Genomic DNA, 55,856 nt, shown 5'->3' with positions numbered 1-55,856 from the left:
ACCTGGGCGACAACATCGAGATCGATGGCCATGACACGTCCGTTGACTTCATGGTCGACCAACGCGCCATTGGCGTCGACGAAATAGCACAGCATGTTGGCGACCGCGCCCTTCGCTTTCAGCGAGGCGATCAGCGAGGATGGCACGATGCCGTGCCGGAAGATGGTGGCATCCGGCGACATGTCGCCCACCGTCAGTAGCGCGATGTCGGCGGCGGCCGCGCGCTGGCGTACGTCCTGCAGGGTCGGCTGTGCCCAGAGGAGATCGCGCAGCGAGGAATAGTCGACGATCACCGGCGCGGTAATCTGGTAGCTGTCCACATCGAAGACATCGGCGACCTTGGCGGCGACGATGGACGGATTGATCCATTGCGAGTGCGGCAGGCTGCCGACCAGCGCCACCACGGAGGCGCGCTTCAGCTGCCGGCGGGCGAGGAAACCGAGGCTGGCATGCAGCGTCGCGCCGCCGCCGATCGCCAGCGTCATGCCGTCCCGCATCTGCTCGCCGAGGTAGGCGGCGACGGCATGGCCGATCGCCTTTTCAAGATGGTCATGCGCCGAAGGCGTCGGGATGACCACGGCGGCGTTGAGACCCCAGCGCTTCTCAAGCGCGCGCTCGAGCCCGACCTGTTCGGCCGTCGGGGCATTGATCATGGTGACGACGATGCCTTCGGCGGTGCAGGCGGCAAGTGTGCGCATGACCTTCACCCTGGAGACATCGAGCTTTTCGGCGATCTGCTCCTGCGTGAAGCCTTCGACATAGTAGAGCCACGCCGTCTTGACGTTGAGATCCGACGAGACCATCGGGAGGCGAGCCGGTGTGGGTTTTTCCGTGGGCATCGGTCCTCCTCCTTCATGAGCCATGGCATGGCCGGATGCCCTCTTCGGAGAAACGGCGGCCGGATGTCAACTGATGCCGGTTTCCGGCGCGTCGACTGTGGCACAATCCTGTTCATTTGTAATTGACATTGTACATATGAACATATTTTGTGGGTTTCACGCGCTGTGTCATCCACCAGTCATATGCGCCGTGCAGGGAGGAAGAGACGGGGAACTGGCCAGGGGCCGGACCGGTCATGCACAGAAAGACAGGAGGTCTCATGAAGACGCACTTCATCAAGCTGCTGGCCAGCCAGCTGGCGCTCGCGGCAACTTTGTTTGCCGGCGTGGCAAACGCCGAAACACTGACGCTTTATACATCACAGCCTGAAGCCGACGCGGCCAAGACCGTGGATGCGTTCAAGAAAGCGCAGCCCGGTATCGATGTGAACATCTATCGCTCCGGAACAAGCGACATCCTCACCAAGATGGCGGCGGAGTTCGCCGCCGGCAGCCCGCAGCCCGATGTGCTTCTGATCGCCGACGCGGTCAGCATGGAGCTGTTGAAGAAGGACGACCGGCTGCTGCCCTATCCAGAGGCAAAGCTTGATGGCATCGAGCCGGATGCCTATGACGCCGACAAGACCTATTTCGGCAGCAAGCTGATCACCACCGGCATCGTCTATAACACAGCGGCCGCTGAAAAGCCGGAGCATTGGGCCGACCTCACCAAGCCCGTCTATGCCGATGGCCTGGTCATGCCGAGCCCGCTTTATTCGGGTGCGGCCGCCTATTTGCTTTCGGGCTTCGTCGGCGATGCCAATTATGGCTGGGATTTCTTCCAGAAGCTGAAGGCCAACAATACCGTCAGCGTGCGCGGCAATGGCGCCGTGCTGAAGTCGGTGGCATCAGGCGAGAAGCCCTATGGCATCCTGGTCGACTTCATGGCGATGAATGCCAAGAAGAAGGGTTCGCCGGTCGAGTTCGTGTTCCCCAGCGAAGGCGTGCCGGCGGTGACCGAACCGGTCGCCATCATGAAGACCGCCAAGAATGTCGACGGCGCCAAGAAGTTCGTCGACTTCATTCTTTCCGACGACGGCCAGAAGCTCGCACTGTCCATGGGCTATCTGCCGGCGCGCGCCTCGGTCGGCCGCCCCGAATGGCTGCCGGAAGGCGTCAAGATCAAGGTGATGCCGTTCGACACCAAGGCAATCGTCACCAAGACCGACGCCGACAAGGCGAAGTTCTCGGAACTGTTCGGCGGCTGAGCCGGCAATCCCGGCGGGATGCCGTCACAACGGCATCCCTGACGGGTGAAATCCGAGCGCATCGGCCGATCGATCCCCAGGGAAAAGCAACCATGTCAACACGGATCAGGGAAAGCCGTGGCCAGGAAATGGCCCTGACGGCGGCGGTAGCCATCGTCATCGTCCTGCTGTCGCTGCTGCCGATGCTGCGCCTCATCAAGGAGATCGTGGCACCCGGCGGCACGCTGTCTACCGCCGCGATAAGGGTGGGGCTCGCCAGCCCAGCGACCTGGATCGCGACCTGGCACACGCTGGTAGTCGGCGTCGGCGGCACCCTGCTAGCGGTGCTGTCTGGAACGCTGGTGGCCGTCCTCATCACGCTGACCGATATCCGTCGCCGCGGTGCCCTGGTGCTCTGCTACGTCATGCCCTTGATGATCGCACCACAGGTGACGGCGCTGGCCTGGCTGCAACTGTTCGGCCCGGCAAGTCCGTTCCTCAAGCTCTTCGGCGCGGCACCGCCGCTCGGTACCAAAAATCCGCTCTATTCCACATCAGGCATCATTCTGCTGCTCGGCGTGCAGTACGGCCCGCTGGTCTTCCTCCTGGTGCGTGCCGGGCTGCGCAAGCTGCCGCGCGAACTGGTCGAGGCGGCGCGGGCGGGCGGCGCCGGCTGGTTCACCGTGCTGATCACCATCGTGCTGCCGCTGATGACGCCGTCGATCATGGCGGCAGCGGCACTCGCCTTCGTGTCCTGCGTCGGCAATTTCGGTATTCCGGCCTTCCTCGGCATTCCCGCCAACTATCTCGTGCTGCCAACGCTGATTTATCAAAAATTGGCCGGCGGCGGCCCCGCCGTGCTGGGCGAAACCGCATTCCTGTCGGTGCTGATCGGCGTCATCGCCATGGCGGGCATTCTGGCCCAGGAGGTCATGAGCCGCCGCCGCGACTATCGCATCAGCTCGACATCGCTGGCGGCTGATCCCTATGAACTCGGCCGGTGGCGGCCCGCCGTCCAGGCCGGCATGTGGCTGCTGGTCGTCCTGGTGCTGGTCCTGCCGCTGTTCGGGCTAGTGCTGACGTCGCTGGTGCCGGGTTACGGCATTGCGCTCACCGCCAAGACGATAACGCTCGACAATTATCGTTTCGTGCTGTTCGAGCATGACGCGGCCAATCGCGCCTTCTTCAACAGCTTCTGGCTATCGATCGCGGCTGCCTTCTTCGCGGTCATCGTCGCCGTGCCGATCGGCTATCTGATCGCCTGGGGCAAGCAGCGCTGGGTGCGGTTGCTCAACCTTTCGGTCGAATTGCCCTATGCCTTGCCCGGCGTGGTGCTGGCGATCGCTTCGCTGCTGCTGTTCCTGCGGCCGATCCCGCTGACCGGCATCCAGCTCTACAACACGGTCTGGATCATCCTCTACGCCTACCTCGCCCGCTTCCTGGTGCTGGCACTGCGGCCAACCATCAGCGGCTATCATCAGATCGACCGGGCATTGGAGGAGGCTGCGCAAGTGGCGGGCGCCGGGCTGTTCACGCGCATGCGCACGATCATCTTTCCGCTCGTCGCACCCGCGGCAATCGCCGGCGGCCTGCTGATCTTCATGACCGCGCTCAGCGAGCTTACCGTGTCGGCGCTGCTGTGGTCGTCGGGCTCGGAGACGATCGGCGTCGTGATGTTTTCTTTCGAGCAGGGCGGCGATTCCAACTACGCGGCGGCGATGTCGGTCATCACGGTGGCGGTCACCTTCGTGCTGATGCTGGTGACCAATCTGCTTGCCCCCTACCTTCCCAGCGGAGTGCTGCCATGGCGCGATTGAGCCTGGACAATGTAACCAAGAGCTTCGCCAATTTCGATGCGGTGAAGGACGTGTCGATCGATGTCGCCGACGGCGAGTTCCTGGCGGTGCTCGGGCCCTCCGGCTGCGGCAAGACGACGTTGCTGCGGCTGGTCGCCGGATTCGAGAAAGTGACATCAGGCGAAATCCGCATCGGCAGCGAGGTCGTGTCGGGCAAGGGCGGCAGTGTCGCGCCGGAACAGCGGCGCGTCGGCATCGTCTTCCAGAACTATGCACTGTGGCCGCACATGACGGTGGCAGAAAACATCGGCTATTCGCTGAAGGTGGCGAAGCTGGACACGGCGGTTGCGCGCCGGAAGGTTGAGGACGCACTCGCCCTGGTCAACCTGCAAGGACTGGGCGACCGCAGGCCGGCCAATCTTTCCGGTGGCCAGCGCCAGCGCGTGGCGCTGGCGCGCTGCCTTGTCGCCGCGCCCTCGCTGGTGCTGTTCGACGAGCCGCTCGCCAATCTCGACGTGTATCTGAGGGCCTCGATGGAGGACGAGTTCGCGTCCTTCCACAAGCGCACCGGCACGACCATCGTCTACATCACCCACGATCAGGCCGAGGCGATGGCGCTGGCCGACCGCATCGCGGTGATGGATGGCGGGCGCCTTGCCCAGCTGGCGACGCCGCGCGAACTCTATCATGAGCCGGCAAATGAAATGGTGGCGTCCTTCATTTCGCAAGGTATTTTGCTGCCCGCCGATGTGCTCGGCGCGGAACAGGCAGGTCACTGCAAGGTCCGGGTTCTCGGCGCTGAGCTGGTTGTCCGCTGCCGGCTTGGCGAGCGGCCGCGCGCTGGCGCAAGGATCTGCTGCCGGTCAGCCGATCTCGACGTGTCGCCGGACGGCCCTGGTTTCGACGGCTTGGTCAAGCGAGTGATCTACCAGGGCGGCTCGGCGCGCATCGAATTCACGCCTTTCGCCAGCCCCGACCTCATCTTGCATTTCGAACAGCCCGACCCGGTCGTGCTGGAGAGCGGAGCCCAGGCGCGCCTGCGGATACGATCCGGCTGGCTGATCCCGGCGGTGGGGGCGGTATCATGATGATGCTCGATCTGTTCGGTGGCTTTGGGGAAAAGGGCCGCACCAGTCTTGCTGTCAGCAGCGGAAACGATCGCATCCTGCTCGACATCGGCATCAAGGTCGGCGCTTCCGGAGCAGAATATTATCCGGCGCTGAACGGGTCGATCGCCGACATCGACGCGCTGCTCGTGTCGCATGCCCATGAGGACCATATCGGCGCGCTGAGCTGGCTGTTGTCGCGCGGCTATGTCGGCCCGATCTTCATGACGGCCGAGACCCGCGACGAGGCTCCGGCCGCACTTGCCGGCTACGCGGACCCCAATGATCTCAAGCAGTTCCCCTTTCCAAAAGATCGCGTCGAGCTTTTCGAGCCCGGCGATACGCTGGAGAGCGGCAATCTCTCCATCAGGACTGGACGGTCAGGGCATGTCGTTGGCGGCGTCTGGTTTGCCGTCGATGATGGCGAAAGCCGCGTTGCCTATTCCGCCGACGTGGTGCCGGACAGCAATGTCTTCGTCATGGACACGATCCCGCAATGCGACCTTCTTGTCCTCGACGCCTCCTACGGCGCCGATCCAGTGCCGGGCGCGGCGCGGGCGCGCGAGATTTCGCAGTGGGTTGCGAAGCATCCGCAGGGGTGTCTTTTGCCGACGCCGCTGTCGGGCCGGTCGCTCGAATTGATCGCGGCCTTGCCGGGACCGTTTGCCATCCATGCCGGCATGCGTTCGTCACTGGAAGCGCAGATCGGCGCCACCGCATCCCTGTTACAAGGTGTCTCGGAGATCTTGCTTCGCCGCTTGCAGGATGCAGCCGACTGGACCGATGCCGATCCCCTGCCGTCGCTGCCGTTGCTTGCCGATGACGGCATGGGTGAGGCCGGACCCTCGTCGCGGCTGCTGCCGCGCGCCGACCAGGCCGGTTTTCCAGTGCTGCTCACCGGGCATCTGCCGTCAGGCTCGCCGGGCGATCTGTTGCACAAGGCCGGTCGGGCGGACTGGGTGCGCATGCCGACCCATCCGACGCTGTCGGGCAATGTCGAGATCTGGGAAGGAGCGGGGCGCCCTATGGCGCTCGGTCATTCCTGCGCCGCCGATCTTCTCGATGATCTCAAAAGCCACATCCCGCCGCTGCGCACGCAATGCCGCACCGGCCAGCGCATCACGGTGCCGGAGGCAAGAAAACCATGAGAATTCTGATCTGCAACGATGACGGCATCGAAGCCCCGGGGCTTGCCCGTCTCGTCAAGGCCGCCGGCTTGTTGAGCGACGATGTGTGGGTGGTCGCGCCCGATGGCAAGCGCACCGCCGCCGGTTCGTCGCTGACGATCGCTCGGCCCTTGACGATGCAGCGCGTCAGGCCGGCCTGGTATTCCTGTTCCGGCACGCCCGCCGACTGCGTGGTGAGCGCAATGACGTGGCTGTTTGCCGATGCGCGGAAGCCGGACCTGGTGCTGGCGGGCGTCAATGACGGCCGCAACGTCGCCGAGGATCTCGCTTATTCAGGCACGCTCGGCATTGCCCGGGAGGCGACCTTCTGGGGCGTGCCTGCCATAGGCTTCTCTCGCGTGAAGAACCCTCACTTCACCGATGCCGATGACCAGTGGCTGGGCACGCTGATCGCCTCACTGTGGCGGTCGCGTGCCGACTGGGCGACGGATGGCCATTGGTTGAGCATCAACCTGCCGACTTCTCTGCCGGCCGAAGTCAGGCAGCCGCGCATCGGCCGCGACAAGATCGCCCGCAAGGCCGAGATCGTGGAGAGCGATGGAAATCGCACGGTCATCACCATTCCGCGCGGCCGCGACCATGCCAGCCAGCCGGGCGACGAAAACGCGGCGATCGATGCAGGCTTCATCAGCATCAACCGGCTGAACTGGTTTGGAGAAACGCGGCTGGACCAGGGGCTTCTGAACGGGGTCCTGGGCCCGCAGCAAGCTAGCTGATCCCAGGTCTGATGAAATCGGACGGGCGGCCGCTTGTTGAGTCGCGCCTCGATAGCAAGGCCCTGCGCGTGGTGATCCAGATCACCAACCTGTCAGCGGCCAAATTGCGCCAATCCAGTGCTTATGCTTGAAGCCGCCGCTATTTCATTCCACATCGGTCAGGATGAAGGGCGAGACAGGAGAACGGCGTCGGAATCTGTTGTGGGGCATCCCCGCATCGCTGATCCTGCATGCGCTTGTCGCGGCGCTCCTGGTATATGGCATACCCACGCCTCCGGAACAGCCGCAGGAGGAGCAGCCAGTCAATGTCGCGCTCGTGCCTCCGCCCGAGCAGCCGAAGCCGAGACCTGCTCCCGTGTTGCCCCCTAAGCCGCCGGAACCGAAGGTTGAAAAGCCGCCCGAACAGAAAGTTGAAAAACCGCCTCCGTCGGAAAAGCAGGCGCGCAAGCCCCCTCCAATCGAAGTCCTGAAGCCCGTTTTTCAGTTCGGCGACAAGGATGGCGGCCCCAGGAAATCCCTGGATGGGGCCAGCGCTGAAGACAATTCGCCCGCGCCGGCCAAGGATGAGGATTCGAAGCCTGTCGTGCCGAAGCAGGCAGAGGAAAAATCCATCGCGCCGGCAGATTCAACCAGAGTCGGCGAGAAGCCGGCAACCGCAGCCAAGCAGGCCGAGCCCACGCAGGAGAAACAGGCAGCTTCAGCCCAGGACGTAGACAAACAGCAGGCAGTCGAACAAGACGCGCACGACGCAAACAAGCAAACGGCCGAGGCACCAACGCCATTGGCTACGGCCGGTAGCGACAGTGAGGCCGAGCTTCCCACAATCGAGCTTCCCACATCAGCCGAAGCGCCGAAGCCCAGGCCTGCAAATGCGCCAAAGCCCGAGCCTTCAAAGGTCTCGAAGTCCGCAAGCGAGAGCGCTAGGAGGCCAAGTTCCACGGACGTAGCCGCTGCATCGCGGCGCTATTCGGACCTTCCGGGCGTCCGCAAGCTCTACTCACAGGGCGCGACCGGCGACGCGTCGGCCACAAGCTCGATGGCCGGAGTGCCTCGCGGCAAGCGGGCAGCCAAACTTTGCGCCAGCGCGTTGCAGCAGCAATTGCTGGATGCCTCCTATTTCCCCGAGCTGATCCCAAGTGTTCCGCTGAAGGCCGGCAATATCCTCGACGCCCCCGATGTAGCCTTCCGCACGACAACCACCTGGTATCATCTGGGCTTCCGGTGCGAGGTCGACAGCGATGCGACGAGGGTCTTGTCTTTCAATTTCCGTGTCGGGCCAGTGATCCCGCCTGGCGATTGGGTCCGTCTTGGACTGCCTGTTCGCTAGCAGATCAGGCAGGAACACCGAGTCCAGCCAATTGCCGGCTAACTTCATGCCAGTCGACGCAGACGAAATCGGCACCCGCCGCCATCAGCCGTGCGCCATGTTCGGCGTAGGTATGACCACCCCCGGTGTAGCCGATCGCCGTCATCCCGGCGGCGACGGCGCCCTGGATGCCGAAGGGCGAATCCTCGATGACGATGCAGTCGGCGGGGTTGGCGCCCATCTTGTCGGCGGCGAACAGGAAAATGTCCGGCGCGGGCTTGCCGTTCTTGACCATCGAGGAGCTGTAGATCGCATCGCCGAAAAATCGCGCCAGTCCCGTAACGGCCAGGCTGTGGTTGATGCGCTCGACGGAGGATGACGAGGCAACGCAGCGGTCGCCGGCAAGAGTCCGCAGAAACGCGGTGATGCCCGGTGTCGGTTTCAATTCCTGCGAAAACACCACCTTGGTCTCGGCCCAGATATCGTCATCCGCCGCCGCCGGAAACTGGTGGCCGGTCAAATCCTTGATCTTGGCGATGATGTCGGACTGCTTCATGCCGACGCATTGGGCGATAATGCCGCCATGGACGCCGGGCATGCCGTGCTTTTCATAGACGCGCTCATAGGCCCTGGCGGCCAGCGGTTCGCTGTCGACGAGAACGCCGTCGCAATCGAAAATAATAGGCCTTGGTCGCGCCACGCGCTTCTCCATCGAGTCAATTCCGCACATCGCTATCGGCAAAAAATCAAATGTTCAATAGCGCGGGTGTTTGGGCCACAAGCCGACGGGCTCAAAGCTGGCGCAGCCCATCGCTCGCACGGGAAGTCCCGAGCGCCCGTTGCATGGCTTGCCGGGACTGCGCTCGATCCGGCGTTATCCAGTTCGGCTCGGCGCCGAGGAAGCGGTCGAGGAAAGCCACCGCATACGCCGGCACCTCGGTCACGTTCTCGCGATAAGACCACCAGGTGCGCAGGTCGTCGGCGCATTTGTCGATGCTGGGTGCCGTGCCGAATTCCTGCTCGTGGATCGCCGAAATCACCGAGACGCAGTAGTTGGTGTAGAAGAAACCCTCCGGCCAGAAGCGGACGATTTCCAGCGTGCCGGCATTCGTTTCCGTCTCGATCAGCTGAGTGAGGCCGGAGATTTCCCTGGCCGGCGCCTGTTTGATCAGCTCGCGCAGCACGAGGCCGGCGGCAAAGACGATGAAGTCGGCGCGGTCGATCGCGGCGAAGCGCTTCTGCGCCTCCATGATCTCGACCCAGTCGAGAAAGGCCCTGGTGAGCTTGGCCTCGTCGATTTCAAAGCGCACGCCAAAAGTCTCCGAAACCACCTTGGCGCTGCCGCGAAAGGTGGCGCGGAACCAGCGCAGCTGCCGCAACCGATGGCGAAGGTCGGGCATCAAGGCCAGTTCGTCCCTAAAGGGCAGATCCATATTCCTCGTATCCTGTTTCCCGGCCAGGGTAGCACAATGGTGCCGTCGCCGAAATCTGTCAGCGTCCCTGTGGATGATGGCAGATAAGGTCAATATCATACATATTGACATTCTCGGAAACAAATGTTCTCACTTTGCTGTTGTCGCGTGCTGGTCCAAGGTGCGGTTCAACTGAGGCTTCGGGAGGAGAACCGAATGGCGATTTGGCAGTGGGGACTGCTTCTGCTGGTTATCGTGTGGGCGCTGCAATCGCTCGGCGTCTGGCTGCAGATGCGGCACTATTCTGACGTTTTCAGGGGCGTCACCGATCAGTACAAGGATGGCTTCGTCGGAGCCGGCAATTTTCGCGGTCGATTGGCCAAGGGCACCATCGCGCTTGTCGTGGTGACACCCGATCTGGTCGTGCGCCGCCTGATGGTGATGAGCGGCCGTTCCGTGTTCACCAAATTCAAAAGACATGAAGAGTTCGAGGGCGTTCCCCTCGATCGGCTCCGGTCCAACCCTGCAATCATGGGGGAGGGGGAATCCGGTGTGGCCGAGGCCGTGAAACGGGCGATCGAACAGATCGACAAAACACGGTCGGAGCCGGGGAAGAAGCCGGGTCTGTCCGGTTTGAACGTAGCAAGGGCCTAGAGGACGAGAGGACGCCGCGCACCGACTGGGATTAACCGGCGGGCGGCATAAGGAGGAGAAATGTCTGTATTTTCGTTGTTGGCGCAGCATGCCGACATGGCCGTGCACAATCTGCATGTCGCAGGTGCCATGGTCTCGGATGCTGCTTTGCATGGCAAGCTCGCCGTCGAGCATGCCTCCGACCATCTCGTTGTCCTGGCGCAAGCGGACAGCGGACCCATCACCGTCGATGAGTTCAAGGAAAAGCTGAAAGACGTTCAGCAGGAAGAGCAACTCGGCTGGCTGACCGCCATCGGCAAGTACTTCATCGGCATCTTCCAGAAGGGCGGCGAGGTCTTCGCCGGCTTCGTCACCGGCATCATTCCGACGCTGGTGGTGCTGATGACGGCCTTCTATGCCGTCACCGAACTGGTCGGCGAAGAGCGCGTGCATGGCCTGGCGCGCGGCGCCGGCCGGATCGCACTGACCCGCTACACGCTGTTGCCGCTGCTTGCGGTGTTCTTCCTCACCAATCCGATGGCCTATACGTTCGGATCGTTCCTGGAAGAAAAGCACAAGCCGGCCTTCTATGACGCGGCCGTGTCCTATGTGCACCCGCCGCTCGGCCTGTTCCCGCACATCAATCCCGGCGAATATTTCGTCTGGGGCGGCATTCTCGTCGCGTTGCTGGAGCTGGAGAAGAAGGGCGTCGTCGTGGCCGGCTACCACGTCAAGGTGGCGATCTGGTACGCCATCGTCGGTCTCGTCATCATCCTGCTCAAGGGCATGCTGACCGAACGCATCACCGCCATCATGGCGCGCCGCCAGGGCGTCGAGTTGTAAGGGCGGGGAGGACATCATGGACAGGACATACAAAGCCGTACGGATTTCCCAGGGCAAGACCGGCTGGGGTGGCCCGCTGGTCATCGAGCCGACCGCGCAGCGAAGCAAGGTTGTTTCGGTGACCGGCGGTGGCATTCATCCCGTGGCGCAACTCATCGCCGATATGACTGGTGCCGAAGCCGTCGACGGGTTCAGGGCGCCGCCGATCGAAAGCGAGATGGCGGTTGTCGTCGTCGACTGCGGCGGCACCGCACGATGCGGCGTCTATCCGCGCAAGCGTATCCCGACCGTTAATCTGACGCCGGTCGGTCAATCCGGGCCGCTGGCCCAGTTCATCACCGAGGACATCTACGTTTCGGGCGTAAAGCCGGCCAACATCACAATGGCGGACGGATCCGAAACGGTCACGACTGCAGGGGGAGCAGCAGCGATGAGTTCGAGCAACACCAATGCGACGCCGACGGCGCTGCCTAGCGAGGGCGGGCTGATCGGCCTCATCAGCACGATCGGCCGCGTCATGGGTCGTATCGTCGGCATCTTCTTCAACGCCGGCCGCCGCACCATCGATCAGGTCATCCGCAACGTGCTGCCGTTCATGGCCTTCGTGACCATGCTCATCGGCCTGATCCTCTACACCGGTATCGGCGATGTGCTGGCACAGCCGATGGGTCCGCTGGCCAACAACATCGTCGGCCTGCTGATCATCTCGGCGATCTGCGGCCTGCCGTTCCTGTCGCCCATCCTCGGGCCGGGCGCTGTTATCGCGCAGGTCATCGGCGTCGCCATCATCGGCCCGCAGATCGCCAACGGCACGATTTCGCCGGCAATGGCGCTGCCGGCGCTGTTTGCCTACAATACCCAGGTGGGCTGCGACTTCGTCCCCGTCGGTCTGGCGCTCGGTGAAGCCAAACCGAAGACGATCGAAATCGGGGTTCCGGCGGTGCTCATCAGCCGCCAGATCATGGGCCCGGTCTCGGTGCTGATCGCCTGGGTCGTCAGCCTGATCGTGTTCTGAAGACAGGTACACAATGAGGTTCGCCATATGACGGTTCTTCTGAGAACACGGGTCACCGCCATCGGCCCCGAAGTGGCGGACCTCGCCGAAGCGGGCGTGGTCATACTGTTTGCGGATGGCTCGCCGCCGGAGCTTGCAGAAGTTTCCGTGCTCCACAAGACGGAATACGGACCCAGCGACGGCGCGCCTCAAAAGGGCGCGTCGATCACCCTCGGCCCGGTTTCCGCTGTCATAACGGCGATCGGCGCCAGCGCCTGGAGCAAGGTGCTTGAAATGGGCCATGTCGTCATCTCGTTCAACGGCGCCGCCGAGGCCGAGAGGCCAGGGGAAATCTGCGCATCGCCGGTCGATCCGGAAGCGCTCGTGACCGCCCTGAAGACCGGCACGATCATCACCATCGCCGCCTGACAGTGTCCGCGCCGTCACCCGTCTGGCAGTGGCGCCAAGAAAAGCAGAGTATTTGCCATGGAACGCTCGACCATCGTCAGAGTGCATGAAGGTTTGCACGCCCGTCCCGCGACGCGGTTCGTCAAACTCGCCAAGGGTTTCGAATCCGATGTCGAGCTGGTCAAGGACGGCAAGGCGGTCAGCGCCAAGAGCTCAGTCAAGCTCATGCTGCTGGCGGTCAAGGAGAACCAGGAAGTCACTGTGCGGGCCAATGGCGCCGACGCCATCGAGGCCATCGAGGCGTTGATCGGTTATCTGGAAAATCCGCGAGCGGGCCTGGATGATGAAGCTGAGTCGCAGAGCCCGGCGAATGGGCAGGAAATGGCACCCGCGCCAGCGCCCGAATCCGTGCCGGCGGCGCTTGGTCGAGCAACCGGCTTGCGCGGCGTGGCCGCTAGCGAAGGGTTCGCCATCGGACCGGCCTTCGCGCATTTCCCGCCCGATATTGCCGGACAGGGCCGCATGTTGCAGGCGGAGGAGATTGCCGGCGAGATCGACAGGTTCCGCGCCGCCGTTGGCGCCGTCCAGGCGCGCATGGACCATGCGTTGGCGCAGGACAGCCTGTCGGCTGGAGACCGCGGCATCGTCGCCGCGCTTCGTGACATCGCCGCCGACGACAGCCTGACCGGCGAGGCCGAGACCTTGATCAAGGGCGGCAACGATGCGATTTCGGCTGTCATCACAGCAGCTTCCACCATCGCCGCCGATTTCGGCGCTGTCGACGATCACTATCTCAACGCGCGGGCGGACGACGTCCATGCGGTCGGCCGGCAGATCTGCCTAGTGCTGCTGGGGCAGGACGATGTCAGCCTCGAAAACATCCCCGAAGGGGCTATCCTGATTGCCGACGACATCGGCGCCTGGGATCTGGCGCGCGCGCCGCTAAAGCGCATCGGCGGCGTGGTCTGCGGCCATGGCGGCGCGACCTCGCACATCGCCATTATCGCCCGCTCGCACGGCATTCCGGCGGTGCTCGGCCTCGGCCATCAGGTCAATGCCTTGCGCACGGCGCGAGAAGTCGCGCTCGACGGCAATGCCGGCCATGTGATCATCGACCCCGACGAGGCGACCCGCGCCGACTTCGCCGGCCGCGTCGAAGCGGCGGCAAGGGAGCGCGCCGGGCTGACCGTCTTCAAGACGGTGACGCCGAAGCTCGCCGACGGCAGGATCATCGAAGTCGCGGCCAATATCGGCTCGCTGGAGGAAATCGAGGCGGCGCTGGAGGCCGGCGCCATGGGCGTCGGCCTGTTCCGCACCGAGCTTCTGTTCATGCGCCACATGCACCTGCCCTCGGAAGACATGCAGGCGGAAACCTACGCGGCGCTGGCCAAGGCTTTTGCGCCGTATCCGGTCATCGTGCGGACGCTCGACATCGGCGGCGACAAGCCGATTACCGGCATCGAATTTCCCGATGAGGAAAACCCCTTCCTCGGCTGGCGCGGCATCCGCATGTGCCTCGACCGGCCCGACATCTTCAAGCGCCAGCTGCGGGCGCTGCTGCGGGCGGCCGTGCACGGCAACATCAAGGTGATGCTGCCGATGGTGTCCGATATTGGTGAGGTCAGGCAGACGCGGCTTCTGGTCGATGAATGCGCCGCCGAACTGAAAGCCGAAGGCGTGCCACATGCGACGTTCGATCTCGGCGTGATGATCGAAACCCCGGCCGCCGTGCTGATCGCCCCGGCTTTGGCCAGGGAGGTCGCTTTCTTCTCGATCGGCACCAATGACCTCACCCAGTACATCATGGCCGCCGACCGGCTCAACCCGACCGTGGCGAAGCTCAACGATGTCACCAATCCGGCCGTCATGGCGGCGATCGACATGACGGCCAAAGCCGGCGTCGCCGCCGGCATCATGGTCGGCATGTGCGGTGAGGCGGCCGGCCGCCCCGATCTCATTGCGACCTTCGTGAGGATGGGGCTGACCGAACTCTCGATGAGCCCGGCCTCGATCCAGCGCGCCAAGAAAACGATCATGGCGATGGCGGCGGAAGGCTAGCCGAGGTCTCGATAATTACGGCAAATGGGCAAGCAAGGTGGCGAAAACCGGTGTCAATTCACTGATCGGGTTCGCCCTGGCGCAGGCCTGAACGATGCGGTCGTGGCGGATATCGGCTGCCAGGATCGCGATCTCCAGCATATCCGGCTCCGGCGAACCGTCCCTGCCGGTGGTGGCCAGGCCGCAAGCCAAAGCGAGCGGCGCCAGGCAGCTTATGTCGAGCGCTTGGCCGCCCACCGCCGGCGTTTCCGGCGCGGTCTCGGCAAAGCGAACGGGACGCTGGTTGAGGCACTCGACCAGCAACGCCGAACAAATGGCCGCGATCGCCTGCAGTCCGGCGCCCGGCGCGGCCAATGCGGCCAAAAGGTCGCCATGCCGCTTGCGCATCGTTGCATGGACGGCCGCGAAATCGGCTTCGTGGATGCGGGCATTGTCGATGTTCAGGCCGGCAAGCACCGCCTTGGTCAGATAGTACATATCGCGCCGGAACAGGCGCTCCGCGCTCAACTGGCGATCCTCGTTGCCGACCGGAAAATAGGTGCCGAGGCCTTTTACGGTCGTGCCGTCCACCTTTATCGGGCGCTCATGCGGGACGAAGGATTCAGCGATCGACAGCGCTTCGTCGACGGCGCTCGCGGCATGACTGAGCAGGCCTTCGATGCCCTTGCCCGGAAACGACGGCAGATGGCTGGTTGCTTCGCGCAGGACACTGACGTCGCCGCTGCCGTCATGGCGGCTCTGGCGTATCACGTCGCGGACTTCCCGCAGCCGGTCTTTCAGATTGACGCGGACATCTTCGGAGATTTGTCGGAGCATCGCGGATCGCCTCGAAATTGCTGCGGATGGCCGCCAACAGGTGGCGGCCATCACCTCTACATTGTTCCTATCGATTGGTAGATCAATAGGCGATACTAGACCAGCATGCAGAATCGGCGACGGCGCGCTCGTCCATTGCCGCAGGGGGAGAGACAAGCGTGAGCAGGCGACGACAGGGCGAAAGCGAAAACGGCCGAGGCGAGGCAACCGAGCAGGTCGCCAGCGAAAGCCGGACGGATCGCCTGAGGATCCGCGCCGCCTGGATGTATTTCGTCGAGCAGATGACGCAGAACGAGATCGCCGACGTGCTCGGGGTCGGCCGCGTCACCATCGTACGCATGCTGGCGGACGCCCGCGCGCGCAACGAGGTCAAGATCAGCATCGAAAGCGAGTTGTCCGAAATCGTGCGGCTGGAGCGCGCGCTGGAAAAGACGTTCGGGCTGCAGCAGGCGCTGGTGGCGCCGCTTTCCACGCCCGACGCCGATCCATTGCCGGCAATCAGCGCCAAGACCGGCAGTTTCCTGTCCGACACGATGAAATCCGGCATGCGGGTCGGCGTGGGCTGGGGCCGGACGCTGTTCTCGAGCCTGCCCTTCATCAGCGCCAAGTCGCTCACCGACTTCAAGGTCATTTCTCTGCTTGGCGGCGTCGGCGTCGTGCGGCGCTACAACCCGGCGGAGTTCGCCTGGCGCTTCGCCCAAATCTTCCAGGGCGACGGCTATCTGATCCCGACGCCGGCCGTCGTCGACAGCGTCGAGACCAAGATCGCGCTGGTCGAGCGATGCGGCCTGCAGGAGGTTTTTGAAATGGCCAACGTGCTCGATGCCGTTCTGCTGAGCGTCGGCGGCATCGCCTCGGCCACCACCTTCTCTCGCGGCGGCTTTCTCAAGGAAGCGGATCGGGAGGCCCTGCTTGCGCGTGGCGCCGTTGGCGACCTTCTGTTCCATTTCTTCGACCGCAATGGCGATCTGGTCGACCATCCCGTCAACAGCCACGTGATGTCGGTGGATGTCGACCGTCTGCGCAAGGCGCCGATCCGCATCCTCACCTCCGGCGGTGCGGAGAAGACCGAGGCGCTGCTGGGCGCCATGACCCTGATCGCACCGACGATCCTGATCACCGACGAGGAAAGCGCGCGGCGCATGCTGGAAGCGGTCACCGGAAGCTGAAGCTTTCGGTGATATAGTCCGGCCAGGCCTGCTGTTCGTCGAAAACGGCGGCGAGATCTGAAGTGTCCGCCAGTATTCCACTTAGCACCAGCGCGGTGGCGATTCCGGCGCTTTTTCCCCCCGATATGTCGTGCTCGACGCTGTCGCCGACGCAGACCACGCCACGGCGCTCCGGGTCGCCGACCAGCGTCAGGGCCACGTCGAAAATCGCCCTGTAGGGCTTGCCGATGCGGATGACGTTGCCGCCAAGGCTTTCGTAGAGATCGGCGATCTCGCCGGCGCCGAAGCGGGGGCCGACCGCCGTCAGCATGATCCTGTCGGGGTTGGTGCAGAAGCATGGCACGCGCCGCGCCGCTGCCGGGCCAAGCAGCCGGCGGTAATGGTCGAGATCGTAGCGGTCGCCCCCGCTGGCCGAGAGCAGCACCAGTTCGGCGTCTTCGCCGGCCTCGGTCAGTATAAAAGGCAGGCCCTCGATGGCCGTGCGGTCGTCGTCGCGGCTGATCAGCAGGCATTTTGTCCCCGGGCGCAGCCTTCCCGATGCCGCCATGTCATGAAAGGATCGCCACGCCACCTCTCCGAAGGAGACAAAATGGTCCCAGCTTCGCGGTTCGAAGCCAAGTTTTATGAGCCGGCTTTCATTGGGCTGCGCCCGCTTGCGCCGCTGGCCGGGGCAGGAGGCGTGGCGGCAACGCCGGATCGGCGATCGGGAAGCGCTCGCCAGCGGCGCTGAGCGGGTAGTAGTCGAGGCCGGTCGTGGTCCCCGGGTCGATTGCCGCGCTGAGTTCGATGATACGCGCGAGCGTAAAATGCTGGGCCAGCACCTTGCCGCCCGAATTCGACGCGCCGCCCGCCAGCCAGGCATTGCCGAGCCGATGGCTGTAGATGCCGAAGCGAAGCGCCGAAATCGGCTTGTCGGACAGGATCTTGATGGTCAGCGAGGATCCCAGCGCCGTGACGCCGTCGCCGATGGCCGCAGCATCGGTCGCCAGGAACGAGGCGCAGCCGTCCGTGGTGCCGGCGACAACGGCCACATCGCGCGGCAGGCCGAACAGCTCCGAGGCGGCCGCGGTGAGGGCGCAAGGCCGAGCTGGTTTCGGCCCGGCACAAACCCTAGGCCCAAACCGGATGCGCGGGCGCCTGGCACTGCCGGCGGCATTGCCCGCGGCAGGTGCATCGGATATCTGACCGTCCAGGCAAATAACGCCCACAACGCATAGACGGAGCCAAGGACATGACACGCAGCACGATCCTCAAATTCGGCGCCGTCGAAAACGCGGAAGCCGGCGATCTGGCCGGCTGGGTAGTGGTCGAGGGCAAGCCGACCATGAAAACCGCCGTGCAGCACACGACCGAGGACGGCAAGGTGTTGTCGGGGACCTGGCAGGCGACGCCCGGCACCTATCACGCGACCTACACCGACTACGAGTTCGTGCACATGATCGCCGGCCGCATCATCATCACCCCCGACGGCGGCACGCCGGTCGAAGTGGGCCCCGGCGACGCCTTCGTCGTGGAAGCCGATTTCAAGGGAACCTGGAAGATCATCGAGCCGGTGACGAAGCATTTTGTCGTCAGGGTCGGCTGAGACGGTCCTGTTCGCGTCAGCCGCTGACGGTCGGTGCCCATGGCGGGTCTTTGGCGCAATGGTTGCGCAGGCTGCTCGATCACCGACGAGCTTCCAATGGCCATGATGCTGGGCCGATCAGATGGCCTAAACGCCGCATTGACCTGACCGGGTATTGGCAGTCTTCTTCTTAGGATCATCCCTGGCGCTCCAGGACTGATCGGGGAGACGGCAGATGCATCGACGCGGTTTTCTGGCGGCAGGTCTTGCGATGGTTCTCGTGAGCGAGCGTGCCGTCGCCCAGATGAAGATGGACGACATGCCTGACGTGGATATGGGCGGCCACGCAGGCCACGATATGGGCGCCGCGCCGCAAGGCTCAGCCGTGCTGCCGGAAGGAGAAGCCCTTCGCGACTTGTCCCGCCTCGCCAACGAAGCCAGCACGCCCGGCCTGTTCAAGGCGAGGCTGACGGCTGGGTCCACCACGGTGCGTTTTTTAGAAGGGCTGGACACGCCGATCCTCGGCTATAACGGTATCTCCCCCGGGCCGCTCATCGAGGCGGTCGAGGGCGACCGGGTCGAGATTACCTTCGCCAACCGGATTGCGGACGAGGCGAGCACCATTCATTGGCACGGCATGCCGGTACCAGCCGACCAGGACGGCAATCCGATGGACCCGGTCGCAACGGGCACCGATCGCACTTACAGCTTCGACCTGCCGGAAGGCAGCGCCGGTTCCTACTGGTATCACCCGCATCCGCACGGCAAGACGGCCGAGCAGGTCTATCGCGGCCTTGCCGGCGCGTTCGTGGTCAAGCCGAAGGCCGATCCGATCCCGGCCGCTTACGGCGACACCGTGCTGGTGTTCACGGATCTACGCCTCGCAGCCGATGGCACGATGCCGGACAATACGATGACCGACCTGATGAATGGGCGCGTCGGCGACCATGTGCTGGTCAACGGGCAGAAGAATCCGGTGCTGACGGTCCCTTTCGGCACGAAGCGGCGCTTCCGGTTTTACAACGCGACCAACGCGCGCTTCTTGCGGCTCTCCTTCGACGGTGCGGCCATGACGATCATCGGAACGGACGGCGGTCTGCTGGAGGCGCCAGTGGCAGCCGACGACATCCTGCTTAGCCCGGCGGAACGGCTTGAACTGATTGTCTCCTTCGAGAAGCCTGGCCCCGTCACGCTGTACACGCTCGACTACGATCGCGGCTGGATGGGTCCTGGACGTCCCGCCGATGCCGGCCTGACGCTCTTTACGGTCAATGTTTCGGAGACGCCGGCCGAGCCGGTCCCGCCACTGCCCGACAGGCTGCGGCCAATCGCGGCCCTCGGCATTCCTGGCGTCAGCCGTCGCTTCGTCTTCACCGAGACCATGACCATGAATGCCACCGGCATGGAGATGGGGTTCCTGATCAACGGCGTCGCTTTCGACATGAACCGCGTCGACGTCGTCGGCAAAGCTGGACAGGTCGAACTCTGGGAGATCGTCAACAAGGCGGACATGGATCATCCATTCCATGTGCATGGGACGCAGTTCCAGGTGGTCGAGCACGAGCGCGGCGGCAAGATATCAAAGCCGGCCTATCGCGCCTGGAAAGACACCGTCAACGTCGCGCGCGGAGAGACGGTGCGGCTGCTGTTGCGGCAGGATCGGCCGGGGCCGAGAATGTATCACTGCCACATCCTCGAGCATGAGCAGCTGGGCATGATGGGCGTTGTAGACATGCGGGCATAGTCCGGCGTGGTGACGCTCTATGGCGCGCTGTTCATCAGCGCGTTCCTCGCCGCAACCATCCTGCCGGTCTCGTCGGAGGTGGTCCTCGCCGGCCTTATCGCATCGGGTCGTGGTGATCCGGCGCTGCTTCTGACAGTCGCCACGATTGGTAACACGCTCGGCTCCGTGGTGAACTGGATTGTGGGGCGTGGCGTCGATACGCTCCGGCTCAGACCCTGGTTTCCGGTCACTCCCGATCGTTATGAGCAGGCAAGCCGGACTTTCCGACGATTTGGCAAATGGACGCTGCTGTTTGCGTGGCTTCCGGTAATCGGAGATGCTTTCACCATCGCGGCAGGCGCGGCACGGGTGAATCTCGGCGTGTTCGTTGTTCTCGTCGCCTTGGGCAAGGCGGCGCGATACGCGGCTGTCATTGCGGGAGGATTATGGGCGATTGCGTGAGCTATCGTCGACAGCAAGCTGCGCTTTCGCTTTGCGCGAAACGATGTCCGAACGTCCAAAGAGCATGGTGTACATGACATCATCGCGAAGCAGCACGAAATGCACAAACGCAGCCAGGATGTGAATGCCGACGAATCCAAGCAGTATCCAGACCAGCTTTGCGTGGATGAACGCGAAAGCCCTTGCCGCTCCGACGGATGGCGCCGGCGGGACAGGCAAGTATCCGAAAAGCCGTGCGGGAGGCATGAAAGGCATTGGCCGGTAGCCGAGCCATCCCGTTATCAGGACGGCGAGAATCGTGACGTAGAGAAGCACGTGGAAGAATGAAGTCGCAAATCGTATGGGCTGTGAAGTTTGCCCGGCAGGAGCCCGGGTGAGGACGCGCCAGCAAAGCCTAAGGACAATGATGGCAAGGATCGTCACGCCGATCGACATATGGAGCGGAAGCCAGTTCATCGTCGCCATACCCGGCCCGTTCATCGGCCCGAAGGCAATGGCTATCTGCGCCGCGAGCGCGATCACGGTTAGCCAATGCAGAATACGAATGCCAAAATGCCAGCGCAAGCGAGGGTTCTCTCTCACATCCGAGGCCCGACGATTGTCAAATGCGCGCATGAGGGCGTGATGGTTTCACCCTCTCCAACGGGCCTAGTTTCGCAAAAAATATGGCGGTTCTTCACTAAGCCATTGAAAAGCATGGTGATCCCGACAGGAATCGAACCTGTGACCTACAGATTAGGAATCTGCCGCTCTATCCTACTGAGCTACGGGACCACGCGGGCAGACACATAGCCGCTTCGGATCGTTTCGCCAAGAGGCCGGCCGAACGCAATTCGGCCAGCCCTTGGTGTTGAAGGCATCAGGCGGCCAGCGCGGTTTCCGCCAGCTTCACCCAATAGCTCATGCCGTGCGGGATGACCTCGTCGTTGAAGTCGTAGGCCGGGTGGTGGAGACCGGCGGTGTCGCCATTGCCGATGAAGATGAAGGCGCCAGGGCGGGCTTCCAGCATATAGGAGAAATCCTCGCCGCCCATCACCGGCTGGATGCCTCGGTGGACATGGGCGTCGCCGGCGACACCGATCGCGACGTCGCTGGCAAACACCGTCTCTTCCGCGTGGTTGAAGGTCACGGGGTAATTTGCCTGATAATCGACCTCGATCTTGGCGCCGAACGCGGTCGCCAGCCCGTCGCAAATGGTGCGGATGCGCTCTTCGGACTTCTTGGCGATTTCCTTGCGCAAGGTGCGCACGGTGCCGGCGATTTCGGCGGTTTCCGGGATGATGTTGTAGGCGTCACCCGCATGGAATTTGGTCACCGACACCACCACGGCCTCGACCGGGTCGGTGCTGCGTGAGGCGATCGTCTGCAAGGCGCCGACCAGCTGGCTGGTGATGACGATCGGGTCGATCGTGCCGTGCGGCATCGCCGCGTGGCCGCCCTTGCCGCGCACGGTGATGGTGAATTCGGCGGTGGCGGCCATGATCGGGCCCGGGCGAATGGCGAATTGCCCGACAGGCAGGCCTGGCATGTTGTGCATGCCGAACACTTTTGAGATGTCGAAACGGTCCATCATGCCGTCCTTGACCATCTCGTTGCCGCCGCCGCCACCTTCCTCGGCCGGCTGGAAGATCACCGCCACCGAACCTGTGAAGTTGCGCGTCTCGGCGAGATATTTCGCGGCACCCAAAAGCATCGCCGTGTGGCCGTCATGGCCGCAGGCATGCATCTTGCCGGGAATGGTCGAGGCGTAGGACTTGCCGGTGATCTCGTTGAGCGGCAGCGCGTCCATGTCGGCGCGCAGGCCGATGGTGGGGCCTTGGCCCTGGCGGCCGCGGATGATGCCGACCACGCCGGTCTTGCCAAGGCCGGTGACCACATCGTCGCAGCCGAAGGCCTTCAGCTTTTCGGTGACGAAGGCAGCGGTCTTGAAGACGTCGAAGTTCAATTCTGGCGTCTGGTGCAGATGCCGGCGCCAGCCGGCAACTTCGTCCTGCATTTCGGCGGCACGGTTCAGGATTGGCATGATGGTTCCATCTCGCTGTTGGGACAGGCGGGTGTTGGCCGCTGCCTTGCAATTGTGATCGCCAGGCACTTTGCCATCTTGGCGTCACATAGGGTAAATAGCACCGCACGGTCCGGTTTTTGAGGGTCGGACCTATCATGCTGGCGACCGCGTAACGAAATCTTACGGAGCCAGGGGCGACTACGGCAAGAGGCGATTTCGGATTTGATCATGCGGCACAGGCATTTCCTCAAGCTATTCTCGGCTGGCACGATAGCGCTGTCGGTCCTGGCCGGGCCTGCGCTGGCCAATCCGGTGGTTGTGTTCGACCTCGGCAGCGGCCAGATCCTGCAGCATCAGGATGCATTCAAGCGCTGGTATCCGGCGTCGTTGACCAAGCTGATGACCGCTTATGTGACCTTTCGGGCGATCGCGGCGGGCGAGGTCCAGCTTGATTCGCCGATCAAGGTGACGAAACATTCCGCTTCCGAGCCGCCAAGCAAGATGGGCTTCAAGCCGGGCTCGGTGATGCGGCTCGACAACGCGCTGAAGATGATGCTGGTCAAATCGGCCAACGACATCGCCATGGCCGTCGGCGAGAATGTCGGCGGTTCGCAGGCAGCCTTTGCCGAACGGATGAACGCCGAAGCCACCCGGCTCGGCATGAACGGCACGCATTTCGTCAATCCGAACGGGCTCTATTCGCCGGACCAGTACACGACGGCGCGCGACCTTGCCGTCCTGGTGATGGCGATCCGCCGCGAGTTCCCGCAATATGCGTCTTGGTTTTCGATAGAAGGGCTTGCCGTCGGCAAGAAGGCGATCGCGAACTACAATCTTTTGATCGGCCGTTATCCCGGCGCCGATGGCATGAAGACCGGCTTTGTCTGCCCCTCCGGCTTCAACATGATCGGTTCGGCGACCCGCAACGGGCGCACGCTGGTGGCGGTGGTGCTTGGCGAGAAATCGGCGGTCACCCGTGCCGAGACCGCTGCGAGACTGCTCGACCAGGGTTTTGACACGCCGACCGCCGGGTCGGCCACCGTCACCACGCTGGCGCCCTATGGCGATCTGGTCTCGCCCAACGACATGCATGACGAGGTCTGCAAGAGGAAGGCGCCGCAGGAACAATCCGAAGCGCCGCCGGTTGTTGCCAAGAACGTGCCGAAATCGCCCTATCAGAAAAAGCTCGACCATGTGCCGACGCTGGTAGCCGTTGGCCTTGGCGGCGCCACCGGTCCGGCACCGAAGGCCATCCTCGACCAGGGCGGCCAAGAATACGCCGACGTGCCTATTCCGAGTTGGCGGCCCGACAGACCGGCGCCGACCGGCGCGGGCCCGAAGATTGCCGGCTCCGCCGCGCAGGGCGACCAGCCGGTCAAGGTTGCGAACTAAAGCCTGATGCCGAACCGAAGGTCCGCGACAGCGAAACTTTGATACCGTTTTTCGGAAAAGACATGCTCAAACAGGCAGATAGAGATCAATGAGCGGCTTCCCGATCCCAGTCTCTGTTCTGACCGGTTTCCTCGGAGCCGGCAAGACGACGCTGCTCAACCGGCTGTTGAAGGATCCGGCGCTGGCCGACACGGCGGTCATCATCAACGAGTTCGGCGAGGTGGCGATCGACCATCTGCTGGTCGAGCAGTCTTCCGACGGCATCATCCAACTTTCCGACGGTTGCCTGTGCTGCACGGTGCGCGGCGAACTGGTCGATACGCTGGCCGATCTGGTCGACCGGCTGCAGACCGGCCGCATCGCCCGTCTTGCCAGGGTCATCGTCGAGACCACCGGGCTGGCCGATCCGGCGCCTGTGCTGCAGTCGATCATGGCGCATCCCGCGCTGGTCCAGGCTTTCCGGCTCGACGGCGTCATCACGCTGGTCGATGCGGTCAACGGCAATGCCACGCTCGATGCCCATGTCGAGGCGGTCAAGCAGGTTGCCGTTGCCGACCGTATCGTGCTCAGCAAGGCCGATCTGCTCAGCGACCCCCGCGAATTGGAAACGCTGCGCGCGCGCCTGCGGCACATCAATCCGGGCGCCGAACTGTTCGATGCCGCCGACACGGGGACAGGCGTGGCGGCGCTGTTCGACTGCGGCCTCTATAATCCCGCCACCAAATCCGCCGATGTGCGGCGCTGGCTCGGCGACGAAGCGGCGCACGATCACGACCACCATCACGATCATCAAGATGGGCATGATCACGAACATGGCCATGACCACGGCCACCGCCATGATTCGCGTGTGCGCTCCTATTCGCTGGTGCATGACGGCCCGGTGCCGTTTTCAGCCATCGAGATGTTTCTCGACCTGCTGCGTTCGACGCATGGCGAGCGCCTGCTGCGGATGAAGGGCGTCATCGAACTCAGCGAAGACCCGTCGCGGCCGCTGGTGATCCATGGTGTGCAAAAAATCCTGCATCCGCCGGTGCAACTGCCGGCCTGGCCGGATGGCCAGCGGGGCACGCGGCTGGTGCTGATCACGCTCGACATGCCGGAAGACTATATCCGCCGGCTGTTCGCCGCTTTCACCAACCGGCCGTCAATCGATACGCCCGACCGCGCGGCGCTGGAAAACAATCCGCTGGCGATTGCCGGACGTTGAACTCTACGATTGCTGTTTTCCGCGCTCGACCAGGAAGCGATGACCACCGGACATCGCCGCCGTTTCAATCAACTGGTGGCCGCTTTCGGAACAGAATACCGGAATGTCGATGACGGCGAGCGGGTCGGTGGTCTCTAACCACAACCGGCTGCCCGGTTGCATGCCGGCAAGGCGCTTCTTCGCCTTGAGCACGGGCAAGGGGCAGTTCAGTCCCTTGAGGTCATAGACAACGGCGCGATCAGCCACGGGTGACATCAACCGCCGAACATACCGAGCAGCTTGTTCTTCAGCTTCGTCACCCGGCTCTCGTCGGCACTCGCCGCTTGCGTTTCAGCCACTGGCGCGGCTTCGGAAGGGGCCGCGATGGTCGCGGTGGCGACAGGGGCTTCCTTGGCGGCCTTCTCGGCCTCCTTTTCAGCCAGAGCCTGAGCCTTGGCGGCTTCCTTGGCTTGCTTGGCCGCCTCTATCGCAGCCAGCCTCTGCTCCTCGGCCTTCTGCTTGGCGGCTTTTTCGGCGTCGAGGGCAGCCATCTTGCGGCCGGCCGGCGAATCGATACGGCCCATACGCGCCGTTTCGGTGACCGAGCCGTCGTTGTTGAGCGACGGCGGGTCGATCGGCACGCGTTCGCCGCGCGCCCTGCGCTTGGACCAGTCGGAGACGATGCTGGCTTCCTTGATGCCGGCGATGGTCGGCTTGGGCGCCGGCACGCTGGCCTTGACCGCGCCGCTGAACGCCGCGTCGTAGGTGCTCATGTAGGAATTGTAGGCGCTTTTCAGCGAGTCAGGCTGCGTCGTCGCCGGGCAGGCACCGGTCGGATCGAATGTCTGGCCGTCTGCGGCAACCTGATTGAAGACGTAGCGCTTCTCGCAGACATCGACTTTCGGCGGCACCTTGGTGATCTCGAAATTGTCGTAGCCGACCTTCAGCATCTTCCAGAAGTCGTAATTCGGATCGTTGCGGTAGCGCGCCATGTTGGCGGCGGTCATGCGGAACGGAAACGCCTGGATCTGGAATTCGGTCTGGCCGCCCTGGAAGGCGTCGCGGCCGAAGGCATAGATCTGCTCGATCTGCGCGTCGGTCATCGAATAGCAGCCCGACGACGAACAGGCGCCGTGCACCATCAAATTGGAGCCGGTGCGGCCATTGGCGCGATCGTAGGCGTTGGGATAGCCGATGTTGAACGACAGATGGTAGTTCGAGCGCGGGTTCATTTGCGCCGGGCGCACCGTGTAGAAGCCTTCCGGCGCCTGGCGATCGCCTTCGGTGTATTTCGGCCCGAGCTTGCCCGACCATTTGCAGATGTCGTAGCTGGCCACCATGTCGTAGCGGCCGTTGGTCTTGGCCTTCCAGATTTCGAGCTTGCCTTCTTCCTTGAAGATGCGGGCCATCACCGACGAGGTGCGGACCATGCCCTTGGCCCTCATGTCGGCGAGGATCTTGTCGGGCAGCGGCTTGTTGGCCTCCGGGGCAAAATCCTTCATCGACGAATTGTTACACCCGGCAACGCCGAGGGCGGCGATCAGGATTCCGGTGCGGGCAAGCTTGACAAACATGGCTGCGGATATCGTCTTTTCTCTGGCGCGAGGGCAATTCATGCCCGGCTACTGCACTGAACGTGGACGGACCCTAAGCCCGTTAACCCTAACAAATTCCTTACCGCAAGTGCCGACGCGTCCCCCTGCGGCAGTCTCATTGAGCCGAATGCAGCGGCATTTTTGTGGCGAAAATGCTCCGCGCCGCCACAATTGTGGCGGGCGAGGTTGCCTGTGGTCAGAGGCTGCGGCCCATTGCCAGGTATTTCTCGCGGCGCTGCTCGCGAAAATCGGTGTTGGCGCCGGCAAATTCCTTCATCGTCCTGGCAATGAGGTCGCCGGTCGCGGCGATCACGGTTTCGGCGCCACGATGCGCGCCGCCTAGCGGCTCGGGAATGATGGCGTCGATGATCTTCAGCTCAAGAAGATCCTGGGCGGTGATCTTCATGTTCGTCGCCGCGTCCTTGGATCGCGTCGTGTCGCGCCACAGGATCGAGGCCGCACCCTCCGGCGAAATCACCGAATAGATGGAGTGTTCGAGCATGTAGACGCGGTTGGCGGTGGCGATGGCGATGGCGCCGCCCGAACCGCCCTCGCCGATGACAACCGAGATCGACGGCACCCTGAGCCTAAGGCATGTGGAGGTCGAACGGGCGATGGCTTCCGCCTGGCCGCGCTCCTCGGCGCCGACGCCGGGATAGGCGCCGGCGGTGTCGACCAGTGTCAGTAGCGGGATGTTGAACCGGTCGGCGAGTTCCATCAGCCGCACCGCCTTGCGGTAGCCTTCCGGCCGCACCGAGCCGAAATTGTGTTTCAGGCGGCTGGTCGTGTCGGAACCCTTTTCCTGGCCGATGATGGCAACAGGCTCGCCGCGGAAGCGAGCGAAGCCGCCGACGATCGCCTGGTCCTCGCCGAAATTGCGGTCGCCGGCCAGCGGCGTGAAATCATTGAACAGGCCCTTTATGTAGTCGACGCAATGCGGCCTGTCGGGATGGCGCGCGACCTGCACCTTCTGCCATGGCGTCAGCGCCTTGTAGGCGTCGCGTAGCGCGTCGCGGGAGCGCTTCTCAAGACGGCTGATCTCGTCGCCGACATCGACCGCCTCGCCATTCTCGGCGAGCTTCTTCAGTTCGAGGATCTTGCCCTCGAGGTCCTGCACCGGCTTTTCGAAATCGAGGTAATTATACATGCGTGAGCGGACCGATACATCGGAAGGCAATGGCTGACGGAACCCTTGGATACAAGGCTCCGGGCGGTGAAACGTCGTCCTCACATAGCGATATGAGGCCTAGTCGGCAAGCGGATGATGATCGTTGACCAACCGCACCAGCCGCTCTTCCAGCACATGGGTGTAAATCTGTGTCGTCGATATGTCGGCATGGCCGAGCAACTGCTGCACGGCCCTGAGATCGGCGCCGTTCTGCAGGAGATGGCTGGCGAAAGCATGGCGCAGTACGTGCGGCGAGATTTTCGCCGAGGCGATGCCGGCCCTCGCCGCCAGCCCTTTCAGGTCGCGGGCGAAGACCTGGCGCGAGAGATAGCCGCTGTCGGATGCGGCCGGGAAAAGGAACGGACTGTCGGCGAACGCTGGAACCTTGGCACGGGCGGCAAGCCAGGTCTTCATTGCCGTGCGCGCCTTGACCGAGAGCGGCACCATGCGCTCCTTGTCACCTTTGCCGCGCACCATGAAGAAGCGGTCGTCACGCTGTGCCACCGTCACCGGCAGGCCGACCAACTCGGAAACACGCAGGCCGGTGGCATAAAGCACCTCGACCAGCGCATGCAGGCGCAGTGCCGCCAGCCACTCACTGTTGCCGAGCCCTGAATCGCCGGCCTCAAGTGCCGCGCGGTCGATCAGCCGGCCGGTATCGGCCTCGCTCATCGTCTTGGGCAGCGGGCGGCCTTTTTTCGGGCTGTCCAGCGTGCCCGTCGGGTCATCGCCGCGCAGGCCTTCGGCGTAGAGGAATTTGAAGAACTGGCGGATCGCCGACAGCTTGCGCGCCTGCGACGTGGCGGCAAAGCCGCGCGCGGCGATGTCATCGAGATAGGCGCGGATGTCGGCGGCCGCCGCGCCGGCGAGCCCGCCATTGATCTCGCTAGAGGCGTCTTCGAGGTCACGGCGGTAGGAGGAAAGCGTGTTTTCGGCCGCACCCCGCTCGGCGCTCATCATTTCCAGAAAGGCTTCGATGCGGGCGGCGCTGTTCATTCAACTTTTCTTGGGGTTCAGCTTTTCCGCGGGGATGCGCACGCTCATTTCCCCCTTCTTGGGCTCCACGAACATCACCAGCGCGAACATCGTACCATAGGCAATGCCAGCTAGAATCGCTGTTATCACGACAAAGCGAAACAGTGTCGGCATCAATTTTCGCCCGTCTTCTTGTTCTGCGTTTCCAAACCCTGTGCCCTTATGGGACGCCAATCCGCCCAATTCAAGGAAGAAGCTGAGGCCTGTTAGCAACTTCCGATGCGGACCCAGCCAGCCCATATCGGGCTCAAGGTGCTTGCCACGCTTGACGCAAACGGGCTTTTCATGTCGATACGCCGGCAAAGAGGGCCCTCGAAACATTCGATGAACGCGCTGCCAGCAAATCCCCCAGACGAGACCCACGCCGCGCTGCTTGGCCGGCTGGGCGGCCGTTCCATCGTCTTTGTCGGGCTGATGGGCGCCGGCAAGACGGCGATCGGCCGCAAGGTGGCGACGATGCTGGCGCTGCCCTTCATCGACAGCGACCAGGAGATCGAAAGCGTCTCGCGCATGACCGTTCCGGAACTGTTCGAGCGCTATGGCGAGACCGAGTTCAGAGCGCTGGAGCAGCGCGTCATCCTGCGCGTGCTGGAAAACGGCCCGCAAGTGCTGTCGACGGGCGGCGGCGCCTTCATGAACGCGCAGACGCGCGAGGCTATCGCCGCGCAAGGCGTGTCGGTTTGGCTGAAAGCCGAACTCGATCTTTTGATGGACCGCGTCTCCAAGAAGCAGAACCGGCCGCTGTTGAAAAGTGCCGATCCTCGCGCCGTGCTGGAGCGGCTGGTGAGCGAGCGCTATCCGGTCTACGCGACATCTGACGTCACCGTGCCGACCCGCGACGACCGCAAGGAGGTCATCGCGACCGAGGTGGTGGACGCGCTGCGCCGGCATTTCGGCATCGATGAGACTGCCGCGACAGGCGAGGTGCGATCGTGAGCGTCGATGAACCCGTTGTTGTCGAAGTGGGCCTTGGCGACCGGACCTACGACATCCTGATCGGCTCGGGGCTGCTGTCGCGCGCCGGTGCCGAGATTGCGCGCCGCCTGCCGGGTACCCGCGCCGCTGTGATCACCGACGCCAATGTCGAGGCAGCGCATCTCGATGCGCTGAAGGCCGGCCTCGAAACGAGCGGCATCCAACCAGCCGTCATCACGCTGCCGCCCGGCGAGAGGACCAAGAGCTTTGCCCATCTCGAAGAGGTGGTCGACGGCGTGCTGGCTGCGAAACTGGAACGCGGCGACATCGTCATCGCCTTCGGCGGCGGCGTTATCGGCGATCTCGCCGGCTTTGCCGCCGGAATCGTGCGGCGCGGCATGAATTTCGTGCAGATCCCGACCTCACTGCTGGCACAGGTCGATTCCTCGGTCGGCGGCAAGACCGGCATCAACAGCGCGCGCGGCAAGAACCTTGTCGGCGTCTTCCATCAGCCGAAACTGGTGCTGGCCGACACCGGAGTGCTCGACACGCTGCCGATCCGCGAATTCCGCGCCGGCTATGCCGAGCTCGCCAAATACGGGCTCATCGACCGGCCGGAATTTTTCACCTGGCTGGAAGAGAACTGGGTGCAGGTTTTTGCCGGCGGACCGGAGAGGGCGCAGGCCATTGCCGAAGCCTGCCGCGCCAAGGCCGACGTCGTTGCCCGCGACGAGTTCGAGACCGGCGACCGCGCGCTGCTCAATCTCGGCCACACGTTCGGCCACGCACTGGAAGCCGCCACCCAGTATGACGGAACCCGCCTCGTCCATGGCGAGGGCGTTGCCATCGGCATGGCGCTGGCACATCGGTTCTCGTCGCGGCTGAACCTGGCCAGTCCCGACGACGCGGCGCGCGTCGAGGCGCATCTGCGCGCCGTCGGCCTGCCCTGGCGCATGGCCGATATCCCAGGCGATTTGCCGGATGCCGAGGCACTTCTTGCCTTCATCACCCAGGACAAGAAGGTGTCGCGCGGTGCGCTGACGTTCATTCTGACGCGCGGTATCGGCCAGGCCTTCATCGCCAAGGATGTTCCAGCGTCGGAAGTGCTGTCGTTCCTGAAAGAAAACCATCCCAGCCAGCAGGAAAGCCGGCTGAAATGAACAACGAGACCGGCTGGATCGTCGTCGCCGTCCTTGCCATCCTCATCCTGCTGGTCGTTGCCGTGCGCACGCGCCTGCTTGCCGCTTTTGGTTATGAGCTGTCGCGCATCGAGCCGCAGCGCTCGACCCAGGACGAATTGCGCGGCGCGGTCGACGATTTCCGTCGCGACGGCCAGGTGGTGCGCGAGGATCGCGATCGCGTCGGCGGCCTGTTCGATCTCGCCGAGCTCGAAGTCTCCGACATCATGGTCCACCGCACCAACATGCGCTCCGTCAATGCCGACAATGCGCCGGAGGCGGTGGTGCGCGAGATCTTGCAGAGCCCGCACACCCGCATGCCGCTGTGGAAGGGCTCGCTCGACAACATCGTCGGCGTGTTGCACGCCAAGGATCTGCTGCGCGCCTTGAACGAAGTCGGCAACGACTTCTCCAGGATCGACGTGATGAAGATCGCCTCGAAACCGTGGTTCGTGCCCGACACCACGACATTGCAGGAACAGCTCAACGCCTTCCTGCGTCGCAAGGCGCATTTCGCCGTCGTCGTCGACGAATATGGCGAGGTCGAAGGGCTGGTGACGCTGGAGGACATTATCGAGGAGATCGTCGGCGAGATCGCGGACGAGCATGATGTAGACATCCAGGGCGTCAAGCAGGAGGCCGACGGCTCCGTCGTCGTCGACGGCACCGTGCCGATCCGCGACCTGAACCGGGCGCTCGACTGGAACCTGCCGGATGAGGAGGCGACCACCATTGCCGGGCTCGTCATCCACGAGACGCAGTCGATCCCCGAGGAGAAGCAGGCTTTCACTTTCCACGGCAAGCGCTTCACCGTCATGAAGCGCGATAAGAACCGGATTGCCAGGCTGAGGATCAGGCCAGCCGGCGACGCTTAAAACGCATCCCATTGAAACGAAGACAGGCGACGCGCTTCAAGCCCCTGTTCAATGCATGTCGCGCAGGACCACCGCGCACTTTTTAGCGCCATGAAAACCAGCGCAGCTATGGAGCCTCATTCCGCGATCTGGCTCGTCGAGCGTTCGTGGATAGCCGCGCCCGTCTCAGCGTCGACGGCCGCCAAGCTGACCTCATAACCCCAAAGCCTGCGGATGTGACGAAGCGTGGCATCGCGGCTGGCATCCTCGAGAAGGATGCCGTCATTGACCTTGTGCCGCAGTCTCAAATGCCGGTCGCCGAGCAGATCGACGTCCACCACCTGGATGTCCGGTTGGTTCGCGCCGATCTCGTAGCTGTGGGCAAGCGCGGCGCGGATCTTGGCATAGCCGCGTTCGTTATGGATCGAGGCGACCCGGCAATGCGGTTGGTCGGCAACGTCACCGAGCACAAAGAACCGCCATTTCCGGATCAAGGTCGGACTGAGATACTGGCGGATGAAGGACTCATCGCGGTGGTCCGCCCAGGCATCGAGCAGGATCTCGAGCCAGTCGCCGTGGCCGGCGATGTCGGGAAACCATTCCCGGTCTTCCGCCGTCGGCTCGGTCGAGATGCGCTTAATGTCCTGCATCATATCGAGGCCGAGAGCGTAGGGGTTGATGCCGGAAAAGCGCGGATCGTCGTATGCCGGCTGGAAGACCACGTTGGAATGGTTCCGCAGGATTTCGAGCATGGCACCTTCGCTGATCTGGCCGCGATCGAACAGCATGTTCATCAGCGTATAGTGAACGAAAGTGGCGCAGCCCTCGTTCATCACCTGTGTTTGCCGTTGAGGATAAAAATATTGTGCTATGACACGAACGATCCTGATCACCTCACGCTGCCAAGGCTCCAGGACCAGGCTGTTCTTTTCCAGGAAATAAAGCAGGTTTTCCTCGGGCAGGTTGAGCGATTTCTTCCGCTCCGGCTCGTCGTGTCCCTTGTCGTTGGCCGTTTGCCGCGACGGCGGCAGCGTGCGCCACAAATCATTATAGGAGTGTTCTTCGTATTCGAGGCGCTCGCGAAGCCCTTCACGCTGCCGCTCCGACGACAGCTTCGGCGGCCGGTGATAGCGGAATACGCCCTGCGCCATCAGCGCGTGGGCAGAATCAAGAATAGTTTCGACGGCGGCGAGGCCGTGCCGCTCCTCGCAACGGACAATGTAGCCCTTTGCGAAGTCCAGGTAGCCGAGGATCGCCCCGGCGTCCGTCCACTGCTTGAACAACTGATTGTTCTTGAAGAAATGGTTGTGCCCGAGCGCAGCATGGGCCGTCACCAAGGCCTGCAGGGCCATGGTGTTTTCCTCCATCAGATAGACGATGCAAGGATTGGAATTGATGACCAGTTCATAGGCAAGGCCTCGCCCGCCTTTGCGATAAAGCAGGTCCTGGTGGAGGAAATGTTTGCCGAAAGACCAGTGACGGTACATCAGTGGCATGCCGACCGATGAATAGGCGTCGAGCATCTGCTGGGAGGAGATGATCTCCATCTGCACGGGGTAGGTTTCGAGATGAAGCTCTTCGACCGCGATTGCCTCGATCGCGTCATAGGTCCGCGACAATGTCTTGAAATCCCAGTCGGACCCTGAAAAAAGCAGGCTGGATTTACTGGCTTGTCTGGCCATCGGACCCCCTCATGCCCTCTTGAGGGAAGCCGGCTGTCTGCCGAAGAGTTGGCGAAAAACCGGGTAGATATCGGCGGGCGTGGCAATGCGGCTCATCTGGAAGTTCGGCCATCTCAGGTCGATTTCGCTATAGGCACGCCATAGCGATGTCCCGTTTTCGGTCGTGCCGAAGATATGGGCTTCTCGCTCGTCGATGATCTCGACATAGGCAAAATACTGGCACAGCCGCATGAGCTTGCCGTTGAGCAATGCCATGCATCGCTCAGAATCGCCGCCAAAATTGTCGCCGTCCGAGGCCTGGGCGGCGTAGATGTTCCATTCGTGGGCGGGGTAACGTTCGCCAATAATGCGGTGCATTTCCTCCAGCGCGGTGGAAACGACAGTGCCGCCGCTTTGCGTGTTGTAGAAAAATGTTTCCTCATCGACCTCCTGGGCCAGATGCGTGTGGCGGATGAAGACGATCTCGATGCGGTCGTAGCGCCGTTTCAAGAACAGGTGCAGCAGTACGAAGAAGCGCTTGGCCAGATCCTTTTCGCGCTCACCCATCGAGCCGGACACATCCATCAGACAGAACATGACGGCATTGGCGTTCGGCACAGGTCGGGGATCGAAGCGGTTGAAGCGGATGTCGACCGGATCGACATAGGCAATTCGTCTGCGCCGCCGCTCCAGCCGGTCAAGTTCTTCGCGCAACGCCGCAATGCGCTGGCGCGCCGCTGGGCTGGACGGCACCAACTCAAGCGTGGCGATTTCCTGAAGGATCGCGTCCAAATCCTCCTGCTTAGGACGCCTCAGCGCAATGCGGCGGCCGTGGCTGTTGCGCATCGTGCGCACAACATTGATGTTGGTCGGTGAACCGGTGGCGGCGAAGCCAGCCCGGCGCGGCTTGAAGGCAAGGATCTCCTTGAGGTTGAGCTTGACCATATCTGGGAGTTCGAGATCCTCGAAAAAAAGATCGAGCACCTCTTCACGTGACAGCACGAAACGAAAGTCGTCTTCAGACGCCGTGTTCCCCGGGGACGACGCTCCCGCGCCGCCGCCGGGCTTGGGGATCAGGTCTCCAGGGGAGAAATGCCTGTTGCCCGGCAGGATGTGCTGGCGCCTGCCGCTGTTGCGGGCGTTGTTGAAGCTTGGCTCGCCCGTGCCACTTTCGGGCATGGGCACAGCGTGCTCGGCATCGGCGTCGGCGATGCTGCCGGTGCGGATCTGATCGCGTATGCTCCGCTTCAGCTCCTCGCGCGCACGCCTGAGAAAGCGCTGGCGATTGCCGAGGCTCTTGTCTTTCGGATTCAGGCGACGGTCGATGAAGATCGGCATGGAACCATCCGGGCTCTTTCAACCCGCCCTGTTCACCCGCATGTACCAGTCCACAAGGCGACGCACCTGCCGCTGGGTGTAGCCACGCTCGACCATCCGCTGCACGAACTCATTGTGCCGCTTTTCCGTGACGCTATCCTGCTTGGAGCCGAAGCTGATCACCGGCAGGAGGTCCTCGACCTGGCCGAACATGCGCTTCTCGATGACTTCCCGCAGCTTTTCGTAACTTGTCCACGCCGGGTTGCGGTCGTGGTTTCTTGCGCGCGCGCGCAATGTGAACTTCACCACCTCGTTGCGGAAGTCCTTGGGATTGGCGATGCCGGCCGGTTTTTCGACCTGCGACAATTCCTTGTCCAATATCTCGCGATTGAGAACTTGGCCGGTATCGGGATCCTTGTAGTCCTGATCCTCGATCCAGGCATCGGCATAGGCGATGTAACGGTCGAAGAGGTTCTGGCCATACTCGCTGTATGATTCCAGATAGGCCTTCTGGATTTCGTGGCCGATGAACTCGGCATAGCGCGTTGCCAGCTCCGACTTGATGAACTCGAGATAGGCCGCTTCCGTCTCCTTTGGAAACTGCTCGCGCTTGATCGCCTCTTCCAGGATGTACATGAGATGCACGGGATCGGCAGCCACCTCCTTCGTATCGTAGTTGAATGTCTGCGACAGAATCTTGAAGGCGAAGCGTGTGCTGACGCCGGTCATGCCTTCGGCGACGCCGGCGGCGTCGCGATATTCCTGAACCGACTTCGCCTTAGGGTCGACGTCCTTCAGGTTCTCGCCGTCATAGGCGCGCATCTTGGTGTAGAGTGGCGAATTGTCATGCTCGGCCAGGCGGGTCGAGACGGTGAAGCGGCTGAGAATGTCCAGCACTTCGGGGGCGCAGGGGCTGGCGGCCAATTCGCTCTCCCGCAGCAGCTTTTCGTAAATCTGCCTCTCTTCGGTGATCCGCAGACAATAGGGCACCTTGACCACGAGGATGCGATCGAGAAAGGCCTCATTGTTTTTGTTGTTCTTGAACTGCTGCCATTCCGATTCGTTGGAATGGGCCACGATGATCCCCTGGTAGGGAAAGGCGCCGAAATTTTCGGTGCCGTTGTAGCTGCCCTCCTGGGTCGCGGTCAGCAGCGGATGCAGGACCTTGATGGGCGCCTTGAACATTTCCACGAATTCAAGCAGGCCCTGGGTGGTCCGGTTCAGTCCGCCGCTATAGGAATAGGCGTCCGGATCGGACTGGCTGAAATTTTCCAATTGCCGGATGTCGACCTTGCCGACCAGGGCCGAGACGTCCTGATTGTTCTCATCGCCGGGCTCGGTCTTGGCGATGCCGATCTGGCGCAATCGCGAAGGCATCAGCTTGACCACGCTGAACTTGGAAATGTCACCGGACAGTTCGTCGAGGCGCTTGGCCGCCCATGGCGAGATAAGCCCGTTCAGCCGGCGTCGGGCTATGCCGTATTTATCCTGCAGCAGGTCGCCCATGCGATCGGGATGGAAGAGGCCAAGCGGCGATTCGAAAACCGGGCTGATCTGGTTACCGACCTTCAGCGTGTAGATCGGGCGTTCCTCCATCAGTCTCTTCAGCCGCTCGGCCAGAGAGGATTTGCCGCCGCCGACAGGGCCGAGAAGGTAGAGGATCTGCTTGCGCTCCTCGAGGCCCTGGGAGGCATAGCGGAAATATCCGGCGATGCGCTCGATCGTATCCTCCATTCCATAGAAGTCGGAGAAGGAGGGATAGATCTTGACGGTGCGGTTTGAGAAAATGCGGCCTAGTCGCTCGTCCTTGCTGGTGTCGACCAAGTTCGGCTCGCCGATTGCCTCGACCATCCGTTCAGGCGCCGAGGCATACATCGATTTGTCCTCTCGGCAGGCAAGAAGGTACTGCTGGAGGCTGATTTCTTCCTGGGCCGCGTTCGCATAAATCTCCGAAAACAGATCGAAGACGTCGGACTGATTCTCACGCATGATATTCTGCCCTCAAAGCCGTTCTGGCCGCCGGATGGCTCCTCAATCCATTCAACTACCGGGAGTGCATTGTGGTTCCCTTCAGATGATGCACTTGGCATCGAAACTCGGAGACCTCGCGTCGAAACCCGGGACGGCACCCCATGTGATTGGAATGCGTATCCAACAACTTAGGGCGGTGATGGCCAGATGAGGCCATCGAGGACAAATATTGATTTCGTGAACTGAACCGCGAGCGCAGTGCATTTGATGCGGTGAGAGCTGTCGCCCGATGCGGGTTCGATGAAGCAGGTCGATCGCGGTTCGGGTCGATGATCGATCGCCGAACCAGATCTTTGGATATTGCCAATCCTTGACTGGACGCTCGTGGCGCCCGCGGGCACTCTTGGCCGACACGGTCGGGAGACCACGATGATCGATCGGCGAAGCCTCATTCTGGCTTCCGTGGCGGCGATGCTGCCGTTGGGAGCATCGGCCGCGTGGCGGCTGCGCCAACCGGCGCCAAAAACCGTCGACTACGGGCCGGCGAAACTCGACATCTATGCCCCCGAAGATGCAACCGCACTGCCGGTCGTGCTTTTCGTTCATGGCGGCACCTGGCAGTCTGGAAAGCGAAGCCAAGTCAACGCCAAGCCGGCCTTCCTGCTGGCCAACGGCTTCTGCTTCGTCTCCATCGATTACCGGATGTTGCCTGAGGCCGATGTCGCCACCCAGGCCGGTGACGTCGAAAAGGCCTACGGCTATATCAGGGCCAACATCGCTCAGCATGGCGGCGACCCTAATCGCATTGTCGGCATGGGCCATTCGGCCGGCTGCCATCTGATTGCGCTGACTGGCATGCGCGGTGGGTTGCCTGGCGTCGCTGCCCTGCTTCTCGACGATACAAGAGCCTACGACCTTGCAGCGCTTGCCAAGAATGGCGGCATGGTGCGGGCTTATGCGCGGGTCTTTTCCGACCCCGCGCAATGGGCCGCACTGTCACCCATCAGCTATGTCGACGGCCGCAAGCATCCGCCGACCTTCATCGCCTATTCGCGGGCGCCTGGCCGTGGCGAGGCCTCCAAGGCCTTTGCCAAGCGCCTGCGCGCCACCGGCACCAGGGTTACGCTGTTCGACGGCAGCGCCTATACGCACATGTCGATCAATCGCGATTTCGGCGACGACGGCGACGCGCTGACCACTGCCGCGCTGGCATTCCTGAAATCGACGGTCGGCTGATCGAGGCTCGTGCGTTAACGACTGGATCAGACCAAAAGCACTGGCGGGACATTGCCGTGCGGGCGTCCCCGGGTGCAAGTGACCTCTTTGATCGGGAGAGAATTGCATGAACGGCGGCGCCGATGTCCTGTGTGACGTGCTTCTGGCCAATGATGTGAGGGTCTGCTTCGCCAACCCCGGCACGTCAGAAATGCATTTCGTTGCAGCGCTTGACCGCAAACCGCGGATGCGTTGCGTCCTCGGCCTGTTCGAGGGCGTGGTGACGGGGGCCGCCGATGGCTATGCGCGGATGACCGATCGCCCGGCCGCGACGCTGCTGCATACCGGTCCCGGCTTGGCCAATGGTCTCGCCAACATGCACAATGCGCGGCGCGCGCTCAGCCCGATGATCAACATTGTCGGCGACCATGCCTCCTACCATCTGCCGCTCGATGCGCCACTGACCAGCGATATAGAGAGCCTCGCGGCGCCGATGTCGAACTGGGTGCGCCGCATCGGTGGCCCGGACGATGTCGCGCCGGCGACCGAGGCGGCCTTGCGCGCATCGCTGACGCCTCCCGGCGTGACGACGCTGATCCTGCCGGCCGATGCGGCCTGGGGTGAAGTCGGTGCGGCTTCGGTCGGTAAGGTAAGGCTGGCGCCGCCGCCCGCCGTCGACATGGACGCCGTGCGCATGGTCGCGGCAGCGATCCGTGCCGCTCCGGGTCGCGTTGGCATGGTCGTTCGCGGGAAGGCCGCACGAGCCGATGGGCTTGCCATTGCGGGGCGGATTTCGACAGGCAGCGATGTCCGTCTGTTCAGCGACGTCCTGATCGCCCGCATGCAACGCGGGCGCGGGCGAGTCGCGCCGACCCGCATCCCCTATCCGGTGGATGCGGCGACGGCGGTGCTCAGGGATATCGATGTTCTAGTGCTGGTCGGCGCGAAGGAGCCGGTTGCCTTCTTCGCCTATCCGGGAAAGCCCGGGCGGCTTGTCCGTGAGGGGTGCCAGGTGCTGACGCTGGCCGGCCATGGCAGCGATCTGAATGCGGCGCTGGAGGCGCTGCGCGACGAACTCGGCATAAAGCCGGCGCAACAACAGGCGTTCGCGACCGCCTTTCCCGACGAGACACCGCCGAGCGGCAGGCTGACGGAAGATGCCATCGCATTGTCGGTGGCGCGCAAACTGCCGGCCGATGCGATCGTCTGCGATGAAGCGGTTACCTCGGCGCGGCGTTTCTTCGCGCTATCGGCCTTTGCCGCGCCGCACGACTACATGATGGGCACAGGCGGATCGATCGGCGGGGGCATCCCGATGGCGACCGGGGCGGCGATCGCCTGTCCGGACCGCAAGGTGATCAATCTCGAGGCCGATGGCAGCGGCATGTACACCGTGCAGGGGCTGTGGACCCAGGCCAGGGAGAATCTCGACGTGGTGACGATCGTGTTTTCCAACCGGACCTATGCGATCCTGCATGGCGAGATGAAGAATGTCGGCGTCGAGACGATCGGCGAGAACGCCAGGCGCATGCTGGACCTCGACCATCCCTCGCTGGACTGGATCTCGCTGGCCAAAGGCATGGGCGTGGAGGCGGCCCGCGCCGATACGTGCGAGCGGTTCGACGCGCTGCTGGACAGTGCCCTGTCGCGGCGCGGGCCGTTCCTCATCGAAGCGGTGCTCTGAGCGCGCGGAAAGTGGGCGTCGGACCCTTGGCTACCAGCGGGTCTTTTCGCCGGGAGCCGCCGGTTCGATCGCCAGCGCGTGCACGCCGGCTTTCAGTTCGTCGGCAAGCAGTTCATTGACGGCGCGGTGGCGGTCGATGCGGCTCATGCCGGCAAAGGCGGAAGCGACGACGCGGACGCGAAAATGTGTCTCGCCGGTGCCGTCATAGGCGCCGTGATGTTCGGAGCCGTGGTGGTGATGGCCGGCATGGAGATGGCTCTCGTTGATGATGACCAGCCGCTCCGGCGAAAATGCTTTGTTGAGCTTGTCTTCCATGGTCGCCTGTATGGACATCGCCGTCTCCCTTCACCACATATGGCTGGCGCATCAGCCTGAAACCGAAAATCGGTCTTCGCAAAAGTCGCTGCCGTGCAACAAAATCCGCCATTCGCCTGCTTTATGCCGCGATTCAGCGGTTAGGGCGATGATCGCGAAAATGTCAATTCTTGTTTCGCATCTGCGAACGCCCCATAAATGGGTTAGATGAAGCCGTACCCCAAATATTTCGAGAAGATTCGCGTCCGCCCCGACAAGGACGCGGAGCTGAAGTCGCACTCGCCGATTTGCCAGTGGGACGGCTGCAAGGAGGCGGGCACCCATCGCGCGCCGGTCGGGCGGATGAAGGAGGGCGAGTATTTCCGTTTCTGCTTTGACCATGTGCGCGAGTACAACAAGGGCTTCAACTATTTCTCCGGCGTGCCGGACACCGAGGTCGCGCGCTTCCAGAAGGAAGCGATGACCGGTCACCGGCCGACCTGGAAGATGGGCGTCAACGGCGCCTCGACGCGTTCGTCGCCGGATGTGGCGCAGATGCGTTCCGGCCGCGCCGGCTACTACAACCGCATGCGCGACCCGTTCGACCTGTTCAAGGGGCCGAAGGATCCGCGCGAGGCGCGCGCGCGCAAGGCCAAGCCGCTTGAGGCCAAGGCGCTGGAAACGCTTGGCCTTGATACAAAGGCGACTGGCAAGGAGATCAAGGCGCGCTATAAGGAACTGGTGAAACTCCACCATCCGGATGCGAATGGTGGCGACAGAGGTTCGGAAGACCGGTTCCGCGATGTGCTGCAGGCCTATCGCGTGCTCAAACAGGCGGGCCTGTGCTGAGCGACCATACGGTTCGTGTCGTTTTCCAACTTTCATAAGGTTGGAAAAGGCTCTAAGACCGCCCCCGGACAAAATCGATTGCCGGCGAAATCAGGCTTTTCGCCCGTGGAGACGTTGAGAGATATGAACAAGGTCGATCGCGACATCGCCAACCTGCCCGACACGACGGTGTCGGTGAAGGAGAAATTCGGCTTTGAGTCCAAGATGGTTGTGCCGGCCTATTCGGTGACATCAGAGCATGTGCCCGACATCGATCCGGACTATCTGTTCGACAAGAACACGACGATGGCGATCCTGGCCGGCTTTGCCTACAACCGCCGGGTCATGGTGTCGGGCTATCACGGCACAGGCAAGTCGACCCATATCGAACAGGTCGCCGCCCGCCTCAACTGGCCCTGCGTGCGCGTCAATCTCGATAGCCATGTCAGCCGTATCGATCTCGTCGGCAAGGACGCGATCGTCGTCAAGGATGGGTTGCAGATCACCGAATTCCGCGACGGCATCCTGCCCTGGGCCTACCAGCACAATGTCGCGCTGTGCTTCGACGAGTACGATGCTGGCCGTCCGGACGTGATGTTCGTCATCCAGCGCGTGCTGGAATCGTCGGGCCGGCTGACGCTGCTCGACCAGAGCCGGGTTATCCGCCCGCATCCGGCCTTCCGGCTGTTTTCGACCGCCAATACGGTCGGCCTGGGTGATACCACCGGTCTCTATCATGGCACGCAGCAGATCAACCAGGCGCAGATGGATCGCTGGTCCATCGTCACCACGCTGAACTACCTGCCGCACGACAATGAAGTCGCCATCGTGCTGGCCAAGGCCAAGCACTATCGCGACGCCAAGGGCAAGGAGATCGTCAACAAGATGGTGCGCGTCGCCGACATGACGCGCTCGGCCTTCATCAATGGCGATCTGTCGACCGTGATGAGCCCGCGCACCGTCATCACCTGGGCCGAAAATGCCGAGATCTTCGGCAATATCGGCATGGCGTTCCGGCTGACCTTCCTCAACAAGTGCGACGAGCTCGAGCGCTCGGTGGTGGCAGAGTTCTATCAGCGCGCCTTCGGCGAGGATCTGCCCGAGAGCGCGGCCAACGTGGTGCTGGGCTAAGCAGAGTCTCGATGGCCGGTCCGGGCGACAACACGCGCACCAAGTCGAAGACGGGGTCTGAAGCCGACAGCTTCAAGCGCGCCGTCACCGTCTGCATGCGTGCCATCGCCGGCGACAAGGAACTCGAGGTCGGCTTCGCCAAGGATAGGCCCGCACTCGCCGGCAGCCGGGCGCGTTTGCCCGAACTGCCGAAGAAGGCGTCGAAGACCGACATTGCGATTACCCGCGGCCTCGGCGATTCCATGGCGCTGAAGCGCGCCTGTCACGATGTGCGCATCCACACCAGGCTGGCGCCGGAAGGCAAGGCGGCCCGCGCCATCTATGATGCGGTCGAGCAGGCCCGCGTCGAGGCGATCGGCTCCCGCGCCATGCAAGGCGTCGCCGACAACATCGGCTCGATGCTGGAGGACAAATACGCCAAGGCCAACCTCGTCGACGTCAAGGACAAGGCCGACGCGCCGATCGAGGAAGCACTCGCCCTGATGGTGCGCGAGAAGCTGACCGGCCGCCCGATCCCGAAGAGCGGTGAGCGGCTGGTCGAACTTTGGCGCCCTTGGGTCGAGGAAAAGGCCAAGGCCGACCTCGACGGATTGTCGGCCAAGCTCGGCGACCAGCAGGCCTTCGCCCGCGTCGTGCGCGAGATGCTCGCCTCCATGGAGATGGCCGAGGAACTCGGCGACGACCAGGAGACGGAAGATTCCGAGGACAATGACGACAACCAGCCGCAAGGCGAGGAGCAGAGCGAGGAGGGCGGCGAAGAGGATTCCGGCTCCGAGCAGTCGCAGTCCGAGGATGCCGAGGCATCGGCTGATGACGAGCAGTCGGCCGAGACCGAAGCCTCCGACGCCACCGCCGACGACCTGTCCGACGATGACGATGCGGACGCCGAGACGCCTGGCGAGGCGCGCCGCAACGACAATCCCTTCACCAATCTGCCGAAGGAGATCGACTACAAGGTCTTCACCACCGCTTTCGACGAGACGGTCGGCGCCGAGGAGCTGTGCGAGGAAGAAGAGCTCGACCGGCTGCGCGCCTTCCTCGACAAGCAGCTTGCCAACCTGTCGGGCGTCGTCGGCCGGCTGGCCAACCGGCTGCAGCGCCGGCTGATGGCGCAGCAGAACCGCTCCTGGGATTTCGACCTGGAAGAGGGCTACCTCGACCCGGCGCGGCTGGTGCGTGTCGTCATCGATCCAATGCAGCCGCTGTCTTTCAAGCAGGAACGCGACACGAAATTCCGCGACACGGTGGTGACGCTGGTGCTCGACAATTCCGGCTCCATGCGCGGCCGGCCGATCACGGTCGCCGCCACCTGCGCCGACATTTTGGCGCGCACGCTGGAGCGTTGCGGCGTCTCGGTAGAGATCCTCGGCTTTACCACGCGGGCCTGGAAGGGCGGGCAAGCGCGCGAGAAGTGGCTGAAGGACGGCAAGCCGCCGAACCCCGGCCGGCTCAACGATCTGCGCCACATCATCTACAAATCGGCCGACCATCCGTGGCGGCGGGCACGGCGCAATCTCGGCCTGATGATGCGCGAGGGCCTGCTCAAGGAAAACATCGACGGCGAGGCCCTGTTGTGGGCGCATAACCGCCTGATCGCCCGGCCGGAACAGCGCAAGATCCTGATGATGATCTCGGACGGCGCGCCGGTCGACGATTCGACGCTGTCGGTCAACCCTGGCAATTATCTCGAGCGCCATCTGCGCGCGGTCATCGAGCTGATCGAGACGCGCTCGCCGGTGGAATTGCTGGCCATCGGCATCGGCCATGACGTCACGCGCTATTATCGCCGTGCAGTCACCATCGTCGATGCCGAGGAACTGGCCGGCGCCATGACCGAGCAGCTGGCTTCGCTATTCGCCGAGGAGAGCGCCAAGGATACGCGGCGCGGCGGCATGCGGCGCGCCGTATGATCTTTTCGCGCGGCGGTTCTAGAGCGGCTCATCGTTTCACGGAAATGCCGAACCGCTCTAACTCTCTGTTCTTACGCAATTCCCAAGGGAAAGCGCCATGCGCTTTTCCCGGGAAAACCGTTTCACACTTTTCCTGGAATTGCTTTCGGCAAACGCTTTTCGCCGCCATCGCCCTGTTTACCGGCATGGCTTCGGCCGCAACCGGTTCGGCTGATTCCACCTCGGTCGAAACGGTCGAGATCTCGGCCCGCCCGATCACCGAATTCCACATTGGCCGTGCCGGCAAGCAGTTCGGTACGCTCGAATTCGTCGGCGGGCTGGAGATGACATCGCCGACGCGCGATTTCGGTGCGCTGTCGGCCCTCCGCTTCCTGAAAGCCGGCGGCGACTTCATTGGCGTTGCCGACACCGGGTTCTGGTTCTTCGGCACGGTGGTCCGCGACGCCGACAAGCGGCCATCCGGTATCCAGAATTTCCGCATGCAGCAGATGGTCGACGAGACGGGTCGGCCGATCGACAAGAAATGGGAGGTCGATGCGGAAGGCCTCGCGGTCAAGGACGGCATTGCCACCGTCGGCTTCGAGCGCAACCACCGCGTCGCCCAGTTCAAGATCGCCTCCCATGACATGAAGGCGCCGTTCAGGCAGCTGGATTTCGTGGTTCCGGCCCACGAGCTGCGCCAGAATCGCGGCTTCGAGACCGTCACCCACGCCAATGCCTACGGCCAGCATGAGGGCGGGCTGGTGGTGGTCTCCGAGAAGAGCCTCGACAAGGCCGGCAACATCTACGCCGCCATCATCGAAGGGCCGCACAAGGGCGTCTTTACCGTCAAGCGCAACGGCGATTTCGACATCACCGACGGCGCCTTCCTGCCGGATGGCGACCTGTTGCTTCTGGAGCGCAGTTTTTCGATGGCCAGAGGCGTCAAGATGCGGCTGCGGCGCATCTATGGCGAGAGCGTCGAGAAGGGCGCCGTCGCCGACGGGCCGGTACTGCTGGAAGCCGACATGGGCTATCAGATTGATAACATGGAAGGGCTCGACGTCTGGACCCGCGACGACGGTGCGCTGATGGTGTCGATGATTTCCGACGACAACCACTCGATCCTGCAGCGCAATCTCTATCTGGAATTCATCCTGCACCAGGATTGAGCGACGTTCCAACCGCGGACCTGAAGTCGAGGACGGCGGGTTCGATTTTGGTCGGACGCCTTCCCCAACTCCGTCGCTGCTTCGCAGCGCCAACTCTCCTCCCTCCGGAGGGAGAGGAACGAGCTTGGTTGGCGAACGCATGTCCTTCCTCTACCCCGTCGATCGGCGAGCGTGGCGAGCGAAGCTCGACGGAGTGGGGGGCGACCGTTCATTAATAGAGCTACGACGGCATCCGGTCAGGATCGTGAGCCGTTGGCGGCTATCCAGATGACATGGCGCGCGCCACGCTTGCCGTTGGCGCGCGTGTTGACCTCTTCGACCGTAAAGCCTGCCTGCTTCAGCCGCCGCGTGAAGCCGCTGTCAGGGCCTTGCGACCAAACCGCCAGGACGCCACCCGGCTTGAGGGCGCCGCGCGCAGCGCCCAGTCCCTGCAGGCTGTAAAGCGCATCGTTGGATTTGTGGACGATGCCTTCCGGGCCGTTGTCGACATCCAGCAGGATGGCGTCCCAGGCGGCGGGCTCCGAGCGTATCAACTGCCCGACGTCGGTCTCACGGATGATGACGCGCGGATCGTCGAGACAGCCGCCAAAGATCTCGGCCATCGGACCGCGTGCCCAGGCTACGACCGCCGGGACCAACTCCGCGACGACGATGCTGGCGTCATTGCCGAGCTCTGCGAGTGCGGCCCGCAGCGTAAAGCCCATACCAAGCCCGCCGATCAGGATCCTTGGCTGCCGATGGCCGGCAATCCTTTGGCAAGACAGGTTTGCCAGCGCTTCCTCGGAGCCGCTGAGACGGCTGTTCATCAGCTCGTTGGTGCCGAGCATGATCGAGAATTCGGTGCCACGCCGCTTGAGGCGAAGCTCCTGTGCGCCATCCGGGGTCCTCGCGGAGTCTATCTGGACCCACGGAATCATGGCCTTTGTCCGACCATTATCTTTTCCGAAAACCGGGTCCCACTTTTCGGGATCATGGTTTAAGCCGTGACTGCCGGTTGACTCCAGCGGGTGGCGAGCAGCCGGTAGGGGATGAGTGCGACCACCGCGATGATCAGCTTCACCGACAGGTCACCAAGCGCCCAGGAAACCCAGCGCATGGCATCGATATGGAAGACGCCCATCAAAGGTGCGGTTTCAAGCGCAAAGCTGTCGTTCGGACCAGCGAGGACAAACGCGGCCGAGAACGCGACGGTGAAGAACACCGCGGTGTCGAACACCGATCCGACCAGCGTGCCGACGATCGGCGCCCGCCACCAGCTCTGCCGGCGCAGCCGGTTGAACACGGTCACATCGAGCAGTTGCGCGGAAAGGAACGCCGCGCCGGACGCCGCCGCGATGCGCACCAGCCGGTCGGCGGCGGTCTCGAATTCGATCAGGCCGTGGCGGAACAGGAAGGGCGGGACAAGGATCGAGCAAACCACCGCCGTCATGAAGCCGACAAAGACGATCCTGCGCGCCACGGTGGGCCCGTAGCGGCGGTTGGCGAGATCGGTGACCAGGAAGGAGAAGGGGTAGGTGAAGGCGCCCCAGGTCAAAAGGTCGGCCAGCGACAGGCCGCCGATCTGGCCCTGCATCGGGAATTGCACGAGAATGTTCGACGCCACGACGACAAGCGCCATGGCGGCCACGAATGGCAGGTATCGCGAGAAGGAAGTCATTTTTTTATCCTGGGTAATGGAACCAGCGGAGCATCATGCCCATCCGGGCGATGCTCGCTTCGTATTTGAGCATCGGATTGCCGAAACCTTGCGGGTTCCATCCGATGCCCAAGGCCAACAAGAGGTTGGCCAGGGCGGTTCGTCCCCCGCCTTTAAACGATATCAGGCAGCAGGCTGCTCGGCGATCTTCTTGGCGATCTGCTTCTTCAACAGACGGGCGCGCTGCGACAATTCCTTGACGTCGGCCTTGGCCAGGAAGGCGTCGAGACCGCCGCGATGTTCGACCGAACGCAGCGCGTTGGCCGAAATGCGCAGGCGCACATTCTGGTTCAGCGCTTCCGAAATCAGCGTCACATTGACGAGATTCGGCAGGAAGCGACGCTTGGTCTTGTTGTTGGCGTGGCTCACATTGTTGCCGGACATAACTGCCTTGGCAGTGAGTTCGCAGGTGCGGGACATGGTTCTAACCTTCAGTTCTCGGGGTCTGCCAAACCTTTGTGCCCACGCCGGGTGGCGCGCGGTTCTGGTCAGGCGGCCTTATGGAAAAAGTTGGCGTTCCATAGTTGCATTTCGCCGAGGCGTCAAGCACCGGCTTCCCCACGGACGCGCCCGGCATTTCATATTAAGGCCGGAATTCATCCTATAAGCGGTTTCATAGGGACATGCCAGACCGGAGTTGCCCGCCTCCGGCCGAAAATCAAGGACCCGATCCCGCCATGCTTCGTTGCCATGCCCTTGCTGCCCTGCTCGCCATTGCCTTGCCGTCCGCCGTTTCTGCTGCCTCGCCACAGTCGTTCAAGGGTGAGTACACAGTGTCGTTCCTTGGTCTTTCGATAGCGAAATCGACGTTTTCCAGCCACTATGAGAACGGCGCCTACGCGATCGAAGGCAGCGTCACCGCGGCCGGTCTTGCCAGGCTGTTCGACGACACGCGTGGCACGGTCTCATCCAAGGGCACGATTTCGGGCAAGAAGATGGTGCCGCAGGCGTTCCGTGCCGATTACACCTCCGGCAAGAAGGCATCGGCGGTCGATATCCGCTTTGCAAATGGCGCGGTCACCTCGACGCGGGTCGTCCCGGCGCCGGGCAAGCGCGACCCCAAGAACTGGGTGCCGATCGGTGCCGGCGACCTGGTCTCCGTGCTCGATCCGCTGGCCGCCACTGTCATCCATGCCGACAGTCTCGACCAGGTCTGTGGCCGCACGGTGAGGTTCTATGACGGCGAGATGCGTGCCGATCTGACACTGACCTACGCTTCGAAGGGCACGATCTCGGTGCCGGGTTACAAGGGCGACACCATCACCTGCCGAATGGGCTTCGAGCCGGTGGCGGGCTACCGCAAGGGCCGCAAGGCGCTGAATTATCTTAAGAACCGCAGCCGCATGATGGTGACGTTTGCATCGCTCGGCCAAACCGGCGTATATGCGCCGATCCACGCCACGGTGGGCACACAGATCGGCACCTTGACCATCAGCGCCAGGCGTTTCGAGGCAGTACAGTAGGGCAGGCGCCATACGCGCGCCACTGGAGACGGAATGGCGCGCGCAACGCTGATCGGTTTTTCGGCGGTCGCCATGTGGGCGCTGCTGGCGCTGCTCACCGATAGGTCGGGCCAGGTGCCACCGTTTCTGCTGTCGGCGATCACCTTCTCGATCGGCACCGGGGTCGGGCTCGTCGCGCGGCTGTTCATGCCGGCGCCCGACAAGGGCCAGAAAATCCCTCGCCAAGTCTGGCTGATCGGCATTGCCGGCCTGTTCGGCTACCATTTCTTCTACTTCACCGCGCTGCGAAATGCGCCGGCGGTGGAGGCGAGCCTGATCGCCTATCTGTGGCCTTTGCTGATCGTGCTTGGCTCGGCGCTGATGCCGGGCGAGCGCCTGGCCTGGAACCATGTCGTCGGCGCGCTGCTCGGCCTTGCAGGTACCGTGCTGATCGTCACCAAGGGCGGCGGGCTGGCCTTCGACGCCCGTTACGCCTTCGGCTATGCCATGGCCGCCGTCTGCGCCGTGCTGTGGTCGTCCTATTCGCTGTTGTCGCGGCGCTTTCCGTCGGTGCCGACCAGCATCGTCACCTGGTTCTGCGCCGCGACCGCGGTGCTGTCGCTCGCCTGCCACTTGGCGCTGGAACAAACGGTTCTGCCTGACGGCGCCGGGCAGTGGCTGGCCGTGCTCGGCCTTGGCCTGATGCCGGTCGGTGCTGCCTTCTACGCCTGGGACATCGGCGTCAAACGCGGCAACATCCAGGTACTGGGTGCCGCAAGCTACGCCGCACCGCTGTTGTCGACGCTGGTGCTGATCGCGGCCGGTGTCGCCGAGCCATCGCTGCGCATCGTCGCCGCCTGTGTGCTCATCACCGGCGGGGCGGCCTTGGCGGCAAAGTCGCTGTTCCTGCGCAAGCCCGCCGTGACCGAGAGCGGAGCCGGGGCATCCGAAAGCAGAGCCGGGGCATGACGATGCCGTTCCCGGGCGGCATTGACGCCAACGCCAACGCGACGCTGATCTTTTCGCTGGCGGCCGCGGTGATCTACGCCTTCACGCTTGGCATGCCGCCGACGCTCGCACGCTCGGCGGCAAAGACGCTTGCCGTGGCGATGCTTGCCATGCTGGCGGCGCTGCAAGGCGGGCCGCTGCTGCTGGTCGCCGCGCTCGCGCTCAGCGCCGTTGGCGACGCCTTCCTGTCGCGCGACGGCGAAAAGGCCTTTCTTGGCGGGCTGGCCAGCTTTCTCGTCGCCCATATAGTCTATGTCGTGCTGTTCCTGCGCAGCGGCGGCGGCTTGGAATTGCTGGGCGCCGAATCGTGGCGTGGGGCGATCGCGCTGGCCATGGCGGTGTTTGCGATCGTCATGCTGGCGGCGCTGTGGCGACGCGTCGGCCCCGGCCTGCGCGTTCCGATCGCCGTCTATGTCGCTGCGATCCTGGCGATGGGCGTTTCGGCGCTGACGACAAGCAGCGTCTGGATTATCGGCGGCGCCATGTTGTTCATGGCATCGGACGGTCTGCTCGCCACGGAGAAATTCCTGGTGGCCGCCATCTCGCCGCACCGCGCCTGGATGCGCTTTGCCGTCTGGGTGCTCTACTACGCGGCCCAGCTCGCGATCACGCTTGGGTTCTTGTTGCGTTAGGGTTGTTTCGGCTGCCAGCCAGGTGCTGCCAGCTCAAAGGCGGCGAAGTCAAAACCCGGTGCGACCGTGCAGCCGACCAGCGTCCATTCGCCCAGGCTGCGCGCCGATTGCCACCAGCCTGCCGGGACGACGATCTGCGGCCGCTCGCCGGCTGCGAGATCGATGCCGAGCACCTGCTCGACAACGGCGCTGCTTTCTTCCCACATCGCCAGCGCCAGCGGGGCGCCGGCATGGAAGTGCCAGACCTCGGCGGCGTCCTTGACCCGGTGCCAGGCCGAAACCTGATCCCGCTCCAGCAGGAAATAGATCGCGGTCGAATGACCGCGCGCACCGCCGGCGTCATCGCGAAAGGTCTCGGCGTACCAGCCGCCTTCCGGATGCGGTTTCAGGCCAAGCGTCGCGATGATTTCGGCGGAGCTGGTCATGGCTTCGAGGATACCACCGGGCTCTAGAAATTATCCTTGCGCTTGCGGATTTCGGCAAAGACCTCGGCGTCCGAGGCTTTCTCCAGCCCAAGATGCTTGCGGATCGCCGGATCGTGCCAGCGCAGGAAGGGATTGGTCGACAGTTCCTCGCCGATCGTCGTCGGCAGCGTCGCCTTGTCGGCGGTGCGCAGCGCCTCGATCTTGGCGGTGCGTTCCTTCAGCGCCGAATTGGTCGGGTCGACGGTCAGCGCGAAACGAGCGTTGGAGAGCGTGTATTCGTGGCCGCAATAGACGACCGTTTCAGCCGGAAGCGCCGCCAGTTTCTTCAGCGAATCATACATGATCGGCGGTTTGCATTCGAACAGCCGCCCACACCCCAGCGCAAACAGCGTGTCGGCGGTGAACGCCACTTTCGATCCAGGCAAATAGTAGGAAACGTGGCCGGCTGTGTGGCCGGGCGTGGCGATCACCTCGATCTTTTCATCACCAAGGTGAAGAACCGAGCCGCCTTCGACGGTTTCGTCGATGCCGGGGATCTTGGCTTTTTCCGCTTCCGGGCCGACGATGCGCAGCTTGAAGCGCTGCTTCAGCGCCAGATTGGCCTCGACGTGGTCGGCATGATGATGCGTGGTCAGGATCATCGTCGGCGTCCAGCCGGTGCGTTTGAGCGCGGCCAGGATCGGCGCTTCCTCGGGCGCGTCGATGATCGCGGTCTGGCCGCTTTTGGGGTCATGCACCAGCACGCCAAAATTGTCGGTGCGGCACATGAACTGTTCGATTTCGACCGGCATCGCATCTCTCCGTTAGAGCGTCCTTTGTGCGTCCAGTTGGACGCACAAAGGACGCTCTGACACTTTTTATCTGCTGCATCGTGCTTTCCGAAATCGAAACCGATTTTCGGGCCGATGCGGGAATCGCCGCAGACATAGGGCGCTGGCTCGCGGATGTCATCCGGTCATCAAGGCCTTTTGTTGAAACCCGACGATATCACGGCTACATCCCTGCCATGCATTCGGACATCGTCGATCTTCGCTCCTTCTATTCGACAACGCTCGGCCGGTTCGCCGAGCATTCGATCACCATGGCGTTGTCGTCGATATGGGCAGCCGTGCCAAACGAGCGGCTGGTCGGTCTCGGCTACACCTTGCCTTGGCTGGAGCGCTTCGGCGCCGATGCCGAGCGGGTCTTCGCCTTCATGCCGGCAACGCAGGGCGCGGTGGTGTGGCCGGCGACGGGGCCGACGGCGACGGCATTGGTCTTCGACGAGGAGTTGCCGCTGGTCGATTCCTGCATCGACCGCATGCTGCTCGTCCATTCGCTCGAACATGTCGAGAACCCGCGTGAGACGCTGAACGAGATCTGGCGTGTGCTGTCGCCGGCGGGCCGGGTCGTCATCGTCGTGCCCAACCGGCGCGGCGTCTGGGCGCGCTTCGAGCACACGCCGTTCGGCAATGGCCGGCCTTTCTCGCGCGGCCAGCTGACCGAACTGCTGCGCGAGGCGAATTTCACGCCCGCCTCATGGTCCGATGCGCTGTTCTTTCCGCCGTCGCGGCGGCGCTTCATGATGCGGTTCCATAATGTGCTGGAACGCGTCGGCCGGCGGCTATGGCCGATCTTTTCCGGGGTCATCGTCGTCGAGGCACAGAAGCGGCTCTATCAAGGCGTGCCGGTCGCCCAGCGCGCCTCGCGCCGCGTCTTCGTGCCGGTGCTGTCGCCGCATGGCGCAACCCGGCTCGGCCGCCGAAATGAGCCCGGGGATGCCAAGCCATCGGTTGCGCGGGTGACGGCTTCGTGATCACGGCAAGAGTGCCTGGCGTCGTTTCCCTGCCTATCTGTCGCAAGTGGACTGACAGCGCATCTTGACAGCGCATCTGGCAGTCCATTTGAACGACGGATGCCTTCAAGTCTCTCCAACCGGTTTCAGCACTGAACGCAAGGACCCCGGCCATGGCTGATCAACCGGACTATGCCGCCACCGTTCAGCCGGTTGCCGTGGCGGTTGAAGCCAGCAGCCTGAGCGATCAGGTGGCGACGATCAGGCGGGCGCTGGCGGGATCGCCGGTTCGCAAGTGGTTGCTCTGGACATCGGTTGGCATCATGGCCGTGATCATTGCAACGTCGATCGGCCAGATTCTCCTCAACCGCTGGAATCAGCCTTTCTACGATGCGCTCGCGCGCCGCGACATGGCGGCCTTCCTGCACCAGCTTCTCGTCTTTGCGGCCATTGCTGGCGGGCTGCTGGTGCTCAATGTCGGCCAGACCTGGCTCAACCAGATGATCCGGCTCAGGCTGCGCCAGGCGCTGACGCTGGACCTGATCGACCAGTGGACGAGGCCCGCGCGCGCCTTCCGGCTGGCCAATGCAGGCGCCATCGGCGTCAATCCCGACCAGCACATGCAGCAGGATGCTGCGCACCTCTCGGACCTGTCGACCGACCTCGGTGTCGGGCTGCTGCAGTCGCTCATCCTGCTCGTATCCTTCGTCGGCGTGCTGTGGGAGCTGTCCTCGGGCTTCGTGTTCCACATCGGCGGGACCGCGCTGGCCATACCGGGCTACATGGTCTGGGCTGCCATCCTTTATGCCGGCACCGCCTCCTGGTTGAGCTGGCTGGTCGGACGCCCGCTCATCGGCCTGAACAGCGACCGCTACACGCGCGAAGCCGAGCTGCGCTCCTCGATGGTGCGCGTCAACGAAAATGTCGATGCCATTGCGTTGTACCATGGCGAGGCCGACGCCAGGCGACGGCTCGAACTCGACCTCGGCACGGTGCTCGGCGCCATGCGGCGCATCTACGGCGCCCAGATCAATCTGGCCTGGGTGACCGACACTTATGGCTGGATCACGGTCGTGGCACCCATCCTGGTCGCCTCGCCGGTCTATTTCTCAGGCGATATCAGCTTTGGCGGACTGATGATGGCGGTGGGCGCCTTCAACCAGGTTCACTCGTCCTTGCGCTGGTTCATCAACAACATCGGCAGCATCGCCGATTGGCGCGCCACGCTCATGCGCGTCGCCGACTTCCGGATCGCGCTCGACGAAACCGATGTGCTGCACGACACGGAGAGGCGCATCGCCTTCGGCGAAAACGCCAATGGCAGCCTGACTTTCGAGGAGCTCGAAGTGGCCTCGCCGGAGGGCTGCACCAGGCTGGCCGACCAGCATGTCGAAATCCGCCCCGGCGAGCGCGTCATGATCACCGGCGAGCGGGGCGCCGGCAAGACGCTGTTCTTCCGCGCCATTGCCGGCCTGTGGCCATGGGGAGGCGGCCGGATCAGCCTGCCGGCGGGGGAATCCCCAATATTCGTGCCGCGCGTCCCCTATTTCCCGGTCGGTACGTTGCGCGAGGTGCTTGATCATCCGAATGGAGCCGCGCCGGCGAGCGATGCCGACATTTCGGCGGTGCTCGCCGAGGTCGGTCTCGAACGGCTGTCGTCGTCACTCGACCGCGCCGGGCGCTGGGACCACGAGCTGGGCGATGACGAACAGCGCTCGCTGGCCTTCGCCAGGCTCGCCTTGCGGCGGCCGAAATGGGTGATCATCGATGAAGCGCTGGATGCGTTCGACGGCCCGTCGCTACGGCGGGTGCTGACGATGCTCGAGAAGCGTTTGCCTGGGACTGCGATCCTCAACATCGGGCAGGGCCAGCACAACAATCAGTTCTTTCCTCGCGCGTTGACGATCGTCAAGGATTCCGGCGCTCCAGCTCTGAAGCCCGCCCGCGTCAGGGCCGGCGCGATCGAACCGCCGCCTGCCGTCGCTCGCCGCGAGAAAGTAAGCTGATATCCAGGCGAGGGGTGCAAAGCTTTATTTTGCCGTGATCGCGCAGCAAGCTTGTCGGGAGAAACAACCCTGGCCACGGCCATGCTTGATGCTCTGCGCCTGCTTGCCTGTCTTGCCTGCGCCCAGGCCGCCGCCTCGCCGCCGGATGCGCTGGCCGTCGACGTCGAGCTGGTGCTGGCGGTCGACATCTCGCTATCGATGGACGAGAAGGAGTTCGCCCTGCAGCGCGCCGGTTATGTCGAGGCGCTGCGGCATCCCGACTTCATCAAGGCTGTTCGCGCCGGCCCCACGGGCCGGATCGCGCTCACCTATTTCGAATGGGCCGGCACGGTGCGCGACGACGCGGTCATCGGCTGGCAGATCATCGACAGCGCCGAGAGCGCCAACAGCTTTGCCGACAAGGTTGCGGCCCGCCCGTTCCGGAGCTTCCGCGGCACCTCGATTTCCGGTGCGCTGGCCTTCGGCACCGAGCTTTTCGATCGCACGTCCTTCGAGGGCGAACGCAGCGTCATCGATATTTCCGGTGACGGTCCGAACAATATCGGGCCGCCGGTCACCGCGACGCGCGATGCGGCGACCGCAAAAGGCATCGTCGTCAATGGCCTGCCGATCCTGATCAGCCCATCGCCCACCTTCAGTCATCTCGACCAGTATTATGCGCAGTGCGTGACCGGGGGCCCCGGTTCCTTCGTGCTGCCGATCTATGCGGCCGCCGAATTTTCGACGGCCATCCGGCGCAAGCTGATCCTCGAAGTAAGCGGCATTCAGAACAAGGCGAGAATCGTCCCCGTCGACGCGGCCACGCCGATAGACTGTCTGCAAGGCGAGCGGGACAGGCGGTTCCTGTCAGATCCGTATTTTCCGGAACTCGACCGGTGAGCTTGCCGTGACTTGTCGTGCATGTCGTTGTCCCAAAACCGCTGGACACTTTTGGGCGACATGCAATCAGGCCGGTCGGGCGCCAAACTTGTCGCGGAACTCGTTGTAGAGATCGCGGCGCCAGCGCCGGCCATGGACATAGCCGTGCAGTAGCTCCGGCAACGAGTAGCCGAGCGCTGTCGACGAGCGATTGGCCATGTAGCCCTCAAATGCTTGAGGTATCCGGCCTCGGAGGATATCGGCGATAATCTGCCGCGAGATCATGTAGGGCGGAATATGCGGGTAGGCGTCGGCAATATGCGGATGTTTGCCCATCAGGTTCGCATAGGCTTCGACATAGCCGTTACGGCGGCCCGAAATCGAGTTTTCCGAATTGTATTTCGTCCAGTCGATGTCCTCGGACAAACGCGCGCCATGGCGGCGGGCAAGCCGCAGCAGCAATTCGCGATCCTGCATCCGGGTGATGTCGCTGTCATAGCCGCCAATGCCCAGCAAGGCCTCGCGACGGGCGGTTATCGCGGAGCCGGCGATGAAGATCGTCTGCGCGACCAGCGTTCGTTCCAGCATCGTCGGGCTCACGAATGCGTCGCGGTTGACGCAATTGGTGGCGCGGTTGCCCTTCAGGGAGACAAAAGAGCTGATCAGCACCTGAAGTGTCGGATTGTCATCGAAGCAGGCCAGGGTCCGTTCAAGCCGGTGCGGCAGGTAGACGTCGTCCGAATCGAGGAACGTCACCACGGGCGCCCGCGCTCGCTCGATGCCGGCATTCCTGGCGGCGTTGGCGCCTCGCCATTTCGCGCCGACATAGATCAGCCGCGGGTCTTGAATGCGGGCGAGCGCCGCCTCGGTTCCATCGGTCGAGCCATCGTCAACGACAATATGCTCGAGCCTTGGCATGCTCTGGGAAAGCACGCTTTCCACGGCGCGCAACACTGATTCGCGCCGATCGTGGGTCGGCGTTATGACCGTGATGAGAGGTGTCGGTTCGATGATCCCGGCCATGTCGTGTCAGCTGTTTCCTGCGCAGGGTTGCGCGTCTATCCAGGACTTTTCGATTTTCAGAACGGTCGAATGGATCGGACTTTCCTTTCCGCTACACCTCATAGTCGATGTGACGTTACAAAAACCAGCTGCCCGTGTCACTCACCGTGCCGGTCCATGGCAGGGCAATCGGGTGAGTTAACGCGTGACAAGGGGTTTGGGAGCTGAATCTGTCGAGAGCATCTGATTCTTTGGAGGATGCACT

The 55,856-nt window shown here is 63.1% G+C and carries 53 protein-coding genes, 1 tRNA gene and 2 pseudogenes (1 of these 56 running past the window's edge); 32 read left to right on the top strand and 24 right to left on the bottom strand.

Features of this window, described 5'->3' with window-relative positions; translation table 11 throughout:
* Positions 1-839, bottom strand: the 5' portion of a protein-coding gene (locus NKH02_RS12925) for a sugar-binding transcriptional regulator (protein ID WP_352879167.1). It extends 133 nt beyond the left edge of the window; 839 of the gene's 972 nt are visible here — the first part of the coding sequence; it begins with the start codon at positions 837-839; its stop codon lies beyond the left edge, outside the window.
* A 260-nt stretch (positions 840-1,099) separates the two neighbouring features.
* Between NKH02_RS12925 and NKH02_RS12920 the strand changes: the two genes are divergently transcribed.
* From NKH02_RS12920 to NKH02_RS12895, 6 genes are all read left to right on the top strand, one after another.
* Complete coding sequence (locus NKH02_RS12920; protein WP_352879166.1) at positions 1,100-2,086, top strand: ABC transporter substrate-binding protein; 987 nt, start codon at positions 1,100-1,102, stop codon at positions 2,084-2,086.
* 92 nt (positions 2,087-2,178) lie between these two features.
* Positions 2,179-3,882, top strand: coding sequence for an ABC transporter permease (locus NKH02_RS12915; RefSeq protein WP_352879164.1), 1,704 nt, complete (start codon positions 2,179-2,181; stop codon positions 3,880-3,882).
* A complete protein-coding gene (locus NKH02_RS12910) occupies positions 3,870-4,949 on the top strand; it encodes an ABC transporter ATP-binding protein (RefSeq protein ID WP_352879162.1) in 1,080 nt (359 codons plus the stop codon). Before NKH02_RS12915 ends, NKH02_RS12910 begins: the two co-directional genes overlap by 13 nt.
* The gene (locus tag NKH02_RS12905) at positions 4,949-6,115 is read left to right on the top strand and encodes an MBL fold metallo-hydrolase (RefSeq protein ID WP_352879260.1); all 1,167 of its coding nucleotides are present in this window, start codon (positions 4,949-4,951) and stop codon (positions 6,113-6,115) included. The genes NKH02_RS12910 and NKH02_RS12905 overlap by 1 nt, the downstream gene beginning before the upstream one ends.
* On the top strand, positions 6,112-6,870 hold the full coding sequence (locus NKH02_RS12900) for a 5'/3'-nucleotidase SurE (protein ID WP_352879160.1): 759 nt from the start codon (positions 6,112-6,114) through the stop codon (positions 6,868-6,870). The genes NKH02_RS12905 and NKH02_RS12900 overlap by 4 nt, the downstream gene beginning before the upstream one ends.
* A gap of 163 nt (positions 6,871-7,033) precedes the next feature.
* Positions 7,034-8,197, top strand: coding sequence for a DUF930 domain-containing protein (locus tag NKH02_RS12895; RefSeq protein WP_352879258.1), 1,164 nt, complete (start codon positions 7,034-7,036; stop codon positions 8,195-8,197).
* Positions 8,198-8,201: 4 nt separating this feature from the next.
* On the opposite strand, the gene NKH02_RS12890 is transcribed toward NKH02_RS12895, so the two are convergent.
* On the bottom strand, positions 8,202-8,876 hold the full coding sequence (locus NKH02_RS12890) for an HAD family hydrolase (protein ID WP_352870707.1): 675 nt from the start codon (positions 8,874-8,876) through the stop codon (positions 8,202-8,204).
* A gap of 91 nt (positions 8,877-8,967) precedes the next feature.
* Positions 8,968-9,609 carry a hypothetical protein gene (locus tag NKH02_RS12885; protein ID WP_352879158.1) on the bottom strand — a complete coding sequence of 214 codons (642 nt, stop codon included), beginning with the start codon at positions 9,607-9,609 and terminating at the stop codon, positions 8,968-8,970.
* 195 nt (positions 9,610-9,804) lie between these two features.
* Here NKH02_RS12885 and NKH02_RS12880 point away from each other — a divergent pair, with 195 nt between their 5' ends.
* Genes NKH02_RS12880 through ptsP form a run of 5 tightly spaced genes read left to right on the top strand, consistent with a single transcriptional unit; the run spans position 9,805 to position 14,524 of the window.
* Positions 9,805-10,242 carry a transcriptional regulator GutM gene (locus NKH02_RS12880; protein WP_352870709.1) on the top strand — a complete coding sequence of 146 codons (438 nt, stop codon included), beginning with the start codon at positions 9,805-9,807 and terminating at the stop codon, positions 10,240-10,242.
* A gap of 60 nt (positions 10,243-10,302) precedes the next feature.
* Complete coding sequence (gene srlA, locus NKH02_RS12875; protein ID WP_352870710.1) at positions 10,303-11,064, top strand: PTS glucitol/sorbitol transporter subunit IIC; 762 nt, start codon at positions 10,303-10,305, stop codon at positions 11,062-11,064.
* A 16-nt stretch (positions 11,065-11,080) separates the two neighbouring features.
* Positions 11,081-12,079: a PTS glucitol/sorbitol transporter subunit IIB gene (gene srlE, locus NKH02_RS12870; protein WP_352870712.1), complete on the top strand. Its 999-nt coding sequence runs from the start codon at positions 11,081-11,083 to the stop codon at positions 12,077-12,079.
* Between the two features lie 27 nt (positions 12,080-12,106).
* Positions 12,107-12,487 carry a PTS glucitol/sorbitol transporter subunit IIA gene (locus tag NKH02_RS12865; protein ID WP_352879157.1) on the top strand — a complete coding sequence of 127 codons (381 nt, stop codon included), beginning with the start codon at positions 12,107-12,109 and terminating at the stop codon, positions 12,485-12,487.
* A 57-nt stretch (positions 12,488-12,544) separates the two neighbouring features.
* Entirely contained in the window at positions 12,545-14,524 is a 1,980-nt protein-coding gene (gene ptsP / locus NKH02_RS12860) for a phosphoenolpyruvate--protein phosphotransferase (RefSeq protein WP_352879155.1), read from the top strand.
* A gap of 15 nt (positions 14,525-14,539) precedes the next feature.
* On the opposite strand, the gene NKH02_RS12855 is transcribed toward ptsP, so the two are convergent.
* Positions 14,540-15,340: a hypothetical protein gene (locus NKH02_RS12855; protein WP_352879153.1), complete on the bottom strand. Its 801-nt coding sequence runs from the start codon at positions 15,338-15,340 to the stop codon at positions 14,540-14,542.
* A 158-nt stretch (positions 15,341-15,498) separates the two neighbouring features.
* Between NKH02_RS12855 and NKH02_RS12850 the strand changes: the two genes are divergently transcribed.
* Positions 15,499-16,509: a sugar-binding transcriptional regulator gene (locus tag NKH02_RS12850; RefSeq protein ID WP_352879151.1), complete on the top strand. Its 1,011-nt coding sequence runs from the start codon at positions 15,499-15,501 to the stop codon at positions 16,507-16,509.
* Here the strand turns inward: NKH02_RS12850 and NKH02_RS12845 are convergent.
* A pseudogene (locus tag NKH02_RS12845) lies at positions 16,496-17,164 on the bottom strand (TIGR01459 family HAD-type hydrolase); the annotation flags it as partial. The gene NKH02_RS12850 and the pseudogene NKH02_RS12845 overlap by 14 nt on opposite strands.
* Positions 17,160-17,582: pseudogene (locus tag NKH02_RS12840) on the bottom strand (carbohydrate kinase); the annotation flags it as partial. The pseudogenes NKH02_RS12845 and NKH02_RS12840, both read right to left, overlap by 5 nt.
* Before the next feature lie 158 nt (positions 17,583-17,740).
* On the opposite strand from NKH02_RS12840, the gene NKH02_RS12835 reads away from it, so the two are divergent.
* The 3 genes from NKH02_RS12835 (at position 17,741) to NKH02_RS12825 (ending at position 20,258) form a co-directional block, all read left to right on the top strand.
* A complete protein-coding gene (locus tag NKH02_RS12835) occupies positions 17,741-18,094 on the top strand; it encodes a cupin domain-containing protein (RefSeq protein WP_352870717.1) in 354 nt (117 codons plus the stop codon).
* 214 nt (positions 18,095-18,308) lie between these two features.
* Positions 18,309-19,817 (top strand): multicopper oxidase family protein, encoded by a 1,509-nt coding sequence (locus NKH02_RS12830; RefSeq protein WP_352870718.1) that lies wholly within the window; start codon positions 18,309-18,311, stop codon positions 19,815-19,817.
* Positions 19,818-19,823: 6 nt separating this feature from the next.
* Entirely contained in the window at positions 19,824-20,258 is a 435-nt protein-coding gene (locus NKH02_RS12825; RefSeq protein ID WP_352870719.1) for a YqaA family protein, read from the top strand.
* Here NKH02_RS12825 and NKH02_RS12820 read toward each other — a convergent pair.
* The 3 genes from NKH02_RS12820 to NKH02_RS12810 all read right to left on the bottom strand — a co-directional run bounded on the left by NKH02_RS12820 (position 20,241) and on the right by NKH02_RS12810 (position 22,281).
* Positions 20,241-20,822 carry a cytochrome b gene (locus NKH02_RS12820; protein WP_352879149.1) on the bottom strand — a complete coding sequence of 194 codons (582 nt, stop codon included), beginning with the start codon at positions 20,820-20,822 and terminating at the stop codon, positions 20,241-20,243. The genes NKH02_RS12825 and NKH02_RS12820 overlap by 18 nt on opposite strands.
* Positions 20,823-20,955: 133 nt before the next feature.
* Positions 20,956-21,032 (bottom strand) — tRNA-Arg (locus NKH02_RS12815).
* An 85-nt stretch (positions 21,033-21,117) separates the two neighbouring features.
* Positions 21,118-22,281: a M20 aminoacylase family protein gene (locus tag NKH02_RS12810; protein ID WP_352879148.1), complete on the bottom strand. Its 1,164-nt coding sequence runs from the start codon at positions 22,279-22,281 to the stop codon at positions 21,118-21,120.
* Between the two features lie 210 nt (positions 22,282-22,491).
* Here NKH02_RS12810 and NKH02_RS12805 point away from each other — a divergent pair, with 210 nt between their 5' ends.
* A complete protein-coding gene (locus tag NKH02_RS12805) occupies positions 22,492-23,655 on the top strand; it encodes a D-alanyl-D-alanine carboxypeptidase family protein (RefSeq protein WP_352879146.1) in 1,164 nt (387 codons plus the stop codon).
* A gap of 88 nt (positions 23,656-23,743) precedes the next feature.
* Positions 23,744-24,862 (top strand): CobW family GTP-binding protein, encoded by a 1,119-nt coding sequence (locus tag NKH02_RS12800; protein ID WP_352879144.1) that lies wholly within the window; start codon positions 23,744-23,746, stop codon positions 24,860-24,862.
* 3 nt (positions 24,863-24,865) lie between these two features.
* On the opposite strand, the gene NKH02_RS12795 is transcribed toward NKH02_RS12800, so the two are convergent.
* From NKH02_RS12795 to NKH02_RS12775, 5 genes are all read right to left on the bottom strand, one after another.
* A complete protein-coding gene (locus NKH02_RS12795; protein WP_502913805.1) occupies positions 24,866-25,117 on the bottom strand; it encodes a sulfurtransferase TusA family protein in 252 nt (83 codons plus the stop codon).
* Positions 25,117-26,415, bottom strand: a complete 1,299-nt coding sequence (locus NKH02_RS12790; RefSeq protein ID WP_352879142.1) for a L,D-transpeptidase family protein — start codon at positions 26,413-26,415, stop codon at positions 25,117-25,119. Before NKH02_RS12790 ends, NKH02_RS12795 begins: the two co-directional genes overlap by 1 nt.
* Before the next feature lie 217 nt (positions 26,416-26,632).
* A complete protein-coding gene (locus tag NKH02_RS12785; protein ID WP_352870726.1) occupies positions 26,633-27,583 on the bottom strand; it encodes an acetyl-CoA carboxylase carboxyltransferase subunit alpha in 951 nt (316 codons plus the stop codon).
* A gap of 99 nt (positions 27,584-27,682) precedes the next feature.
* Entirely contained in the window at positions 27,683-28,600 is a 918-nt protein-coding gene (locus tag NKH02_RS12780) for a site-specific tyrosine recombinase XerD (protein WP_352879141.1), read from the bottom strand.
* On the bottom strand, positions 28,601-28,753 hold the full coding sequence (locus NKH02_RS12775) for a histidine kinase (RefSeq protein ID WP_183454671.1): 153 nt from the start codon (positions 28,751-28,753) through the stop codon (positions 28,601-28,603).
* Between the two features lie 210 nt (positions 28,754-28,963).
* Here NKH02_RS12775 and NKH02_RS12770 point away from each other — a divergent pair, with 210 nt between their 5' ends.
* From NKH02_RS12770 to NKH02_RS12760, 3 genes are read left to right on the top strand one after another with little or no spacing between them, the layout of a single operon-like run.
* The gene (locus NKH02_RS12770; RefSeq protein WP_352870728.1) at positions 28,964-29,575 is read left to right on the top strand and encodes a shikimate kinase; all 612 of its coding nucleotides are present in this window, start codon (positions 28,964-28,966) and stop codon (positions 29,573-29,575) included.
* Complete coding sequence (gene aroB, locus NKH02_RS12765) at positions 29,572-30,714, top strand: 3-dehydroquinate synthase (protein WP_352879140.1); 1,143 nt, start codon at positions 29,572-29,574, stop codon at positions 30,712-30,714. Before NKH02_RS12770 ends, aroB begins: the two co-directional genes overlap by 4 nt.
* Positions 30,711-31,607 (top strand): HlyC/CorC family transporter, encoded by an 897-nt coding sequence (locus NKH02_RS12760; protein WP_352870730.1) that lies wholly within the window; start codon positions 30,711-30,713, stop codon positions 31,605-31,607. Before aroB ends, NKH02_RS12760 begins: the two co-directional genes overlap by 4 nt.
* Positions 31,608-31,723: 116 nt before the next feature.
* Here NKH02_RS12760 and NKH02_RS12755 read toward each other — a convergent pair whose 3' ends face one another.
* Genes NKH02_RS12755 through NKH02_RS12745 form a run of 3 tightly spaced genes read right to left on the bottom strand, consistent with a single transcriptional unit; the run spans position 31,724 to position 36,553 of the window.
* Positions 31,724-33,268, bottom strand: coding sequence for a SpoVR family protein (locus NKH02_RS12755; protein ID WP_352870731.1), 1,545 nt, complete (start codon positions 33,266-33,268; stop codon positions 31,724-31,726).
* 9 nt (positions 33,269-33,277) lie between these two features.
* Positions 33,278-34,585, bottom strand: coding sequence for a YeaH/YhbH family protein (locus NKH02_RS12750; RefSeq protein ID WP_352870732.1), 1,308 nt, complete (start codon positions 34,583-34,585; stop codon positions 33,278-33,280).
* 18 nt (positions 34,586-34,603) lie between these two features.
* Positions 34,604-36,553 carry a PrkA family serine protein kinase gene (locus tag NKH02_RS12745; protein ID WP_352870733.1) on the bottom strand — a complete coding sequence of 650 codons (1,950 nt, stop codon included), beginning with the start codon at positions 36,551-36,553 and terminating at the stop codon, positions 34,604-34,606.
* Positions 36,554-36,964: 411 nt separating this feature from the next.
* Here NKH02_RS12745 and NKH02_RS12740 point away from each other — a divergent pair, with 411 nt between their 5' ends.
* Both NKH02_RS12740 and NKH02_RS12735 read left to right on the top strand, forming a co-directional pair.
* On the top strand, positions 36,965-37,771 hold the full coding sequence (locus NKH02_RS12740) for an alpha/beta hydrolase (RefSeq protein ID WP_352879139.1): 807 nt from the start codon (positions 36,965-36,967) through the stop codon (positions 37,769-37,771).
* A gap of 106 nt (positions 37,772-37,877) precedes the next feature.
* Complete coding sequence (locus NKH02_RS12735; protein ID WP_352879137.1) at positions 37,878-39,434, top strand: acetolactate synthase large subunit; 1,557 nt, start codon at positions 37,878-37,880, stop codon at positions 39,432-39,434.
* Between the two features lie 30 nt (positions 39,435-39,464).
* Here NKH02_RS12735 and NKH02_RS12730 read toward each other — a convergent pair whose 3' ends face one another.
* Positions 39,465-39,767, bottom strand: coding sequence for a BolA family protein (locus NKH02_RS12730; protein WP_352870736.1), 303 nt, complete (start codon positions 39,765-39,767; stop codon positions 39,465-39,467).
* Between the two features lie 189 nt (positions 39,768-39,956).
* Here NKH02_RS12730 and NKH02_RS12725 point away from each other — a divergent pair, with 189 nt between their 5' ends.
* The 4 genes from NKH02_RS12725 to NKH02_RS12710 all read left to right on the top strand — a co-directional run bounded on the left by NKH02_RS12725 (position 39,957) and on the right by NKH02_RS12710 (position 44,748).
* Positions 39,957-40,577: a J domain-containing protein gene (locus NKH02_RS12725; RefSeq protein ID WP_352870737.1), complete on the top strand. Its 621-nt coding sequence runs from the start codon at positions 39,957-39,959 to the stop codon at positions 40,575-40,577.
* A 123-nt stretch (positions 40,578-40,700) separates the two neighbouring features.
* Complete coding sequence (gene cobS, locus NKH02_RS12720) at positions 40,701-41,687, top strand: cobaltochelatase subunit CobS (RefSeq protein ID WP_109671608.1); 987 nt, start codon at positions 40,701-40,703, stop codon at positions 41,685-41,687.
* Positions 41,688-41,698: 11 nt separating this feature from the next.
* Positions 41,699-43,597, top strand: coding sequence for a cobaltochelatase subunit CobT (cobT, locus tag NKH02_RS12715; RefSeq protein WP_352879135.1), 1,899 nt, complete (start codon positions 41,699-41,701; stop codon positions 43,595-43,597).
* A 185-nt stretch (positions 43,598-43,782) separates the two neighbouring features.
* Positions 43,783-44,748: an esterase-like activity of phytase family protein gene (locus NKH02_RS12710; protein ID WP_352879133.1), complete on the top strand. Its 966-nt coding sequence runs from the start codon at positions 43,783-43,785 to the stop codon at positions 44,746-44,748.
* Positions 44,749-44,984: 236 nt separating this feature from the next.
* Here the strand turns inward: NKH02_RS12710 and NKH02_RS12705 are convergent, their stop codons facing one another.
* The 3 genes from NKH02_RS12705 to rpmB all read right to left on the bottom strand — a co-directional run bounded on the left by NKH02_RS12705 (position 44,985) and on the right by rpmB (position 46,864).
* Positions 44,985-45,665: a spermidine synthase gene (locus NKH02_RS12705; protein WP_352870741.1), complete on the bottom strand. Its 681-nt coding sequence runs from the start codon at positions 45,663-45,665 to the stop codon at positions 44,985-44,987.
* 59 nt (positions 45,666-45,724) lie between these two features.
* Positions 45,725-46,405, bottom strand: coding sequence for a queuosine precursor transporter (locus NKH02_RS12700; RefSeq protein WP_352870742.1), 681 nt, complete (start codon positions 46,403-46,405; stop codon positions 45,725-45,727).
* 162 nt (positions 46,406-46,567) lie between these two features.
* Positions 46,568-46,864, bottom strand: a complete 297-nt coding sequence (gene rpmB / locus NKH02_RS12695; protein ID WP_056583698.1) for a 50S ribosomal protein L28 — start codon at positions 46,862-46,864, stop codon at positions 46,568-46,570.
* Between the two features lie 257 nt (positions 46,865-47,121).
* Here rpmB and NKH02_RS12690 point away from each other — a divergent pair, with 257 nt between their 5' ends.
* From NKH02_RS12690 to NKH02_RS12680, 3 genes are read left to right on the top strand one after another with little or no spacing between them, the layout of a single operon-like run.
* Positions 47,122-47,907, top strand: a complete 786-nt coding sequence (locus NKH02_RS12690; protein ID WP_352879131.1) for a DUF3108 domain-containing protein — start codon at positions 47,122-47,124, stop codon at positions 47,905-47,907.
* 33 nt (positions 47,908-47,940) lie between these two features.
* Entirely contained in the window at positions 47,941-48,855 is a 915-nt protein-coding gene (gene yddG / locus NKH02_RS12685; RefSeq protein ID WP_352879130.1) for an aromatic amino acid exporter YddG, read from the top strand.
* On the top strand, positions 48,852-49,526 hold the full coding sequence (locus NKH02_RS12680; RefSeq protein WP_352879128.1) for a lysoplasmalogenase family protein: 675 nt from the start codon (positions 48,852-48,854) through the stop codon (positions 49,524-49,526). Before yddG ends, NKH02_RS12680 begins: the two co-directional genes overlap by 4 nt.
* Here the strand turns inward: NKH02_RS12680 and NKH02_RS12675 are convergent.
* A complete protein-coding gene (locus NKH02_RS12675) occupies positions 49,523-49,951 on the bottom strand; it encodes a cupin domain-containing protein (RefSeq protein ID WP_352870746.1) in 429 nt (142 codons plus the stop codon). The two genes, NKH02_RS12680 and NKH02_RS12675, sit on opposite strands and share 4 nt — an antisense overlap.
* Before the next feature lie 23 nt (positions 49,952-49,974).
* On the bottom strand, positions 49,975-50,742 hold the full coding sequence (gene gloB, locus NKH02_RS12670) for a hydroxyacylglutathione hydrolase (RefSeq protein ID WP_352879126.1): 768 nt from the start codon (positions 50,740-50,742) through the stop codon (positions 49,975-49,977).
* A gap of 215 nt (positions 50,743-50,957) precedes the next feature.
* On the opposite strand from gloB, the gene NKH02_RS12665 reads away from it, so the two are divergent.
* From NKH02_RS12665 to NKH02_RS12655, 3 genes are all read left to right on the top strand, one after another.
* Positions 50,958-51,746 carry a class I SAM-dependent methyltransferase gene (locus tag NKH02_RS12665; protein WP_352870748.1) on the top strand — a complete coding sequence of 263 codons (789 nt, stop codon included), beginning with the start codon at positions 50,958-50,960 and terminating at the stop codon, positions 51,744-51,746.
* Between the two features lie 152 nt (positions 51,747-51,898).
* Positions 51,899-53,731, top strand: a complete 1,833-nt coding sequence (locus NKH02_RS12660; protein ID WP_352879124.1) for an ABC transporter ATP-binding protein/permease — start codon at positions 51,899-51,901, stop codon at positions 53,729-53,731.
* A gap of 81 nt (positions 53,732-53,812) precedes the next feature.
* Positions 53,813-54,610, top strand: a complete 798-nt coding sequence (locus NKH02_RS12655; protein ID WP_352879122.1) for a DUF1194 domain-containing protein — start codon at positions 53,813-53,815, stop codon at positions 54,608-54,610.
* Between the two features lie 66 nt (positions 54,611-54,676).
* On the opposite strand, the gene NKH02_RS12650 is transcribed toward NKH02_RS12655, so the two are convergent.
* Positions 54,677-55,612, bottom strand: coding sequence for a glycosyltransferase family 2 protein (locus NKH02_RS12650; RefSeq protein WP_352870751.1), 936 nt, complete (start codon positions 55,610-55,612; stop codon positions 54,677-54,679).
* Positions 55,613-55,856: the final 244 nt, after the last annotated feature.

This window comes from Mesorhizobium sp. M1396, assembly GCF_040317725.1.
Lineage (GTDB): Bacteria > Pseudomonadota > Alphaproteobacteria > Rhizobiales > Rhizobiaceae > Mesorhizobium.
The sequence above is the reverse complement of the archived record's forward strand: the minus strand, read 5'-3'. Positions and strand labels throughout refer to the sequence as shown.

Bases quoted from the DNA above. Each gene is read 5' to 3' on its own strand.
- NKH02_RS12915 (WP_352879164.1), top strand. From the start codon at position 2,179: ATGTCAACACGGATCAGGGAAAGCCGTGGCCAGGAAATGGCCCTGACG.
- NKH02_RS12780 (WP_352879141.1), bottom strand. From the start codon at position 28,600: ATGAACAGCGCCGCCCGCATCGAAGCCTTTCTGGAAATGATGAGCGCC.
- NKH02_RS12795 (WP_502913805.1), bottom strand. From the start codon at position 25,117: ATGTCACCCGTGGCTGATCGCGCCGTTGTCTATGACCTCAAGGGACTG.
- NKH02_RS12730 (WP_352870736.1), bottom strand. From the start codon at position 39,767: ATGTCCATACAGGCGACCATGGAAGACAAGCTCAACAAAGCATTTTCG.
- NKH02_RS12785 (WP_352870726.1), bottom strand. From the start codon at position 27,583: ATGTATAATTACCTCGATTTCGAAAAGCCGGTGCAGGACCTCGAGGGC.
- NKH02_RS12865 (WP_352879157.1), top strand. From the start codon at position 12,107: ATGACGGTTCTTCTGAGAACACGGGTCACCGCCATCGGCCCCGAAGTG.
- NKH02_RS12690 (WP_352879131.1), top strand. From the start codon at position 47,122: ATGCTTCGTTGCCATGCCCTTGCTGCCCTGCTCGCCATTGCCTTGCCG.
- NKH02_RS12660 (WP_352879124.1), top strand. From the start codon at position 51,899: ATGGCTGATCAACCGGACTATGCCGCCACCGTTCAGCCGGTTGCCGTG.
- yddG (WP_352879130.1), top strand. From the start codon at position 47,941: ATGGCGCGCGCAACGCTGATCGGTTTTTCGGCGGTCGCCATGTGGGCG.
- NKH02_RS12910 (WP_352879162.1), top strand. From the start codon at position 3,870: ATGGCGCGATTGAGCCTGGACAATGTAACCAAGAGCTTCGCCAATTTC.
- NKH02_RS12705 (WP_352870741.1), bottom strand. From the start codon at position 45,665: ATGATTCCGTGGGTCCAGATAGACTCCGCGAGGACCCCGGATGGCGCA.
- NKH02_RS12830 (WP_352870718.1), top strand. From the start codon at position 18,309: ATGCATCGACGCGGTTTTCTGGCGGCAGGTCTTGCGATGGTTCTCGTG.
- NKH02_RS12675 (WP_352870746.1), bottom strand. From the start codon at position 49,951: ATGACCAGCTCCGCCGAAATCATCGCGACGCTTGGCCTGAAACCGCAT.
- NKH02_RS12740 (WP_352879139.1), top strand. From the start codon at position 36,965: ATGATCGATCGGCGAAGCCTCATTCTGGCTTCCGTGGCGGCGATGCTG.
- NKH02_RS12665 (WP_352870748.1), top strand. From the start codon at position 50,958: ATGCATTCGGACATCGTCGATCTTCGCTCCTTCTATTCGACAACGCTC.
- NKH02_RS12900 (WP_352879160.1), top strand. From the start codon at position 6,112: ATGAGAATTCTGATCTGCAACGATGACGGCATCGAAGCCCCGGGGCTT.
- NKH02_RS12885 (WP_352879158.1), bottom strand. From the start codon at position 9,609: ATGGATCTGCCCTTTAGGGACGAACTGGCCTTGATGCCCGACCTTCGC.
- NKH02_RS12700 (WP_352870742.1), bottom strand. From the start codon at position 46,405: ATGACTTCCTTCTCGCGATACCTGCCATTCGTGGCCGCCATGGCGCTT.
- NKH02_RS12650 (WP_352870751.1), bottom strand. From the start codon at position 55,612: ATGGCCGGGATCATCGAACCGACACCTCTCATCACGGTCATAACGCCG.
- NKH02_RS12750 (WP_352870732.1), bottom strand. From the start codon at position 34,585: ATGCCGATCTTCATCGACCGTCGCCTGAATCCGAAAGACAAGAGCCTC.
- NKH02_RS12710 (WP_352879133.1), top strand. From the start codon at position 43,783: ATGGCTTCGGCCGCAACCGGTTCGGCTGATTCCACCTCGGTCGAAACG.
- NKH02_RS12905 (WP_352879260.1), top strand. From the start codon at position 4,949: ATGATGCTCGATCTGTTCGGTGGCTTTGGGGAAAAGGGCCGCACCAGT.
- NKH02_RS12760 (WP_352870730.1), top strand. From the start codon at position 30,711: ATGAACAACGAGACCGGCTGGATCGTCGTCGCCGTCCTTGCCATCCTC.
- NKH02_RS12735 (WP_352879137.1), top strand. From the start codon at position 37,878: ATGAACGGCGGCGCCGATGTCCTGTGTGACGTGCTTCTGGCCAATGAT.
- NKH02_RS12745 (WP_352870733.1), bottom strand. From the start codon at position 36,553: ATGCGTGAGAATCAGTCCGACGTCTTCGATCTGTTTTCGGAGATTTAT.
- NKH02_RS12800 (WP_352879144.1), top strand. From the start codon at position 23,744: ATGAGCGGCTTCCCGATCCCAGTCTCTGTTCTGACCGGTTTCCTCGGA.
- NKH02_RS12920 (WP_352879166.1), top strand. From the start codon at position 1,100: ATGAAGACGCACTTCATCAAGCTGCTGGCCAGCCAGCTGGCGCTCGCG.
- NKH02_RS12810 (WP_352879148.1), bottom strand. From the start codon at position 22,281: ATGCCAATCCTGAACCGTGCCGCCGAAATGCAGGACGAAGTTGCCGGC.
- NKH02_RS12805 (WP_352879146.1), top strand. From the start codon at position 22,492: ATGCGGCACAGGCATTTCCTCAAGCTATTCTCGGCTGGCACGATAGCG.
- NKH02_RS12770 (WP_352870728.1), top strand. From the start codon at position 28,964: ATGAACGCGCTGCCAGCAAATCCCCCAGACGAGACCCACGCCGCGCTG.
- NKH02_RS12895 (WP_352879258.1), top strand. From the start codon at position 7,034: ATGAAGGGCGAGACAGGAGAACGGCGTCGGAATCTGTTGTGGGGCATC.
- NKH02_RS12880 (WP_352870709.1), top strand. From the start codon at position 9,805: ATGGCGATTTGGCAGTGGGGACTGCTTCTGCTGGTTATCGTGTGGGCG.
- NKH02_RS12790 (WP_352879142.1), bottom strand. From the start codon at position 26,415: ATGTTTGTCAAGCTTGCCCGCACCGGAATCCTGATCGCCGCCCTCGGC.
- ptsP (WP_352879155.1), top strand. From the start codon at position 12,545: ATGGAACGCTCGACCATCGTCAGAGTGCATGAAGGTTTGCACGCCCGT.
- NKH02_RS12680 (WP_352879128.1), top strand. From the start codon at position 48,852: ATGACGATGCCGTTCCCGGGCGGCATTGACGCCAACGCCAACGCGACG.
- NKH02_RS12725 (WP_352870737.1), top strand. From the start codon at position 39,957: ATGAAGCCGTACCCCAAATATTTCGAGAAGATTCGCGTCCGCCCCGAC.
- NKH02_RS12755 (WP_352870731.1), bottom strand. From the start codon at position 33,268: ATGGCCAGACAAGCCAGTAAATCCAGCCTGCTTTTTTCAGGGTCCGAC.
- cobS (WP_109671608.1), top strand. From the start codon at position 40,701: ATGAACAAGGTCGATCGCGACATCGCCAACCTGCCCGACACGACGGTG.
- NKH02_RS12835 (WP_352870717.1), top strand. From the start codon at position 17,741: ATGACACGCAGCACGATCCTCAAATTCGGCGCCGTCGAAAACGCGGAA.
- gloB (WP_352879126.1), bottom strand. From the start codon at position 50,742: ATGCCGGTCGAAATCGAACAGTTCATGTGCCGCACCGACAATTTTGGC.
- NKH02_RS12655 (WP_352879122.1), top strand. From the start codon at position 53,813: ATGCTTGATGCTCTGCGCCTGCTTGCCTGTCTTGCCTGCGCCCAGGCC.
- NKH02_RS12855 (WP_352879153.1), bottom strand. From the start codon at position 15,340: ATGCTCCGACAAATCTCCGAAGATGTCCGCGTCAATCTGAAAGACCGG.
- srlA (WP_352870710.1), top strand. From the start codon at position 10,303: ATGTCTGTATTTTCGTTGTTGGCGCAGCATGCCGACATGGCCGTGCAC.
- srlE (WP_352870712.1), top strand. From the start codon at position 11,081: ATGGACAGGACATACAAAGCCGTACGGATTTCCCAGGGCAAGACCGGC.
- cobT (WP_352879135.1), top strand. From the start codon at position 41,699: ATGGCCGGTCCGGGCGACAACACGCGCACCAAGTCGAAGACGGGGTCT.
- rpmB (WP_056583698.1), bottom strand. From the start codon at position 46,864: ATGTCCCGCACCTGCGAACTCACTGCCAAGGCAGTTATGTCCGGCAAC.
- NKH02_RS12775 (WP_183454671.1), bottom strand. From the start codon at position 28,753: ATGCCGACACTGTTTCGCTTTGTCGTGATAACAGCGATTCTAGCTGGC.